Source organism: Stenotrophomonas sp. TWI1183, assembly GCF_039673115.1.
GTDB classification, from domain to species: domain Bacteria; phylum Pseudomonadota; class Gammaproteobacteria; order Xanthomonadales; family Xanthomonadaceae; genus Stenotrophomonas; species Stenotrophomonas maltophilia_AA.
The window spans coordinates 1-57,671 of record NZ_JBDJKZ010000015.1 but is presented as its reverse complement, the minus strand read 5'-3'; the positions used below and the strand labels follow the sequence as shown (position 1 = coordinate 57,671).

45 protein-coding genes (1 of these 45 running past the window's edge) are annotated in these 57,671 nt (G+C 68.1%); 35 read left to right on the top strand and 10 right to left on the bottom strand.

Going from position 1 to position 57,671, the window contains the following annotated elements; translation table 11 throughout:
- The 3 genes from ABE434_RS13870 to ABE434_RS13860 form a co-directional block, all read left to right on the top strand.
- Positions 1–902, top strand: the 3' portion of a protein-coding gene (locus ABE434_RS13870; protein ID WP_176988329.1) for a nucleoside hydrolase. It extends 34 nt beyond the left edge of the window; the window shows 902 of its 936 coding nt (coding positions 35–936); its start codon lies beyond the left edge, outside the window; the stop codon is at positions 900–902.
- A gap of 112 nt (positions 903–1,014) precedes the next feature.
- Positions 1,015–1,275 (top strand): type B 50S ribosomal protein L31, encoded by a 261-nt coding sequence (locus ABE434_RS13865; RefSeq protein WP_019183873.1) that lies wholly within the window; start codon positions 1,015–1,017, stop codon positions 1,273–1,275.
- Between the two features lie 316 nt (positions 1,276–1,591).
- Positions 1,592–2,869 carry a citrate synthase gene (locus tag ABE434_RS13860; protein WP_121039442.1) on the top strand — a complete coding sequence of 426 codons (1,278 nt, stop codon included), beginning with the start codon at positions 1,592–1,594 and terminating at the stop codon, positions 2,867–2,869.
- A gap of 103 nt (positions 2,870–2,972) precedes the next feature.
- On the opposite strand, the gene ABE434_RS13855 is transcribed toward ABE434_RS13860, so the two are convergent.
- The gene (locus ABE434_RS13855; protein WP_346479243.1) at positions 2,973–3,758 is read right to left on the bottom strand and encodes a helix-turn-helix transcriptional regulator; all 786 of its coding nucleotides are present in this window, start codon (positions 3,756–3,758) and stop codon (positions 2,973–2,975) included.
- Between the two features lie 96 nt (positions 3,759–3,854).
- Between ABE434_RS13855 and ABE434_RS13850 the strand changes: the two genes are divergently transcribed.
- Positions 3,855–4,619, top strand: a complete 765-nt coding sequence (locus ABE434_RS13850) for an alpha/beta hydrolase (protein WP_346479242.1) — start codon at positions 3,855–3,857, stop codon at positions 4,617–4,619.
- Between the two features lie 23 nt (positions 4,620–4,642).
- On the opposite strand, the gene ABE434_RS13845 is transcribed toward ABE434_RS13850, so the two are convergent.
- Entirely contained in the window at positions 4,643–5,290 is a 648-nt protein-coding gene (locus ABE434_RS13845; RefSeq protein WP_346479241.1) for a hypothetical protein, read from the bottom strand.
- Positions 5,291–5,567: 277 nt separating this feature from the next.
- Positions 5,568–8,000 (bottom strand): penicillin-binding protein 1A, encoded by a 2,433-nt coding sequence (locus ABE434_RS13840; RefSeq protein WP_176988334.1) that lies wholly within the window; start codon positions 7,998–8,000, stop codon positions 5,568–5,570.
- Positions 8,001–8,223: 223 nt separating this feature from the next.
- Between ABE434_RS13840 and ABE434_RS13835 the strand changes: the two genes are divergently transcribed.
- The 13 genes from ABE434_RS13835 (at position 8,224) to tkt (ending at position 23,904) form a co-directional block, all read left to right on the top strand.
- Complete coding sequence (locus tag ABE434_RS13835) at positions 8,224–9,282, top strand: pilus assembly protein PilM (protein ID WP_019183880.1); 1,059 nt, start codon at positions 8,224–8,226, stop codon at positions 9,280–9,282.
- Entirely contained in the window at positions 9,282–10,118 is an 837-nt protein-coding gene (locus ABE434_RS13830; RefSeq protein ID WP_346479240.1) for a PilN domain-containing protein, read from the top strand. The genes ABE434_RS13835 and ABE434_RS13830 overlap by 1 nt, the downstream gene beginning before the upstream one ends.
- Positions 10,115–10,792 carry a type 4a pilus biogenesis protein PilO gene (locus tag ABE434_RS13825; RefSeq protein ID WP_179460186.1) on the top strand — a complete coding sequence of 226 codons (678 nt, stop codon included), beginning with the start codon at positions 10,115–10,117 and terminating at the stop codon, positions 10,790–10,792. The genes ABE434_RS13830 and ABE434_RS13825 overlap by 4 nt, the downstream gene beginning before the upstream one ends.
- Positions 10,793–10,830: 38 nt before the next feature.
- Positions 10,831–11,325 carry a pilus assembly protein PilP gene (locus tag ABE434_RS13820; RefSeq protein ID WP_257018742.1) on the top strand — a complete coding sequence of 165 codons (495 nt, stop codon included), beginning with the start codon at positions 10,831–10,833 and terminating at the stop codon, positions 11,323–11,325.
- A gap of 20 nt (positions 11,326–11,345) precedes the next feature.
- Positions 11,346–13,325 carry a type IV pilus secretin PilQ family protein gene (locus ABE434_RS13815; RefSeq protein WP_346479239.1) on the top strand — a complete coding sequence of 660 codons (1,980 nt, stop codon included), beginning with the start codon at positions 11,346–11,348 and terminating at the stop codon, positions 13,323–13,325.
- A 139-nt stretch (positions 13,326–13,464) separates the two neighbouring features.
- Complete coding sequence (locus tag ABE434_RS13810) at positions 13,465–14,487, top strand: MoxR family ATPase (RefSeq protein WP_176988339.1); 1,023 nt, start codon at positions 13,465–13,467, stop codon at positions 14,485–14,487.
- A 5-nt stretch (positions 14,488–14,492) separates the two neighbouring features.
- On the top strand, positions 14,493–15,416 hold the full coding sequence (locus ABE434_RS13805; protein ID WP_176988340.1) for a DUF58 domain-containing protein: 924 nt from the start codon (positions 14,493–14,495) through the stop codon (positions 15,414–15,416).
- Entirely contained in the window at positions 15,413–15,874 is a 462-nt protein-coding gene (locus tag ABE434_RS13800; RefSeq protein WP_346479238.1) for a DUF4381 family protein, read from the top strand. The genes ABE434_RS13805 and ABE434_RS13800 overlap by 4 nt, the downstream gene beginning before the upstream one ends.
- Before the next feature lie 56 nt (positions 15,875–15,930).
- Complete coding sequence (locus ABE434_RS13795) at positions 15,931–16,878, top strand: VWA domain-containing protein (protein WP_346479268.1); 948 nt, start codon at positions 15,931–15,933, stop codon at positions 16,876–16,878.
- Positions 16,875–18,626, top strand: coding sequence for a VWA domain-containing protein (locus tag ABE434_RS13790; RefSeq protein ID WP_346479267.1), 1,752 nt, complete (start codon positions 16,875–16,877; stop codon positions 18,624–18,626). Before ABE434_RS13795 ends, ABE434_RS13790 begins: the two co-directional genes overlap by 4 nt.
- Positions 18,623–20,326, top strand: coding sequence for a BatD family protein (locus ABE434_RS13785; RefSeq protein ID WP_346479237.1), 1,704 nt, complete (start codon positions 18,623–18,625; stop codon positions 20,324–20,326). Before ABE434_RS13790 ends, ABE434_RS13785 begins: the two co-directional genes overlap by 4 nt.
- 67 nt (positions 20,327–20,393) lie before the next feature.
- The gene (locus tag ABE434_RS13780; protein ID WP_346479236.1) at positions 20,394–21,743 is read left to right on the top strand and encodes a dicarboxylate/amino acid:cation symporter; all 1,350 of its coding nucleotides are present in this window, start codon (positions 20,394–20,396) and stop codon (positions 21,741–21,743) included.
- Positions 21,744–21,894: 151 nt separating this feature from the next.
- Complete coding sequence (tkt, locus tag ABE434_RS13775; RefSeq protein ID WP_346479235.1) at positions 21,895–23,904, top strand: transketolase; 2,010 nt, start codon at positions 21,895–21,897, stop codon at positions 23,902–23,904.
- A gap of 127 nt (positions 23,905–24,031) precedes the next feature.
- Here the strand turns inward: tkt and ABE434_RS13770 are convergent, their stop codons facing one another.
- Positions 24,032–25,984: an acetyl-CoA hydrolase/transferase C-terminal domain-containing protein gene (locus tag ABE434_RS13770; RefSeq protein WP_346479234.1), complete on the bottom strand. Its 1,953-nt coding sequence runs from the start codon at positions 25,982–25,984 to the stop codon at positions 24,032–24,034.
- A 214-nt stretch (positions 25,985–26,198) separates the two neighbouring features.
- Between ABE434_RS13770 and ABE434_RS13765 the strand changes: the two genes are divergently transcribed.
- The 3 genes from ABE434_RS13765 to ABE434_RS13755 are packed head-to-tail and all read left to right on the top strand — an operon-like array spanning position 26,199 to position 28,328.
- Entirely contained in the window at positions 26,199–26,564 is a 366-nt protein-coding gene (locus ABE434_RS13765) for a BlaI/MecI/CopY family transcriptional regulator (protein WP_346479233.1), read from the top strand.
- Positions 26,557–27,762 (top strand): TonB family protein, encoded by a 1,206-nt coding sequence (locus ABE434_RS13760; protein WP_346479232.1) that lies wholly within the window; start codon positions 26,557–26,559, stop codon positions 27,760–27,762. Before ABE434_RS13765 ends, ABE434_RS13760 begins: the two co-directional genes overlap by 8 nt.
- Entirely contained in the window at positions 27,759–28,328 is a 570-nt protein-coding gene (locus ABE434_RS13755; protein ID WP_346479231.1) for a hypothetical protein, read from the top strand. Before ABE434_RS13760 ends, ABE434_RS13755 begins: the two co-directional genes overlap by 4 nt.
- A gap of 52 nt (positions 28,329–28,380) precedes the next feature.
- Here the strand turns inward: ABE434_RS13755 and ABE434_RS13750 are convergent, their stop codons facing one another.
- From ABE434_RS13750 to ABE434_RS13740, 3 genes are all read right to left on the bottom strand, one after another.
- Positions 28,381–29,187, bottom strand: coding sequence for an MBL fold metallo-hydrolase (locus tag ABE434_RS13750; protein WP_346479230.1), 807 nt, complete (start codon positions 29,185–29,187; stop codon positions 28,381–28,383).
- 10 nt (positions 29,188–29,197) lie between these two features.
- Entirely contained in the window at positions 29,198–30,013 is an 816-nt protein-coding gene (locus ABE434_RS13745) for a S1/P1 nuclease (RefSeq protein WP_346479229.1), read from the bottom strand.
- Between the two features lie 635 nt (positions 30,014–30,648).
- Positions 30,649–31,278 (bottom strand): OmpW family outer membrane protein, encoded by a 630-nt coding sequence (locus tag ABE434_RS13740; protein WP_346479228.1) that lies wholly within the window; start codon positions 31,276–31,278, stop codon positions 30,649–30,651.
- Positions 31,279–31,478: 200 nt separating this feature from the next.
- On the opposite strand from ABE434_RS13740, the gene gap reads away from it, so the two are divergent.
- The 8 genes from gap (at position 31,479) to ABE434_RS13700 (ending at position 42,979) form a co-directional block, all read left to right on the top strand.
- Entirely contained in the window at positions 31,479–32,480 is a 1,002-nt protein-coding gene (gene gap, locus ABE434_RS13735) for a type I glyceraldehyde-3-phosphate dehydrogenase (protein WP_121039371.1), read from the top strand.
- Positions 32,481–32,660: 180 nt separating this feature from the next.
- On the top strand, positions 32,661–35,345 hold the full coding sequence (locus ABE434_RS13730) for a DUF2339 domain-containing protein (protein ID WP_346479227.1): 2,685 nt from the start codon (positions 32,661–32,663) through the stop codon (positions 35,343–35,345).
- Positions 35,346–35,359: 14 nt separating this feature from the next.
- A complete protein-coding gene (locus ABE434_RS13725) occupies positions 35,360–36,724 on the top strand; it encodes a DUF3999 domain-containing protein (protein WP_346479266.1) in 1,365 nt (454 codons plus the stop codon).
- A gap of 161 nt (positions 36,725–36,885) precedes the next feature.
- Positions 36,886–38,061, top strand: a complete 1,176-nt coding sequence (locus ABE434_RS13720; RefSeq protein ID WP_176988356.1) for a phosphoglycerate kinase — start codon at positions 36,886–36,888, stop codon at positions 38,059–38,061.
- Entirely contained in the window at positions 38,058–38,699 is a 642-nt protein-coding gene (locus ABE434_RS13715; RefSeq protein WP_346479226.1) for an HAD hydrolase-like protein, read from the top strand. Before ABE434_RS13720 ends, ABE434_RS13715 begins: the two co-directional genes overlap by 4 nt.
- Before the next feature lie 213 nt (positions 38,700–38,912).
- Positions 38,913–40,379: a pyruvate kinase gene (gene pyk / locus ABE434_RS13710; protein WP_121039358.1), complete on the top strand. Its 1,467-nt coding sequence runs from the start codon at positions 38,913–38,915 to the stop codon at positions 40,377–40,379.
- A gap of 151 nt (positions 40,380–40,530) precedes the next feature.
- Positions 40,531–41,535 (top strand): class I fructose-bisphosphate aldolase, encoded by a 1,005-nt coding sequence (locus ABE434_RS13705; protein WP_121039354.1) that lies wholly within the window; start codon positions 40,531–40,533, stop codon positions 41,533–41,535.
- A 127-nt stretch (positions 41,536–41,662) separates the two neighbouring features.
- On the top strand, positions 41,663–42,979 hold the full coding sequence (locus ABE434_RS13700; RefSeq protein ID WP_346479225.1) for a M1 family metallopeptidase: 1,317 nt from the start codon (positions 41,663–41,665) through the stop codon (positions 42,977–42,979).
- A 4-nt stretch (positions 42,980–42,983) separates the two neighbouring features.
- Here ABE434_RS13700 and ABE434_RS13695 read toward each other — a convergent pair whose 3' ends face one another.
- Together ABE434_RS13695 and cysK are read right to left on the bottom strand one after the other, a co-directional pair.
- The gene (locus ABE434_RS13695; protein ID WP_346479224.1) at positions 42,984–43,583 is read right to left on the bottom strand and encodes an O-acetyl-ADP-ribose deacetylase; all 600 of its coding nucleotides are present in this window, start codon (positions 43,581–43,583) and stop codon (positions 42,984–42,986) included.
- Between the two features lie 238 nt (positions 43,584–43,821).
- The gene (gene cysK / locus ABE434_RS13690; protein WP_346479223.1) at positions 43,822–44,781 is read right to left on the bottom strand and encodes a cysteine synthase A; all 960 of its coding nucleotides are present in this window, start codon (positions 44,779–44,781) and stop codon (positions 43,822–43,824) included.
- A 237-nt stretch (positions 44,782–45,018) separates the two neighbouring features.
- Between cysK and ABE434_RS13685 the strand changes: the two genes are divergently transcribed.
- The 7 genes from ABE434_RS13685 (at position 45,019) to ABE434_RS13655 (ending at position 55,662) form a co-directional block, all read left to right on the top strand.
- Positions 45,019–46,002: a LysR family transcriptional regulator gene (locus tag ABE434_RS13685; RefSeq protein ID WP_176988360.1), complete on the top strand. Its 984-nt coding sequence runs from the start codon at positions 45,019–45,021 to the stop codon at positions 46,000–46,002.
- Between the two features lie 151 nt (positions 46,003–46,153).
- Positions 46,154–46,597 (top strand): DUF2946 family protein, encoded by a 444-nt coding sequence (locus ABE434_RS13680; RefSeq protein ID WP_346479222.1) that lies wholly within the window; start codon positions 46,154–46,156, stop codon positions 46,595–46,597.
- Positions 46,598–46,667: 70 nt separating this feature from the next.
- Positions 46,668–48,725 (top strand): TonB-dependent copper receptor, encoded by a 2,058-nt coding sequence (locus ABE434_RS13675; protein ID WP_346479221.1) that lies wholly within the window; start codon positions 46,668–46,670, stop codon positions 48,723–48,725.
- A 247-nt stretch (positions 48,726–48,972) separates the two neighbouring features.
- The gene (locus ABE434_RS13670; RefSeq protein WP_176988362.1) at positions 48,973–50,061 is read left to right on the top strand and encodes an efflux RND transporter periplasmic adaptor subunit; all 1,089 of its coding nucleotides are present in this window, start codon (positions 48,973–48,975) and stop codon (positions 50,059–50,061) included.
- Entirely contained in the window at positions 50,058–53,183 is a 3,126-nt protein-coding gene (locus ABE434_RS13665) for an efflux RND transporter permease subunit (protein WP_346479220.1), read from the top strand. Before ABE434_RS13670 ends, ABE434_RS13665 begins: the two co-directional genes overlap by 4 nt.
- Before the next feature lie 129 nt (positions 53,184–53,312).
- Complete coding sequence (locus tag ABE434_RS13660; RefSeq protein WP_346479219.1) at positions 53,313–54,830, top strand: alanine/glycine:cation symporter family protein; 1,518 nt, start codon at positions 53,313–53,315, stop codon at positions 54,828–54,830.
- Between the two features lie 52 nt (positions 54,831–54,882).
- Positions 54,883–55,662 carry a TrmH family RNA methyltransferase gene (locus ABE434_RS13655; protein ID WP_346479265.1) on the top strand — a complete coding sequence of 260 codons (780 nt, stop codon included), beginning with the start codon at positions 54,883–54,885 and terminating at the stop codon, positions 55,660–55,662.
- Positions 55,663–56,029: 367 nt separating this feature from the next.
- On the opposite strand, the gene ABE434_RS13650 is transcribed toward ABE434_RS13655, so the two are convergent.
- Positions 56,030–57,451, bottom strand: coding sequence for a M20/M25/M40 family metallo-hydrolase (locus tag ABE434_RS13650; protein ID WP_346479218.1), 1,422 nt, complete (start codon positions 57,449–57,451; stop codon positions 56,030–56,032).
- Between the last annotated feature and the right edge of the window lie 220 nt (positions 57,452–57,671).

Genomic DNA, 57,671 nt, shown 5'->3' with positions numbered 1-57,671 from the left:
ACCCGGGTGTCGATGATGCCCTGGCCCTGTTGATGGCCTTCGCCGATGAGCGCCACGATATCGTTGGCCTGACCATCGCCGCCGGCAACGTTGGCCTGGACCACACGGTCCGCAATGCCCTGAAACTGTGCGAAGTGGCTGGCCGCGAAGACGTGCCGGTCTACGCCGGTACCGCCGATCCGCTGCTGCACCCCTCGGTCGATGCCGCCCATGTGCACGGCGCCGATGGTTTTGGCGACGTCAACCTGCCGGCCGCCAAGCGCCAGGCCGAGGCCGAACACGCCGCGCTGGCGATCCTGCGCCTGTCGCACGAATACGCCGGCGAGCTGTTCCTGGTCGCACTCGGTCCGCTGACCAACCTGGCCCTGGCCCTGAAGCTCGACCCGACCCTGCCGCAGCGCGTGAAGCGCTTCCTGGTGATGGGCGGGGCGGTGACCTGCCACGGCAACATCACCCCGGCCGCCGAGTTCAACATCGCGTTCGATCCGGAGGCGGCGCACATCGTGTTCACCGGCTTCCCGCACATCGAAGTGGCGGATTGGGAGGCCACCGTGGCCCATGGCCTGCTGCATGCCGATGTGGAGCAGTGGCTGGCCGCGGACAGCGACAAGGCCCGCTTCTACGAGCTGATCTCGCGCCAGACCCGCCTGTGGTCCGAAGACAGCCGGGGCGAGCGCTGGTACGCCGCCGATGCCCTGGCGATGGCCTGGGCGCTGCAGCCGGAAGGCGCGCTGCGGGTCGAATCGCGTCCCCTGAACGTGGAACTGGCCGGTGTGCACAGCCGGGGTGCTACCATTGTCGACTGGAACCGCCAGACCGGGCAGCCGGACAACACCCAGCTGCTGATGGCCTACGACCAGGGTCGCTTCGAGACCCAGGTGAGGGCGGCACTCGGCGTCTGACGACGCCGCTGCGGCGGACCTTTCGCACGGTTGATGGACCCGGCTTGCCCTTTGCGGCGGCCGGGACTATAATGCCGCTCTTGACCACCAGCCCTTATTACGGTGCGCGCCCATGAAGGCCGATATTCATCCTGCTTACCGCGACGTGGTTTTCCACGACGTTACCTCTGATTTCAAGATCCTGACCCGTTCGACCATGTCCACCAAGGACACGATCAAGTGGGAAGACGGCAACGAGTACCCGCTCGTCAAGGTTGAAATCTCCTCGGCTTCGCATCCGTTCTACACGGGCAAGCACAAGGTGATCGACACCAGCGGCCGTATCGACAAGTTCCAGAAGCGTTTCGGCAAGCCGGCGCCGACCGCAGCCTGATCTGTCGACGCAGCTGCTTGAAAACAACGGTCGCCTTGGCGGCCGTTGTTTTTTGTTGTTTCCGGATTGCTGAACGCCAGGTGAGGCCCACACGCCCCGCCGACGGAACGCTGTGTCCGTGACGCCGCGCCAGCCCTTGTGCGCGCTGGGATGACGCCTTCCGCGCGATCCGGAACCCGCGTCTACGACTTCCGTCCTAGGGCGTCGAAAATGTTGCTGTGCGATAATGGCGGGATCCACGATAACGATCGTGGACTTCCTTCACGTGCCTGACCCATGCGCTTGGGCGGGCGCCTTCCCTCGAGGAGCGCACACAGTGTCCGATCTTGATCAGGTCACGCTCAACGCCGGCGACACGTCGGTTGTTCTGCCAGTCATCAAACCCACGCTCGGCAACGATTGCGTCGATATCTCGAAGCTGACCAAGGAAACCGGTCTCTTCACTTACGACTCCGGCTTCACCGCCACCGCCAGCTGCAAGTCCGCCATCACCTACATCGACGGTGACAAGGGCGTGCTGCTGTATCGCGGCTATCCCATCGAGCAGCTCTCGGAAAAGTCGAGCTACGTCGAAGTGGCCTACCTGCTGATCAACGGCGAGCGTCCGAGCGCCGAGCAGCTGAAGGCCTTCACCGACGAGCTGGCGGCCGAAGCCGATGTGGATCCGTCGATCAACACGCTGATCGGCAGCTTCGCCAAGGATGCCCATCCGATGGCCATCCTGACCGCCGCCATCGCGCAGCTGTCGGGCATCTACCACGCCTCGCTGGACCTGTCCGACGCCGAACAGCGTCGCCACGCCGCGGTGCGCCTGATCGCCAAGGTGCCGACCCTGTCGGCCCTGATCTACCGCCACGGCAAGGGCCTGCCGGCCAACAAGCCGGACACCTCGCTGGATTACGTCAGCCGCTTCCTGAAGCAGACCTTCGAGTCCGCCGATGGCCAGTACGAGCTGAACCAGGACGTGGTCAAGGCGCTGGACCTGCTGTTCATCCTGCACGCCGATCACGAGCAGAACGCCTCGACCTCGACCGTGCGCCTGGTCGGTTCGACCGGTGCCAACCCGTATGCATCGGTCGCCGCTGGCGTCACCGCGCTGTGGGGTCCGGCCCACGGCGGTGCCAACGAAGCCGTGCTGAAGATGCTGGAAGAGATCGGTTCGGCCGACAACGTCGAGTCCGCCGTGCTCAAGGCCAAGGACAAGACCTCCGGCTTCCGCCTGATGGGCTTCGGCCACCGCGTGTACAAGAACTTCGACCCGCGCGCCAAGGTCATCGGTGAGATGACCGGCAAGGTGCTCAAGCAGCTGGGCGTGCAGGATCCGCTGCTGGACGTCGCCGTCAAGCTGGAGCAGGCCGCGCTGCAGGACGACTACTTCGTCGCCCGCAAGCTGTACCCGAACGTCGATTTCTACAGCGGCATCATCTACAAGGCGCTGCAGATCCCGACCGAAATGTTCACCGTCATGTTCGCCCTGGGCCGTACTTCCGGCTGGGTCGCACATTGGCTGGAACAGCAGGTCGATCCGGAAATGAAGATCGGCCGTCCGCGCCAGGTCTACACCGGCAGCGACGTGCGCGACTACCAGGGCTGATCGCTCCGGCAGGTCGTGATGAAAACGCCCCGCATCGCGGGGCGTTTTTTTGCCTGTCCCTTCCTGCGCGGGCCACCGGCCTTAGCGGTTGGCCGTGCGGTTTCTACGTCGTCCGCCGGGTCTCCAGATAGCGGCTGGGCGATTCCCCCACTGCACGCCGGAACGCCGACGAAAACGCGCTGGGGCTGGTGTATCCGAGGTCCAGCGCCACCCGGGTGACCGGCTGCCCGGCACCCAGGCGTTCGATCGCGGCGAGCAGGCAGACCTGCTGGCGCCATTCGGCAAACCCCACCCCGGTGTCCGCGCGGAACTGGCGGGTGAACGTGCGTCGGCTCATGCCTGCCTCGGCGGCCACCGCATCGAGCGTGGAGGCGATCGAGGGCGCGTCGAACACCTGCTGGCAGGCACGCGCAAGGCGTGGGTCGCGGGGCAACGGCGCATGCAGTGACAGGCGTGGCATCACCGCGATCTCTGCGACCAGCAACTGCATCAGCCGGCCAGCACGACCGTCCTGGTCGTACATCGCCGGCAGGTCGACCGCATCGTCCATCAGGTGCCGCAGCAACGCCGATACGGCATGTACGCCGCAGCGCGCTGGCAACCGGGCCGCCGCCACTTCCTCCGCCGCCACGAACACATTGAGCATCGTGACCGGGCCACGCATCGCCATGGCGTGGGGGACGCCTGCGGGCACCCAGCACGCACGCTGCGGTGGCACCAGCCAGTGTCCCTCGGGCGTGGTGAGGCTGATGGTGCCGCGCGACGCGAACGCGAACTGACCGCGCCGATGCGCGTGGTCGGGGAAGACGGATCCGGCGGCGTAGTCGTTGGCGGTGACCACCACGGCGCGGGGCAGATCTTCAAAGGGATCGAGCAGGGTATTGCGCATGGCCCGGATTCTATCGCCATCGGCCTGATATCGACGGCGGGCCACGCGCCGCCACCCTAACATCGCGGCCCAACCCCACACCCGCACGGTGCAGCCATGCCCACTACCTTTCATCGCGTCGGCACCGGCGCACATCCCGTGCTGGTGCTGCACGGCTGGTTCGGCGACGCGCATGCCTTCGAACCGATCGAGCCGTGGCTGTCCGGTGGAATCTTCAGCTACATCTTCATGGACTGCCGCGGCTACGGTGGCATGCGCGCCGCACGCGGTGACTACACGATCGACGAGATCGCCAACGACGCGCTGACCCTGGCCGACACGCTGGGCATCGAGACCTTCAGCCTGGTCGGTCATTCGATGGGCGGCATGGCCATCGAGCGGATCGCGGTCCTCGCCCCGGATCGCGTGCGCGCGCTGGTGGCCGTCGCCCCCGTGCCCTGTGGTGGCATTGCCTATGATCCGCCGACGCGGCAGCTGCTTGAAGCGGCCGCCGGAAGCGCGGACATCCGCCGCGGGATCATTGATCGCAGCACCGGCGGACGACTTCCCGCCGCGTGGCTGGACTGGAAGGCGCGGTACTCGATGGAGCACGCCTGCCCGGAGGCCTTCGCAGCCTATTTCACGGCATGGGCCGACACCGACTTCAGCACGGAGATCGTCGGCCGGCACCCGGTGAAGGTGCTGGTCGGCGAGCACGATCCGATCTTCCATCGCGCGCTGATGGAACGGACCTACCTGCGCCGCTACGCGCACGCGTCCGTGGAGGTGATCGGCAACGCAGGGCACTACCCCATGAACGAAACGCCGCTGGCACTGGTGGCCGCCATCGAGGCGTTCCTCGCGCCGTTCGGTGAGCGCTGAGCGGCGTCGAACGCGCGGCGGCCTCAGCGGCTGCCCAGGTAGCCTTCGATCTCGCTCTCGGCCAGCAGCTCACGCACCTGCGCGGCCGACGCGCGCCGCAACGGCTTCTCATCGATGGCCGACAGCGGTGGCTGGCGCAGGCCGTCGTAGGGGAGTACGGCGATGTCGAAGGTCAGGTCCTCGGCGCTGAATACCCACACCGGTGCGTCCAGGGTGCGCTCGCGGTCCAGCCGCAGCCGCCGCGTGCGCGATTCGGCCGGAATGCCGTGTTCGTCGAGATGGCGCTGCACCGCATCGGCGTCGTCGCTGTGCACCTGCAGCTGCACGGGGCTGTTGGCGTCGGCGGTGCCATCGAGCACCGGGCCGCACAGCCGCGGCGAGAAGGCCTGCAGGAAGTCCATCGCACGCAGGGCCGCTTCACGGCGCAGGCGCAGCTGCGCGCCATGGTCGGCACCGGCAAACAGCCGCTGGTACTCGCGCAGCGCGTCTTCGATCTCGGTGTTGCGGGGCAGGGAGGCATCGTCGTGGATGCCGAGCCGGGTGGCGGCCTTGAGCTTGGCCTGGTGGTAGTCGCGGATGCCGCCCTCGGCCATCAGGCGGGCGGCCTCGTGCGCCAGCTGGTGGCGGCGCTCCCGGGTCTGCGTGGCTGCATGCTGGCGGGCTCGATGCATGACCGGAACTCCTTGGCGACCTGCACGGCAATGTACACCGGCGATGTGACAGGCGGGTAGAGCCACGCCATGCGTGGCTGTGCCTGCGATCAGGGATGCGTGCAGCCACCCATGGGGTGGCTCTACCCTGCGATCAGGGATTGCGTGCAGCCACCCATGGGGTGGCTCTACCGGGGCGATGGGGCGGACGATACGCAGGGGGGGGGCGAACAAAAAAAGGCCGGGCAGTGCCCGGCCTGTGTTCCATCGCGGCGCCGGGCGTACCCGGCGCATGCGGTCAGAAGATATCGAACGCGGCGTCGTCGGCCTGCGGGGTGTGGCTGTTGAAGTCGTACTCCTCCAGCTTCTCCATGTCCTCCACCTTGACCCACTCGGTCGCGCCGTTGAGCGTGGCCTGGACCATGCCCGACGGCGGCTCGTTCTGCGCGATCGGGGTGTCCTTCAACGCGACGCGCATGTACTCGATCCAGATCGGCAGGGCGGCGCGGCCACCGTACTCGCGGTAGCCGAGCGAGCGGAAGTCGTCGCGGCCCACCCACACGGTGGTCGCGTACGGGCCACCGAAACCGGAGAACCAGGCGTCGCGGTGATCGTTGGTCGAGCCGGTCTTGCCGCCCACGTCTTCGCGGCCAAGCACCTTGGCCGCGGTACCGGTACCGCGCTGGACCACGTCGCGCATCATCGAGTTGAGCTGGTACGCGGTGCGGGCATCGATCGCGCGCGGGGCGACCTTGGCGTCCGGGTTGACCGGAGCCGGGGCTTCTTCCACGGCGGCCGTGGCGGCGGCCTGCTGCGGCTTCGCCGGTGCGGCGTTGGCCGCGGGCGCGGAGCCGAAGTTGAAGCCGTCCACGACCTGGCTGACCGGCATGCCGCTGGTGCCGGCGCAATCGCGGCAGGCGATGGCCGGGTTTTCCTTGAACACTTCCACGCCATCGCGGTCGGTGACCCGGTCGATCAGCCAGGTGTCCACGCGCGAGCCGCCGTTGGCGAACACGGCATAGCCGCGCGCCACCGAGAGCGGGGTCAGCGAGGCGGTGCCGAGCGACATCGACAGGTTCGGCGGCAGCTCGGCCTCGGCGAAGCCGAACTCGCTGATGTACTTGCGCGCGTAATCCACGCCCATGCCATCGAGCAGGCGCACCGAGACCAGGTTGCGCGACTGCACCAGCGCTTCACGCAGGCGCATCGGGCCACGGAAGCCGCCCCCGTCGTTCTGCGGCGACCAGGTCTTGCCGCGGCGGTCGCGGAACACGACCGGGGCGTCGAGCACGATCGAGGCCGGGTTGAAGCCCTTGTCGAAGGCGGCCGCATAGATGAACGGCTTGAAGCTCGAGCCCGGCTGGCGGCGGGCCTGGGTGGCGCGGTTGAACTTGTTGCCGGAGAAGCTGAAGCCGCCGACCAGCGCCCTCAACGCGCCGTTTTCCGCGTCCAGCGAAACCAGGGCGGCCTGGCCGCGCGGGATCTGGTCGAGTAGCCACTCGCCCTCCTTCTCGCCGGCCCGCACGCGCACGATATCGCCGCGGGTCACCAGCTTGGCCGGGGTCTTGTTGGTCCAGCGGGCGGCGCTGGCGGGCAGCACCACTTCGCTGCGGTTGCCCAGCACCACGGTCGCGCTGCCATCGGCGGCGGTCGCCGCCACGATCGCCGGCAGCAGGCCGGTCTGTGCGGGAATGCCGGACAGCTTGGTGGCCAGCGCGGCGGCATCGGCGTCGGCCGGGACCTCCACGTGCTGCTCCACGCCGTGCCAGCCGTGGCGGTGGTCGTAGGCCAGCAGGCCATCGCGCACCGACAGGTTGGCCGCGGTCTGAAGCTCGGCGTTGATCGTGGTGGTCACGTGGTAGCCCTTGTTGACCACGTCGCCGCCGAAGCGGGCGATCATTTCCTGGCGGACCAGCTCGGCCACGTAGGGGGCTTCCACCTGCAGCGGCGGCTCATGCGCGGTGGCGTGCATCGGCACGGCCTTGGCCGCGTCGGCCTCGGCCTGGGAGATGAAGCCCAGGCTGGCCATGCGCTGCAGCACATAGTAGTCGCGGCGCTCGCGGGCGCGCTCGGGGTTGCTGATCGGGTTGCCGGAGGAGGGGAACTTGGGGATGCCGGCCAGCGAGGCCATCTCGTCCAGGTCCAGCTCGCCCAGCTTCTTGCCGTAATAGAACTCGGCCGCGGCGGCCACGCCATAGGCGCGGTTGCCGAAGAAGCTCTTGTTGAGGTACAGCTCGAAGATCTCGTCCTTGCTCAGCTCGCTCTCGATTTTGCGCGCCAGCAGGATCTCGGCCAGCTTGCGGGTGTAGCTGTATTCCGAGCTCAGGAAGAACTGGCGGGCGACCTGCTGGGTGATGGTCGAACCACCGGGCACGCGCTTGTCGTTGGTGGTGGCCAGCAGCCAGACCGCGCGGCCGATGCCCTTGTAGTCCACGCCGCCGTGCTCGTAGAAGCGCGCGTCCTCGGTGGCCAGGAAGGCCTGCTTGAGGCGCTCGGGGACGTCCTTCATGGTGATGGGGGTGCGCCGGGTCTCGCCGAACACCGCCATCAGCTTGCCATCGCTGGCATAGACGTACATGGGCTCCTGCATCTCCACGTCGCGCAGGGTCTGCACGTCCGGGAGCTTGGAGGAGACGGCGTAGTACAGGCCACCGGCAACCGCGGCGCCGATCAATGCCAGGACCAGGAACGCGACCAGCATCCAGCGCAGCCAACGGCGAAGACGTGTCATCAGTGACAGATTCCGATTGCGAATTTCGTGGTCGCAGAGTATAGATTACGCAAGGGAACGGCTGGGGTTGTTCCTGGGGAGAGCAGTCGATCACCGTCTGGGGACGCGTGAAACGAGCACTGGTGCTCGTTTTACAGCTTGACGGTTGCGATTTGCAAAAAAAACGTTATTAATGCGCGGTCGCAGGTTCTGCGTCCAAGTGCCCATCGGCAGGGGAGAAACCGTGGGGCTTATCCCAAAAAGCCAGTCGCCTCTTATCGGCGTCGATATCAGCTCGACTGCAGTAAAGCTGTTGCAGCTATCCCGCAGCGGCAATCGTTTCCGCGTGGAACATTACGCCGTGGAACCACTTCCGCCGAATGCGGTGGTGGAGAAGAACATCGTGGAGGTCGAAGCGGTCGGGGAGGCCATTCGACGCGCCGTGAACCGCTCCGGAACCAAGGCACGGCATGCCGCCGCCGCCGTGGCCGGCTCGGCCGTGATCACCAAGCTGATCCCGATGCCCGCCGATCTGGACGAGAACGACATGGAAGCCCAGGTCGAGCTCGAGGCGGTCAATTACATCCCGTACCCGATCGAGGAAGTGAACCTCGATTTCGAAGTGCTGGGTGCGATTCCGAACAATCCGGAAATGGTCCAGGTGCTGTTGGCCGCCTCGCGGTCGGAGAACGTCGAGCTGCGCCAGTCGGCGCTGGAGCTGGGCGGGCTGGTGGCGCGGGTGATGGACGTGGAGGCCTTCGCGGTCGAGAACGCCTTCGCCCTGGTCGCCAGCGAGCTGCCGGTGGCCAGTGATGGCGTGGTCGCGCTGGTGGACATCGGCGCCACCATGACCACTCTGAACGTCCTGCGCGGCGGGCGCAGCCTGTACAGCCGCGAACAGGTGTTCGGCGGCAAGCAGCTGACCGACGAAGTGATGCGCCGTTACGGGCTGACCTACGAAGAGGCCGGCCTGGCCAAGCGCCAGGGCGGACTGCCGGAAAGCTACGAGATGGAAGTGCTGGAGCCGTTCAAGGAGGCCACGGTCCAGCAGATCAGCCGCCTGCTGCAGTTCTTCTATGCGGGCAGCGAGTTCAACCGGGTCGACCACATCGTGCTTGCCGGCGGTTGCGCGGCCCTGACCGGCCTGCCGGACATGGTGGAAGAGCAGCTGGGCGTGGCCACCGTAGTGGCCAACCCGCTGGCACAGATGACGCTGGGCCCGAAGGTGCAGGCACACGCCCTGGCCCAGGATGCCCCGGCGCTGATGATCGCCACTGGTCTGGCCCTGAGGAGCTTTGACTGATGGCGCGCATCAACTTATTGCCCTGGCGCGCCGAGCGGCGCAAGCAACGCCAGCGCGACTTCTACGCCATGCTCGGTGCGGCCGCCATCGGCGGCCTGCTGCTGTCGCTGTTGATCTGGTTCTACTACGACCGCCAGGTCAGCGGACAGGGTGATCGCAACACCTTCCTGCAGGCCGAGATCGACAAGGTCAAGGAGCAGAACAAGGAGATCGAGCGCCTGGACCGCCAGAAGGATCGCCTGCTGGCGCGCAAGGCCGTGATCGAGGAACTGCAGGCCAAGCGCTCGCAGATGGTGCATCTGTTCGATGCGCTGGTGCGGACGATCCCCGACGGGGTGGTGCTGACCACGCTCAAGCAGGAGGGCGACGTGCTGACCCTGGAAGGTCGCACCCAGTCCAATGCGCGCGTCAGTGCGTACATGCGCAATCTGGAAAGCTCGGGCTGGATGACCAACCCGGAGCTGTCGATCATCGAAGCCAAGGCGCCGGAGCGTGACAAGGCCGGGGCCGCCAGCGGTCCGGTGGCGGACATCAAGTCGCTGCCGTACATGTTCGTGGTCAAGGTCAATCTGCCGGCCCAGAGCAGCGTCACCGAGCTGGCCGCCGATGGCAGCGTGATCGAGCCGACCGCCGATCCCGCCCCGCCGGGTGCGACCCCGGTGGCACCGGTCGCCCCGCTGTCGCCGGCACCGGCCGACGCACCGGCCGCGCCGGTCTCGCCCGATGCCGCCGATCCGGCCAAGCCGGCCGGCAGCAGCCGCATCGTGCCGTCCACGCCCTCCGCGCAACCTGCACAACCGGCGCCGGCCCCGGCCCAGAAGGGGGCCGCCGCATGAGCCAGAAGATCAATCTCAAAGAGCTGGACTTCAACAACATCGGCAACTGGCCGCAGAAGGCCAAGGTCGTGTTCTGCGTGCTGCTGGCGCTGTTCATCATGATCATGGCCTGGTTCCTGCTGATCAGCGGCAAGCGCGATGAGCTGGCCTCGCTGGAAAGCCGCGAGACCCAGCTGCGTGCCGAGTTCGAGAAGGAACAGGGCCGCGCGGTCAACCTTGAGCCGCTCAAGCAGCAGCTGACCCAGATGGAGCAGGTGCTGCAGCAGATGCTGCGCCAGCTGCCCAGCAAGACCGAGATGCCGGACCTGATCATCGACATCTCGCAGACCGCGTTGTCCAGCGGCCTGTCCAACGAGCTGTTCCAGCCCGGTGCCGAGCAGCCCAAGGAGTTCTACGCCGAGAAGCCGATCGCCCTGCGCATGGTGGGCAGTTACCACCAGTTCGGCGCGTTCGTCAGCGGTGTGGCCTCGCTGCCGCGCGTGGTCATCCTGACCATGCACGACATCAACCTGAAGCCGAAGGATCCCAAGACCGGCATCACCGCCCGCAGCGGTGCGCTGGAGTTGTCCGGAACGGTCAAGACCTACCGTTACCTGGATGACGTGGAGATGGAAGCCCAGGAGAAGGCTGCCGCCGAGAAGGAAAAAGCGGCGAAGAAGGGAGGCCGGAAATGAGCCGCCTGACCTCGACCGCACGGGTATGCGGCCTGTTGATGGTACTGCTGCTGGCCGGTTGCGCCCGCGGCGTGACCAGCACGCCCGGCGATGCGCCGAACCTGGAGAAGTGGGTGGCCGACGTGCGTGCACGCCCGGCACCGCCGCTCGAACCGTTGCCGGTGATGCAGCAGTTCGAGACGTTTGAATATTCCGCGCAGGGAATGCGCGACCCGTTCACCGACGCCTGGACCAATCCGCAAGGGGGATCGGGGCTGCGTCCGGATCCGAACCGCCGCAAGGAGCCGCTGGAAGATTTCCCGCTGGACAGCCTGGACATGGTGGGTTCGATCGGCCGTGGGGGCGGGCTCGTCGCGCTGGTGATGGCGCCGGACAAGGTCACCTATCGGGTGCGTCCGGGCGTCTATCTGGGGCAGAGCGACGGGCGGGTGACCGGGGTCTTCGAGGACCGGATTGAGCTGATTGAACTGGTGCCGGATGGCGCGGGTGGCTGGCTGGAACGGCCGGCAACGCTCGCGCTTGAAGATCAATGAATGATTATGGGGATAGCACGATGACCTTTTCCAACGCCCTGCGGCTGCGTTCCGTCCGGCGCCAGAAGTTGTTCCACCTGTGCGCGCTGGGAGTCGCGCTCATGGTGGCCAACGGCACGCTGATGGCGGCCACGCCCAGCGGCGCCGTGCCCAAACCGGCGGCCACCACCGCGCCGGCGACCGCACCGGCATCGCTGTCGGTGTCCAAGATCGACTTCAAGCGCGGCGACGATGGCGCCGGCCGGCTCATCCTGCAGTTCGACGGCCAGGGCGCCAGCCCGGACCTGCGCAGCCAGGGCAACAGCGTCGTCATCGACGTGGGCAACGCGCGCCTGCCGGAAAGCCTGCAGAAGTCGATCAACGTGACCGACTTCGCCACGCCGGTGCAGCGTATCGATCCCAAGCCCTATGGCGGCGGCACCCAGCTGGTGCTCAATACCAATACCGCCTTCGAGTCGCTGGCGTATCAGAGCGGCAACGAATACGTGGTCGAGATCAGCCCGCGCCAGGCGGCCCCGGCCGCCGGTGCGATCACCGCCACCAGCGTGAGCCAGGCCGCGGCGGCACTCGGCCAGCGCGGCTACAGCGGCAAGCCGGTGACCTTCAACTTCCAGGATGTGCCGGTCCGTACCGTGCTGCAGCTGGTCGCCGAGGAGTCCAACCTCAACGTGGTCGCCTCCGACAGCGTGCAGGGCAATGTGACCCTGCGGCTGATCAACGTGCCGTGGGACCAGGCGCTGGACATCGTGCTGCGGGCCAAGGGCCTGGACAAGCGCCGCGATGGCGGTGTGATCTGGGTGGCGCCGCAGCCGGAGCTGGCCAAGTTCGAGCAGGACAAGGAAGACGCGCGCATCGCGATCGAGAACCGCGAGGACCTGGTCACCGATTACGTGCAGATCAACTACCACAACGCTGCGGCGATCTTCAAAGCGCTGACCGAAGCCAAGGGCATTGGCGGCAGCAGCGGTGGCGGTGGCGGCGGCAGCTCGCAGGAAGACAGCGGGTTCCTGTCCTCGCGCGGCAGGATCGTGGCCGACGAGCGCACCAACACGCTGATGATCAGCGACATCCCGAAGAAGATCGCGCGGATGCGTGAGCTGATCAGCGTGATCGACCGTCCGGTCGACCAGGTGCTGATCGAAAGCCGGATCGTGATCGCCACCGATACGTTCGCGCGTGAGCTGGGGGCCAAGTTCGGCATCAGCGGCAGCCGCCAGGACGTGTTCTTCGGCGCCAACACCGATCAGAACCACGCCAACATCACCGATCGCGGGACCAAGGACCTCGAGTACCAGAAAGCGATCAACGAGTGGGTGGCCGGTGGCCGCACCGGTGCGATCCCGGTCCGCGGTGGGACCAAGTTCGCCGAAGGCCTGAACTGGAACCTGCCGGTGGCCGCGATCAACAACCCCGGTTCGCTGGCGTTGTCGATCCTCAATGCCGGTTACCTGCTGGACGTGGAACTGTCGGCCATGCAGGCCGAATCGCGCGGCGAAGTCATCTCCAACCCGCGCGTGGTGACCACCAACCAGCGCGAAGCAGTGATCAAGCAGGGTAAGGAAATCGGCTACGTCACCATCAGCGGTGGCGGTGCGGCCGGTGCCGCGGCCCAGCCCAACGTCCAGTTCAAGGAAGTGGTGCTGGAGCTGAAGGTCACCCCGACCATCACCAACGACAACCGTGTGTTCCTCAACATGGCGGTCAAGAAGGATGAAGTGGAGCAGTACATCCTGCTGGAAGGCTATGGCCAGGTCCCGACCATCAACCGCCGCGAAGTGAATACCGCGGTACTGGTGGACGATGGCCAGACCGTGGTGATCGGTGGCGTGTACGAGTTCACCGACCGCACCAGCATCAACAAGGTGCCGTTCCTGGGCGACGTGCCGTTCCTGGGCAATCTGTTCAAGAAGCGCAGCCGCAACAAGGACAAGGCCGAACTGCTGGTGTTCGTGACGCCGAAGGTGCTGCGCGTGGCCAAGGCCAATCCGGCCGTCAACTGAGCCGCACCGCTGCTGCAATGAGGAAAGGGCCGCCCTGTGCGGCCCTTTCTGCGTTCAGCCAATCTTGATGTCGTAACCGCCACTGTCCTGCCATCATGGTGATGGAACCTCTGCCCACCGTGGAGGTCACATGGATGCCATGAATCTGCCGCCCCCCATGCCCGATACCCCGACGCCCGCTCCGGTGGAGCACGACCGCCTGCACGATGCCTTCCGCGCGCTGCGCGACGGCCTGTCATCCGAGATCGTCGGCCAGAGTGCGCTCGTCGAGCGCCTGCTGACCGCGCTGCTGGCCGATGGCCACCTGCTGGTCGAGGGCGCCCCCGGCCTGGCCAAGACCACTGCGATCCGCGCGCTGGCCGCCCGGCTGGATGCGGATTTCTCGCGCGTGCAGTTCACCCCGGACCTGCTGCCGGCCGACCTGACCGGCACCGAGATCTGGCGCCCGCAGGAAGGGCGGTTCGAATTCGTGCCCGGCCCGATCTTCCATCCGATCCTGCTCGCCGACGAAATCAATCGTGCGCCGGCCAAGGTGCAGTCGGCCCTGCTCGAAGCGATGGGCGAGCGCCAGGTGACGGTTGGCCGCCATACCTATCCGCTGCCCTCGCTGTTCCTGGTGATGGCCACGCAGAATCCGATCGAGCAGGAAGGCACCTTCCCGCTGCCCGAAGCGCAGCTGGACCGTTTCCTGATGCATGTGCGGATCGGCTACCCCGATTCGGAAGCCGAAACCGAAATCCTGCGACTGGCCCGCGAGCGCGCCCGTGAAGCGCTGTCGACCCCGGCCGCCGCGCCGGCGCGCATGCCGCTGAGCGATGTGTTCGCCGCCCGCAAGGCGGTGCTTTCGCTGCATGTCGCACCGGCGCTGGAACGCTACCTCATCGAAATCGTGCTGGCCTCGCGCGATGCCGCGCGCTACGACCCGGCGCTGGCGCGGCGCATTGCCTGGGGCGCCAGCCCGCGTGGCTCGATCGCGCTGGAGCGCTGTGCGCGGGCGCGCGCCTGGCTGGCCGGGCGCGACTTCGTCACCCCGGAGGATGTGCGCAACGTCGCGCCGGATGTGCTGCGCCATCGCGTGCTGCCCAGCTATGAAGCCACCGCCGAAGGCTGGGATGGCGAACGTCTGGTCGCCGAGCTGCTGGCCCGCGTGCCGGCGCCCTGAGCGCGATGGACACCCCCGCGCAGAGCGCCACGCCGCTGGAGGGCGATGGCCTGCGGCCGAGTCTGGCCGAGCTGGTGGCGTTGCGCCGCAGTGCGCACCGCGCGCCGCCGGCGCGGCGTGGCCGGCTGGGTCATGCCGGCAGTGCGCCGTCGCCGGCACGCGGACGCGGCATGGAGTACGCCGAGTCCCGGGATTACGTGCCCGGCGATGACGCGCGGCATATCGACTGGCGTGTGACGGCCCGCACCGGGCGCGCGCATACCAAGCTGTTCCAGGCCGAACGCGAGCGGCTGACGCTGCTGGTCGCCGATACCGACCCGGTGCTGTATTTCGGTACCCGGGTCCGTTTCAAATCCGTACAGGCCGCGCGCGTCGGTGCGGTGGCAGCGTGGCTGGCGCAGCGCCAGGGTGACCGCCTTGCCGCCGTGCGCGGCAGCACCCAGGAACCGCCGATCGCACCGGCCGGTGGCACCCGCGGCGTGTTGCGCGTGCTCGATGCGCTGACCCGCTGGTACGCCGAACCGCCCGCCGAGGATGCCGGGCTGGACCGCGCGCTGGAGCAGGCCGCACGGCTGCTGCGCCCCGGTGCGCGCGTAGTGGTGCTGGCCGACCCGGCGCGTGCCGCCACGATCGGTAGTGCGCGCTGGGCCGCGCTGGCCATGCATCACGAAGTGGTGGTGATGCTGCTGGTCGATCCCCTAGAACTGGCGCCCCCGGCCGACGCGCTGCCGTTTCTCTCGCAGGGCCGTCGCGTGCTGCTCGATCTTGGCAGCACTGCGGTGCGCGAGCATTGGCGCGAGCGGTTCGTGGCGCCGCTGGAGACGCTGCAGAACAGCCTGGCCGCGCGCCGCATCCAGGTGCATGTGGTGGCCACCGACGACGCCAGCGACAGCTGGTTGAGTCCGCTGCCGACCGCGGTGGTGGCATGAGCGCCGCCGCCTCGCTGCCGCTGCGCGATGTGCAGTTGCCGCCCTCACCGCCGTGGTGGCCGCCGGCGCCCGGCTGGTGGCTGGTGTTTGCGGCCCTTGCGCTGGTGGTGGCCGCGATCTGGGCCTGGCAGTGGCGTCGGCGGCGTACGCGCCAGCGCTGGCTGGCGTTGTTCGATGCTGAGGTGGCCCAGGCCGGCTCGCCGGTCGCCGAGATCGCGGCGATCGCCGACCTGCTGCGCCGCGCGGCGCGCCAGCATCAGCCCGGCGCCGAACGGCTGCAGGGCAGTGAATGGCTGGCCTTTCTGGATGAGAAGAACAGCCGGGCTTTCTCCGACGGCGATGGCGCGCTGCTGCTCGACGGCAGCTACCGCCCAAGTGCCGACGCCGAAGCGGTGCAGCGTCTGCGCGTCCTTGCACGCCGCCGTTATCTGTCGCTGCTCACGGAGCGGCGGCGATGATCGCGATCACCCTGCCGACGTGGTTGAGCTGGCTCGACAGCCTGGCCTGGGCGTGGATGCTGCTGGCGCTGCCCTTGCCGATCCTGATGCGCTGGTGGCCGTCACGGCCCGGCGCGGGCGCCGCACTGCGCGTGCCCTACGCGGCCGATCAACTGCAGTCGCTGGGCGCTGCCGCGGGCGGTGCGGGCCCACGCCTGGGCCGCGCGCTGCTGTGGCTGGCGTGGGCCTGCCTGTGCGTGGCGGCTGCGCGACCGCAGCAGCTCGGTGACGCGGTGACACCGCCGCAGCAGGGCCGCCAGATGATGCTCGCGGTGGACGTCTCGGGCAGCATGAGCGAGGCGGACATGATGCTCGGCAACCAGGTGGTCGAGCGGCTGACCGCGGCCAAGGCCGTGCTTGCCGACTTCCTGGATCGCCGCGTCGGTGATCGCGTCGGCCTGCTGATCTTCGGCGAGCGCGCCTACACGTTGACCCCGTTGACCGCCGACCTCACCAGCGTGCGCGATCAGCTGCGCGACAGCGTGGTCGGCCTGGCCGGGCGCGAGACCGCGATCGGCGACGCGATCGCGCTGGCGGTCAAGCGCCTGCGCGAACAACCCGAAGGCCAGCGCGTGCTGATCCTGCTGACCGACGGCGTCAGCAACGCCGGCGTGCTCGAACCGCTGCGTGCGGCCGAACTGGCCGAGGCCGAAGGGGTCCGCGTCTACACCGTGGCCTTCGGCGGCGACGGCGGCATCAGCCTGTTCGGCGTGCAGATCGCGCCCGGCGAAGATCCGGTCGACGAAGCCACGTTGAACAGGATCGCCGAGCTCACCGGCGGCCGCTCTTTCCGGGCGCGCAATACCGATGAGCTGGCCGGCATCTACGCCGAGCTGGAACGTCTGGAGCCGGTAAAATCGGCCGGCCCGGCGGTGCGGCCGCGGATCGAGCGTTACGCCCTGCCGCTGGCGTTGGCACTGGTGCTGGCCGGCCTGGCGTGGCTGTTGCCGAGGCGCTGGACATGACCGCGAGCTGGAACGTCCTGCATTTCATCCGCCCCGATGCGTTGTGGGCGCTGCTCGTGCTGCCGCTGCTGGCGGCGATCTGGTGGTTGCGCCGGCGTCGCGCCAATGTCTGGCGCCAGACCGTGGATGCGCATCTGCTGCGCCATCTGCTGGTGGGCCGCGACCGCCGCGCCTGGGGGGGGCTGCTCCTGCTGTTGCTGGGCACGGCCATCGCGATCGTGGCGCTGGCCGGTCCCTCATGGCGGCAGGTCGCACAGCCGTTGTGGCAGACGCCGTCGCCGCTGGTGGTCGCACTGGACCTGTCCTCGCGGGTGACCGCGACCGATCTGCCGCCGTCGCGCCTGCTGCAGGCACGCGCGAAGCTCGCCACGCTGCTGCGCGAACGCCAGGGCGGGGAAGTCGCCCTGCTGGTGTACGCCGACGATGCCTATACCGTGGCGCCGTTGACCGACGACATGGCCAATGTCGCGCTGTACCTGGATGCGCTGGCACCCGGTGTGATGCCCCGTGATGGCCAGCGCGCCGACCGCGCGCTGGAAACTGCGGTCAAGTTGCTGCAGCAGTCCGGCGCACGCGGCGGCGACATCCTGTTGCTCACCGACCGCGCCGATGCCGATGCCGAACAGGCGGCAGCCGCGGCACGCGCGCAGGGCTTCGTGGTCTCCGTGCTCGGGCTGGGTACGCCGCAGGGCGCGGCCTATCGCAACGGCGAGGGTCAGATCGTGCCGGCGCGCCTGGAGGAGGGCTCGCTGCGCAGCGTCGCCAGCCGCGGTGGCGGTCGCTATGCGCGCGTGGCCAGCGATGACAAGGACCTGGCCGCGCTCGACGTGTTGACCCCGCGCGTCAGTGCCGATGACAGCCGGGAAGGGCAGGGCCGCACCTGGCGCGATGAAGGCTTCTGGCTGCTGCCGCCGCTGATGCTGTTGGCGCTGTTCGCGTTCCGCCGCCGCGGCGCGCTGGCGGTGCTGGTGATGGTCGCGGCGCTGCCGATGGCGATGCCGATGCCGGCGCACGCCGCCGAAGGCACGTGGTGGCAACGCGCCGACCAGCTCGACCAGCAACGCCTGTCCACCGGGGTGGATGCGTACCGCAAAGGCGATTTCAAGGCCGCGCAGCAGCAGTTCGAGGGCATCGATACCGATGCCGGCTGGTACAACCTCGGCAACGCGCTGGCGCGCCAGGGACAGTACGATGCCGCCATCGAGGCCTACGACCGCGCGCTGAAGAAGCATCCGGGCATGGCCGATGCGGTCGCCAATCGCGCGGCAGTCGACGCCGCCCGCAAGCGCAGGCCGCCGCAGAACAACGACCAGAACAACGATCAGAAGGACGGAAAGAAGCCGCCCTCCGACAAGCCCGATCCCGGCAAGAACCCGGGGCAGGGCCAGAACGGTGACGCTGCGCCGCCGCAGGACAAGGGTGAACAGGGCCAGTCGCCGCCGCCCACCTCCGGTGAGCCGAAGGACGGCCAATCCAAGAGCGGGACGTCGCCGCCGCAGGCCGCCGACAGCCAGGCGCAGGCCGAGGCCGACGCGGCCCAGCGCGAACGCATGCAGCAGGCGATGCAGCGCCAGGGGCAGGACGACGGCAACGACAAGGCGCAGGGCCAGGTCAGCGGCACGCCGCAGCAGCGCGAGCAGCAGCAGGCGGTCGAAGCCTGGATGCGCCGCGTGCCGGATGACCCGGGCAGTCTGCTGCGGGCCAAGTTCCAGCTGGAAAACGAACGCAGGAAACGGGAAGGGCGATGACACATTCCACGATACAGCGCTGGTTGCGCGCCGGGCTTGCCCTGCTGCTGTGCGCGAGCATGGCCGCGCACGCGCAGACCCGCGCCTGGCTCGATCGCGAGCAGATCACCGACGGCGACACGGTCACCCTCAACATCGAATCCGATGCCGGCGGCGGTGCACCGGACTACGCGCCGCTGCGGGCCGATTTCGACCTCAGCAGCCAGACCAGCAGCCGCCAGATGCAGTGGAGCAATGGCGCGACGACCTCGCGCGCCCTGTATGCCGTCGCACTCACCCCGAAGCGCGTCGGCACCCTGCAGATTCCCGCGCTGCAGGTCGGCAGCAGCCGTACCCAGCCGCTGACCCTGCAGGTCGGCGCCAGCACCGCGTCCGCGCCGGCGGCGGCCACGGGCAATGCCGCCGTGTTCCTGGAAACCGAGGTCGACGATTCCTCGCCGTATGTGCAGCAGAGCGTCGGCGTGGTGGTGCGCCTGTTCTACGCCGCACAGCTGCTCAGTGGTGAACTGGTGCTCGATACGCCTGCCGGTGCATCGCTGCAGCGCGTCGGCGAAGACCGCACCGAGGTGCGCGAGGTCAACGGCCGCCGCTACAACGTGGTGGAGCGGCGCTTCCTGCTGATCCCCGAGCGCAGCGGTCCGCTGGCGCTGCCGGCGGCGCAGTTCAACGGGCGCAGCGCGGGCGGTTTCTTCAACGACATGTTCGGCGGCGATGGCCGCCTGCGCGCGGCCTCCGCCCCGCGCACCCTGCAGGTCCAGGCGCAACCGGCCTCGGCACCGCAACCGTGGCTGCCGCTGCATGGGCTGCGCCTGCGCTATACCGCTGCGCCCACCACCGGCCGGGCCGGCGAGGCAGCCACCGTGGTGGTGGAGGCCGTGGCCGAGGGCGCGACCAAGGCGCAGTTCCCGGAACTGCCGGTGCCCGACGTGGGCCCGGGCGCCCAGGTCTTCGCCGAGCCGCCGCAGTTCGATGAAACCTTCAACGGCAGCACGCCGCAGCTCACGCTGACCCGTCGCTTCGCGATCGTGCCGCGCCAGGCCGGGGCGCTGACCGTCCCGGGCCTGCGCATGGCGTGGTGGGACGTGGCGGCCGGCCAGGCGCGCATGGCCAGCCTGCCGGACCTGCAGCTGGCGATCACCGCCGGGGTGGCCGGCAGCGCCGCGCCGACCCTGCCGGTGGACACCACCTCGGCGCTGCCGGGCGAACCGGCGGCCGCCTCCCCGGACCTGCAGCTGGCACCGACGCAGGCCGCAGCGCGCCCGTGGGGCTGGATCGCGCTGTCGGCCGGCCTTGCGGTGCTGTGGCTGCTGACCCTCGTCTGGGGCTGGCGCCGACGCGCTCGACCGGTGGTCGTGCGGGGCGGCGAGGGCACTGTGTCCTCTGCCCCATCAGCGGGCACGTACACCCGCGCCGACCTGCGCCGGGCCATGGAAGCCGGTGGGTTCGACGAGATCATTGTCGTGCTGGCCGGGATGGGCGGCGTGCAGACCCTGGAGCAGGTGCTGGAGCGCCTCGACGACGCTCAGCAGCGCGACACGCTGATCCGGATGCAGCAGGTCCGCTGGGGCGGGCAGGGCGGCGATGTCGGCGAGGCGCGGCAGTCGCTGCGGCGGGCCTTCCATGACGGACCGCACTGGCGGGTGTCTGCGGCCGCCAAGGACAATGGGCTGGCGCCGTTGTACCCGCCTGCGCATTCATAAAAAGGCGTGTCGGTCAGGGCGGCCGGCTTTGCTAAGCTGATTTCATTTTTTCGAGGAACGCCGCTCCATGACTGAGGCCGCAACGACCCGGCAGAAACTGCCTTTGCACTGGAAAATGGGCATCGGCTTCATCATCGGCCTGGTCCTCGGGCTGACCGTCCATGCCCTCGGTGGCAGCGTCGACGGCCTGCATACCGGTGCCAAGTGGGTGATGGATTACATCACCACCCCGGCCTCGGGCCTGTTCCTCAATCTGATCTTCATGCTGATCGTGCCGCTGATCTTCTCGGCGCTGATCATGGGCGTGTCGGAGATGGGCGACATCCGCGCCCTCGGCCGCATCGGCTGGAAGACGCTGGCCTACACGATCCTGCTCTCCGGCATCGCCGTGGGCATCGGCCTGGTGCTGGTCAACGTGCTCAAGCCGGGCGTGGGCGTGGACCCGGTCGTGGCCGCGCAGATGCTCACCGAGAATGCCGAGCGCAGCAAGGAAATCGTCGCCGGCATCCATGGCGTGCCAAAGGGCATGGACATGCTGCTGTCGATCGTGCCGAGCAACGTGGTCGAGGCGGCCTCCAGCAACGGCGCGATCCTCTCGCTGATGTTCTTCGCGTTGATGTTCGGCATCGGCATGGTGCTGACCGATGAGGCGAAGGTCGCCCCGCTGCGTCGCGCCATCGAAGGCATCTTCGAAATCTCGATGACCCTGATCAACCTGGTCATCCGGCTGGCCCCGTACGCGGTGGCCTGCTTCATGTTCAACCTGGCCGCCCTGTTCGGCTTCGAGCTGATCATCCGCCTGGGCGCCTACGTGGGCGTGGTGGTGCTGGCGCTCGGGCTGCACATGGTTGTGACCTACGGCGTCGCCGTGTGGCTGTCCGGCCGTTCGCCGCTGGCGTTCTTCCGCGATACCCAGGAGGCCACCGTGATGGCCTTCTCGACCGCCTCCAGCAACGCCACCCTGCCGACCGCGCTGCGCGTGGCCGACCAGATGGGCCTGCCGCAGAAGGTCTCGCGCTTCGTGCTGACCGTGGGTGCCACCGCCAACCAGAACGGCACCGCGCTGTTCGAGGGCGTGACGGTGATCTTCCTGGCCCAGTTCTTCGGGGTGGACCTGAGCATCGGCCAGCAGATCATGGTGATGGCGGTCTGCATCCTGGGCGGCATCGGCACCGCCGGCGTGCCCTCGGGCTCGCTGCCGGTGGTGGCGATGATCTGCGCCATGGTCGGCGTGAACCCGCTGGGCATCGGCCTGATCCTGGGCGTCAACCACTTCCTGGACATGTGCCGTACCGCGCTGAACGTGACCGGCGATCTGGCCCTGACCACCCTGGTGGCCAAGGGCGAGGTGGACGAGGGCCCGGTCGTGGCCGCAGTGGCCCCGGCCCCGGCACCCGCTCCGGCCCCGCGCGACTGAGCCTGCGCAGGCCTGCGGGTTCCCGACGCCCCGCCTTGTGCGGGGCGTTGTCGTTAAGGGCCTGGCCTGTCTCCGGCCTGACCCCGCCGATCACCTGTGGGACAATGGGCTGCCCGCAGCTCCGCGGGAGCCTCCCGACTCCGACAGAACCATGACGCAGCCTACCCGCCGCCAGTTGGCCAATGCCATCCGCTTCCTCGCCGCTGATGCGGTCGAAACCGCCAAGTCCGGTCATCCCGGCATGCCGATGGGCATGGCCGACATCGCCGAAGTGCTCTGGAACGACTACCTCCGCCACAACCCGAAGAATCCCAAGTGGTTCAACCGCGACCGCTTCGTGCTGTCCAACGGCCACGGCTCGATGCTGCAGTACGCGCTGCTGCACCTGAGCGGCTACGACCTGCCGATCGAGCAGCTCAAGCAGTTCCGCCAGCTGGGCAGCAAGACCGCCGGCCATCCGGAACACCATGAAACCCCCGGCGTGGAGACGACCACCGGTCCGCTGGGTCAGGGTCTGGCCAATGCCGTGGGCTTCGCCCTGGCCGAGAAGCTGCTGGCACAGCGCTACAACCGCCCGGAACACGAGATCGTCGACCACCGCACCTGGGTGTTCCTGGGCGATGGCTGCCTGATGGAAGGCATCTCGCATGAAGCCGCCTCGCTGGCCGGCACCTGGGGCCTGTCCAAGCTGGTCTGCTTCTGGGACGACAACCACATCTCCATCGACGGCAACACCGATGGCTGGTTCACCGACAACACCCCCGAGCGTTTCGAGGCCTATGGCTGGAACGTGGTGCGCGGCGTCGATGGCCACGATCCGGAGAGCATCAAGTCCGCCATCGACAGCGCGCTGTCGCAGTTCGACAAGCCGACCCTGATCTGCTGCCGCACCACGATTGGTTTCGGCTCGCCGAACAAGGCCGGCAAGGAATCCAGCCACGGCGCCCCGCTGGGCAAGGACGAGCTGGACGCGACCCGCAAGCAGCTGGGCTGGCCGTACGGCCCGTTCGAGATTCCGGAAGAGATCTACGCCGGCTGGCGTGCCGGCGGTACCGGCACCCTGCGCCAAGCCGAATGGGAGCAGCAGTTCGACAAGTACGCCGCGCAGTACCCGGCCGAAGCCGATGAGCTGATCCGTCGTTCGCACGGCGAGCTGCCGGCCGACTTCGTTGCCAAGGCCGATGCCTACATCGCCCAGGTCCAGGCCGACGGCCAGACCATCGCCTCGCGCAAGGCCTCGCAGCTGGCGATCGAAGCGTTCGCGCCGCTGCTGCCGGAACTGGTGGGCGGTTCGGCCGATCTGGCGCACTCCAACCTGACCCTGTGGAAGGCCAGCAAGTCGGTCGCCACCGATGACCCGAACGCCAATTACGTCTATTACGGCGTGCGCGAGTTCGGCATGACCGCGATCGCCAACGGCCTGGCCCTGCATGGCGGCTTCATTCCGTTCGATGCCACCTTCCTGGTGTTCAGCGATTACGCCCGCAACGGCGTGCGCATGAGCGCGCTGATCCCGGCCCACGCGATCCACGTGTACACCCACGATTCGATCGGCCTCGGCGAAGACGGCCCGACCCACCAGCCGGTGGAGCACCTGGCCTCGCTGCGCTACATCCCGAACAACGATGTGTGGCGTCCGTGCGATGCGGTCGAATCGGCAGTCAGCTGGAAGTCGGCGCTCACCCGCAAGGACGGTCCGAGCTGCCTGGTGTTCAGCCGCCAGAACCTGCCGCACCAGCCGCGCAGCACCGAGCAGGTCGCCCAGATCGCGCGCGGTGGCTACGTGCTGGCCGACGCCGAAGGCGGCGTGCCGGACGTGATCCTGATCGGCACCGGTTCGGAAGTGGGCCTGGCCGTGACCGCCAAGGCGGAACTGGATGCCGCCGGCATCAAGACCCGCGTGGTGTCGATGCCGTCGACCGATGTCTTCGAGCGCCAGGACGCGGCCTACCGCGAGTCCGTGCTGCCCAACGCCGTGCGCAACCGCGTGGCCGTGGAAGCCGGCGTCACCGGTTTCTGGCGCCAGTACGTGGGCCTGGACGGTGCGGTGGTGGGTATCGACACCTTCGGTGCCTCGGCGCCTGCGGAGGCGCTGTACAAGCACTTCGGCATCACCGCCGAGCACGTCGTGGCCGCGGCCAAGGCGCAGCTGGCGAACTGATCGCGGCGCCGGGCTCTGCCCGGCTGTTGCAACGCGAAAGGCCGGGGATATTCCCCGGCCTTTTCGTTTGTTGACGGGCAAAAACCACGATCCTTGATCGAGGGTAGATCCACGGCGTGGATCCACATCACCCGGCTGCGGTGCGCGCCAGTCCCAACCGCACCAGCCGCGCCTCGATGCGTTCGCCGAACGTCGTCGGCGCCTCGAGCCCCATCCGCTGCAGATAGGCCTGATCACCATCGCCGGCAGGTTGGGCCACCGCGGCCAGCACCGTGCGCAGCTTCGCCATCGGCGTCTGCGTGTTCTGCTTCAGCCAGCCCAGCGCCTTGACCAGGTGTTGCTCGACCTCGGTGAAATCGCTGCCCAGCGGATAGTCGGGCAGCAGCCCGGACTGGCGGAACGGCGCCAGCGACGCACTGACCGCCGCGGCCGTGTTGCGCTGCCCATCGGCGGACGGCGTGAAACCGGTCGCCAGTTTCTTCGAGGCCTTCGCCGTATCCAGCAACGCGGCCTGGAACTGTGCATCGGTGATCGCCGCCATGGCGATCACGCAGTCCTCGTCGGTCATGTTGCGCAGGTCGGCGATGCCGTACTCGTTGATGTAGAGATCGCGCAGGTGCCGCGGGATCGTGGTGTGTCCATAGTTCCAGCGCACGTTGGACTGCAGCGTGCCCTTGTCCTCGCGGGTGGCGCGGAAGATCAACGCACTGCGCGCGCCGGGCAGGGCATGTGCCATCGCCACGAAGTTGTACTGGCCGCCCACGCCGGAGACCACGCGGCCGTCTTCCAGTGCATCGGAGACGGCCGCGCCGAGCGCGGTGGCCATCATGCAGGAGTTGAAGAAACGCGCATCGCGGCGCTGCATCCGCTCCAGCGTTTCATCGCCGCCGTAGAGCTGGTTGATCTCGCTGATCCGGCGCATGCCGATCGCGCTGCGCTCATCATCGGGCAGGTCGCGCAGCCACTGGTAGAACTCCGGCGAGCCCAGGTAGAACGCGCCGTGCAGGTACTCGCCCTCGGCCTCGAGCGTGGCGTAATCGGTGGTCCATGCGGTGCCGTTCTCGATCCGCTGCAGCAGCGCCAGATCGTCGTGCACCTTGCGCCGGATCACGCCGGTCTGGACCAGTCGGCGGAAGCCCTCGTTGAGCATTTCGCTGCAGCCGTACAGGCCGATCTCGAACGGCTCCAGGCCACCGCATTCCAGCACGGTCGGGTGGCTGGCCAGGCCGGGATCCAGCGCCTGCAGGATCTGCCGGTAGCGGGCGTTGTCGGTATGCCGCAGTACCAGTGCATGGCTGAGCGCATCGGCCAGCGTACCGATGCCGATCTGCAGCGTGCCGCCATCGCGCACCAGCGTGCTGGCGTACAGGCCGATCGCGTAGTCGGCATCGCTGACCGGCTGGCGCGGCAGGCCGAACAGCGCCGGATACGGCCCCGGTGGCGTGATCACCAGATCGAAGAACGACACGTCGACCGTGGCCGAGCCCGCCAGGTAGGGCAGTTGCGGATCGATCTCGGCGATCATCAACGGGCGGGGCAACCCGCGCGCAACCATCGCATCCAGCGTGTCCTGGGTGATGTCGTTGTTGCATGACAGCGACAGGCGCCGATCATTCGCGCGCATCGCCACTTTCTGCACGATCGCGTGCGGCGCGCGCTGTGCCACCGCATCGGCGGCGTGCGTGTAGTTCAGGCTGGTGTAGCTGCGCTGTGCCTGCGATGAGCCGAGCAGCGCGCCCGACTGCATGTAGAACTCTTCCACCTGCACATGCGCCGGCAGCTGGTCGCGCACCATCGCATCGGCGTAGGCCAGCCGCGGGAAATCCTCCCCGAAGTGACGCTCGGCGAACGGTTTCATGAAGCGTGCTTCCAGCCCCGCACCGCCGCGCGGCGGATTCAGCGACAGCGCGGTGTACAACTGCAGCGGCCGCGAGGCATCGTTTTCAACACGCGCATACAGCGCGTTGAGCAGCCGGTGCGGCTTGCCCAAGGCGAGCGGCGCGCCAATGCGCAGAGGGCCATCGACCCGCTGCAGCAGCCAGTCGACGGCGGCGTCCAGGTCGGTCAGGTGTTCGGTCATGCGGCGCTATCCTGCGAAATCATGCGGGTCATTACAGCATTTCCGGTTTGAACAGATGGCCACGCGAGACTTCATCGAATGTTCGGTGGCGTCTCATCGAGGGCTCCGCGGGGCATGCGCCGATGCTGGCAGCGGCTGCATGAACCGGCTGTCGAAGGGTTGACACCCGGGTTGATTACGGGCGTAATCGAGTTGTCGATTACGGATGTAAATGATGAGCCAGATCAGTGAGGCCGAAGCCGTGGTGATGGAGGTGCTGTGGCGCAACCATCCGCTGGGCGCTGACGAGGTGGTGACCGCGCTGGCCAGCCGCGACTGGGCCGAGCCCACCATCAAGACCCTGCTCAACCGGCTGCTGACCAAGGGCGCGATCAGCGCCAGCCGCGACGGGCGTCGCTATCTGTACTCGCCGGTGCTGCAGCGCCAGGCCTGGGTGGCCGAGCAGAGCGAGGGCTTCCTGGACCGGGTCTTCGCCGGCCGCGTCGCGCCGCTGGTGGCGCATTTCAGCCAGCGCGGGGAGCTCAGCGCGCAGGACATCGCCGAGCTGAAGCAGCTGATCCGGGAGCTGGGCCATGACTGACCTGCTTGATGGACTGCTGCAGGCCAGCGTGTGGCTGTCGGTGGCGACGCTGGTGCTGGCCGCGGCCAGGCCCCTGCTGCTTCGCCTCGGAGGCGCAGCGCTGGCGTATCGCAGCTGGTGGTTGCTGCCGTTGATGCTGGTCGCGCCGTACCTGCCACTGCCCCGGCTGCCGATGACTGAAACGGACCCGGTCATGGCCATGGCCTCGGCCCTGCGCGCGCCGGCCGTGCCCACCGACGCCTCGCAGTGGCCGCTGCTGCTGTTGACGGTGTGGTTGCTCGGCGCGGTAGCGGTGGCCTGCTTCAGCTGGCGCGCGCAGCGCCGCTTCGAGCATGCACTGGGCGAGCTCCAGCCGCGCACGGATGGCAGCTGGCAGGCCAGTGGCGACCCGGGGCTGCCGGCGCTGGTCGGCCTGTGGCGCCCGCGGATCGTGGTCGGCCCCGACTTCGAGCAGCGTTTCAGCCCGGCCGAGCAGGACCTGATCCTGCGTCATGAACACAGCCATCGCCGTCATGGCGATCCCTGGGCAAACGCCGCGCTGGCCCTGCTGCGCTGCGTGTTCTGGTTCCACCCATTGCTGCCGTGGGCGGCGCGCCGCTTCCTGCGTGACCAGGAACTGGCCTGCGACGCGCGCACGGTCGATCCGCATCCGGCCCTGCGCCGGCTCTACGCCAACGCGCTGCTCAAGGCGCAGTTGGTCCACCCGGTTGCACCGATGGCCTGCCACTGGCGCAGCCAACCGATGTTGAAGGAGCGTATCGCCATGTTGAAGGAACACAAGCGGAAGGCATTGCCGTGGATGACCGGGCAGGTGCTGGTGGTCGGGCTGTGTGTCGGGCTCTGCACGGTGGCCTGGGCCAGCCAGGGCGGCGCGGGTGCCGAGCCGGCGCCGGCCAAAGCGGCAACGAGCGATGGGCGCGCGCAGGCCCGTGACCTGACGCCACCGACGTATCCCAAGGCCGCGTTCGATCAGGGCATTTCCGGCAGCGTGATGTTGCGCGTGGAGGTCGATGCGGCTGGCAAGCCTGGCGATGTCCGGGTACTCAGTTCGACCCCGGCCGGCGTGTTCGACGAGGCCTCGATCGCTGCGGCCAAGCAATGGACGTTCGAACCGGCGCGCCGGAATGGACAAGCCGTTGCCTCGGCGTTGAAGATTCCGATGACATTCGAACTCGATGCGTCGGACCCGACGCTGTGAAGCGGGGCCCGCTGGCCGTGGTCCTGGCGATGCTGGTGGCCGGCTGTGCCAGTCACCCCTCGTCGACCACGGTGGACACGCGTGCCGAGAACGTGGATCACCAGCGTCTGGATCCGAACGTCGGCGCTCAGGGGAGCGGAAAGGTGGAGACGTATCAGCTGGGGCCGACCGAAGGCTACCGGATGCCGCAGCTCAATGCGGGGCCGGACCCGGCTGTCGGTGATCGCGATCCGCGCCGCGCGCTGGCACCGACGACGGTGTGCCTGCAGCTGGTGATCGATGCGGAAGGCAAGGTCGAACGCAGTCTGCCAGTGATCGATCGCAGCGACTGTGCCGCCGGCAATGCGCCGGAAAACGCGCCCCTCATGCAGGCTGCCCAGGAAGCGGTGGCGATGTGGCGCTTTGTCCCCGCGGCCGTCTGTCATTTCGCTCCGCAGCGCGTGCCAACGGATCGGGGTAACTGCGAGGGCGCCGAGCGCATTGAACCGGTGCCGGTGAGTCTGCTGTATGGCTTCACGTTCGAGATCGTGAAAGGACAGCACGTGGTGCGCGGGCAGGGGCGCTGAGCAGAACGAGGGGCGGGCCGCACGTTGCAGGGGAGCCGGCCAGCGGCCGGCATTACCTCGGCGGGCCGCCCTGGATGTTGGCTTTTACCGAGGGCTGCATCAGTTTCGGCTCGGGCAGGGTGGCATCACGCGCCTGGCGGGTGGCAACGAACTCGGCCTCGCTGATGCCGTCATGCAGGTGGATGTTGTGCGCGCGCTGCGCGCCGATGGTGGTCTCGTTGGCGACCTCGCGGCCACCGGGGCTGTAGTCGTGGCAGATGAACACACGCGTCGCGTCCGGCAATGCCAGCAGCCGCTGGATCGAACGATATAGCTGTCCCGCGTCACCGCCCGGGAAGTCGCAGCGGGCGGTGCCGCCGTCGGGCATGAACAGCGAGTCGCCAGTGAACAGCGCATCGCCGATCCGATACGCGACGCTGTCACTGGTGTGTCCCGGCACCGCGATCACCTCGGCGGCGATATCCCCGAGCGTGAAGCGCTCGCCATCGGCAAACAGATGATCGAACTGCGAGCCGTCGGTGGGTACATCGAGCGCGTAACGCGGTGCGAAGGTGCGCTGCACCTGCACGATGCCCTGGCCCATCGCCAGCGTCGCGTCCGGCCACTGGGATTTCAGCCAGCGCCCGGCACTGACATGGTCGGCGTGGGCATGGGTGTCCAGCAGCCAGCGCACCTGCAGGCCGTGCCCGCGCACATGCGCAAGCAACGGCTGCAGCGGCCCGGCGCCGAGTGCATCGGTGTCCGGGTCGTAGTCCAGCACGGGGTCGATCACCGCCGCCTGCAACGTCGCCGGGTCATGCACCACGTAGCTGAAGGTATGGCTGTCCGGGTGGAAGAAACTGGCGACGTGCAATGACATGGTACTGACCTCAGCGCTTGCCCAGGGTGTCGTTGAGCAGCACCGCCAGGCGTTCACCGGCCAGGCGCAGCTCGCGCTCGGCGACCGGGCGATAGGTCGCTGCATAGCTCGGAGCCAGCGTACGCTTGTCCGGGTAAACGCCAGGTGCAATGGCGATCCTGCAACTGGCTTCGGCCCACTGCACGGCATCGACATCGATGTTCGAACGCTTGCCCAGCGTGGGTTTGGGCAGGGCGAGCAGGCGCTTGAGGTACTGGTCGTCATCCAGCGCCTGCTCGTTCAGCATGCCGCTGTCCCACAGCGAGTGCAGGTTGGTACCGCGGTTGTTGAACTGCACCTGGAAATCGTTGCCGCCCTTGTCGTGGCCGTAGCCGGCATGCATCGGCTGGTGGATGTCGCCGGCGAAATGCACCACGAACTTCAGCGCCTGCGCGCGCTCGGCATCGGACCTGCTGCGGTCGCCGAGGATCGCGGTCTGCGTCTTCAGCGCCTCGACCACGCAGTTGCCGTTCCTGCAGTGCTTCTGCACCTGATAGTGGCAATCGTCTTCGCCGATGTTGACGTAGTGCCAGCCGGCCGAGCGCTTGCCCAGCCCCGGGTCCTTGGCACGCAGCTGATCGGCCCACGGGGCGATGGCGTGCAGGGTCGGGTCCGGCTCGGCGGCGAGCAGGCGGTCGACTTCGGCCTGGGTCTGCGGGGTCAGCCGGGTTTCGGCGATCCGCGCCACCAGCCGGTGGCCTTGCGCGCCCCAAGCCAGGGCATCGGTGGAAACAAGGGTGAGGGCCAGCGCGAGGGCGGTGGCCGGAAGCAGGGAAGGCATTTTCATCCGCGGCATTCTAGCGGGCCGACCGCCGTGCCGGCTTGCCACGATCTGGCCGGCTGCAGCGCGGGTCAGCTTGGTCGGCGCGCAGGATGTGACAGTGCGGGTGTTCGATACGACGACGCCGCATGCGCAGGCCGCGGCGCGGCATCTGCTCTCTGCAGGCTAGTGTCGGCCAGCTCGCTCGGAGGCCAGGCTGCGTCTCCACTTGGGTTGCCGCGAGTGTCACGCCCCGTAGCGACCGACAGGCCCCTCGGCAAATGTCCCCCGGCCGCCGCCTGGTGGTGCCGGCCTCCTCCTTGATTTTGCCCAGGTGCCTGCCGGCCGCTACGTGGCTCGGCGTGCGGTGTTCGGAAGGAGCACGGGCGCAACGGCGCGCGTATGGGGCACCCGTGGTCTGGATACGTGGGGTGCGATGCCCTTGTGGGCGAAATCAAGGAGGAGGCGGCGGCCGCAGGCCGACGCCGGGGGACATTCGCCGACAAGGGCATCGCGCCCCAGCGCCCGACGCACCTGCCGCCGTGCTCACAACACTGGCCACGCCCGCCACGTGGACGGAAGAAGAGAAAAAAAACCCCGGCCGAAGCCGGGGAAACTGTCTTGCTGCGAGGGTGTTGCCTTGTTGGGTTCTGATCCGCCGATCAGAACTTGAACACGTACGACACGCCGTAGGCGAGCGGGTCGATGTTGACGGTGCCGATCTTTTCGCCGTTGAGCTTGACCTTGCTGTCGATGTCCATCCAGCGCACGTCCACGCGCAGCGAGCCCTTGTCGTTGATCGCGAAGTCCACGCCGGCATGGGCGGCCAGGCCCCAGGAGTCTTCCATCTTGAGCTTGCTGCCGGCCAGCGCGCCGCCGGTCTTCTCGCTGAAGAAGGTCGTGTAGTTGATGCCGGCGCCCAGGAACGGGGACACCTTGCCCGTGCTGTTGAAGTGGTACTGCAGCGACACCACCGGTGGCAGGTGCTTGGTGCTGCCCACGTTGCCAAGGCCGGCGATGTTGATGTCGTGCTTGAACGGCAACGCGGCCAGGAGCTCGATGCCCAGGTTGTCGGCGATGAAGTACTCACCGGTGATGGTCGGCTTGATGTCGTTGTCGACGTCGACCTTCAGCGTGCCGCCGGCCAGCGAGCCGTTGTTGGACTTCGGGGCGACCTGGTGCACGCCGGCACCGATCGTCCAGTCGCCCTTGGACTGGGCCATGGCGGGGGCGGCGGCCAGCGCCAGGGCGGCGGCCAGGCTGGAGAGCAGGAGGGGGGAGGTCTTGCGCATGAGACGGTCTCGTGGCGGGTTGGAATGGCGCCAGTTTTCCCGCCCGCGCCGCAGTGCGCCTTGATCCGGATCAATCCGGGTATTTACCGTTGTAACCGGTTCCCATTCGTCTTCCCCGGGCCGGGCCGGTTCCGGCCCTGCTAGAATGAACACCCCTTTCCATCGGCGCCGCACCGTCGCGGCTGCAGGAGCTTGTGAACATGGCAATCAAGGTTGGCATCAACGGTTTCGGTCGCATCGGGCGCAACGTGCTGCGTTCGGCCGTGCTGAACTTCGGCAATGACATCGAAATCGTCGCCATCAACGATCTGCTGGAGCCGGACTACCTGGCGTACATGCTGAAGTACGACTCCGTGCATGGCCGCTTCAAGGCCGACGTGGAAGTCTCCGGCAACGACCTGCTGGTCAACGGCAAGAAGATCCGCCTGACCCAGGAACGCGATCCGGCCAACCTGAAGTGGGACGAAGTCGGCGTGGACGTCGTCATCGAATCCACCGGCCTGTTCCTGACCAAGGAAACCGCGCAGAAGCACATCGATGCGGGCGCCAAGAAGGTGATCCTGTCGGCGCCGTCGAAGGACGACACCCCGATGTTCGTGTTCGGCGTGAACGACAAGACCTACGCCGGCCAGGCGATCGTCTCGAACGCCTCGTGCACCACCAACTGCCTGGCCCCGCTGGCCAAGGTCATCAACGACAAGTGGGGCATCAAGCGAGGCCTGATGACCACCGTGCACGCGGCGACCGCGACCCAGAAGACCGTCGATGGCCCGTCCAACAAGGACTGGCGCGGTGGCCGTGGCATCCTGGAAAACATCATTCCGTCCTCGACCGGTGCGGCCAAGGCCGTCGGCGTGGTGATCCCGGAATTGAACAAGAAGCTGACCGGCATGAGCTTCCGCGTGCCCACCTCGGACGTGTCGGTGGTCGATCTGACCGTCGAGCTGGAGAAGGAAGCCACCTACGCCGAAATCTGCGCTGAAGTGAAGGCACAGAGCGAAGGCGCGCTGAAGGGCATCCTGGGCTACACCGAAGACAAGGTCGTGGCGACCGACTTCCGCGGCGAGACCCACACCTCGGTGTTCGACGCCGACGCCGGCATCGCGCTGGACAGCACCTTCGTCAAGCTGGTGTCGTGGTACGACAACGAATGGGGCTACTCCAACAAGTGCCTGGAAATGGTCAAGGTCGTCGCGGCGTAAGCCAGCGCTGCCCCTGCGTCATTCCACAGACCCCGGCCCCGTGCCGGGGTCTGTCGTTTCAGGCGGACCATTCACGCCCGTGATCCCGCGCGTACCGCCGATCCATTAGCATGGCCCGCGTGCCGCCGGCACTGCGCCTGTCCGGCGCAGCCGTGGCGACCCTCTTGAGGATGGCCTGGAATGGAAGCTCTGATTGTCCTGCTGGTGCTGGTGCTGCTGGCGATCCCGCTGCTGCTGATCGTGGCCCTGGTGATGATCGCGGGCCTGCGCCGCCGCGTGGCCGCGCTGGAACACCGGGCGGCCGGGTCCGCCTGGGACGCCGCGCCGGCGCCAGCCGAACCCGAACGGCCGCTGCGCTGGACGGATATTGAATCCGTCGACACCGTGGCCGCGCCGCTGGACTTCGCCATGCAGCCCGGGGCCGAGAGGCCCGTCGAGACCGCGGACACCGTGGCTGCCCCCGCCTCGGCGGGGGCCATGCCGCCGCCGCTGCCGTCCTCGGCGCCGATTCCGCCCAGGCCCGCACCGCCGGCGGTGCCGGTTGAACCGCAGGGCCCGGGCATCGGCGAACGCATCGTCGGCACCATCAAGCAGTGGTTCACCGAGGGCAACGTGCCGGTCAAGATCGGCATGCTGGTACTGCTGGCCGGTGTGGCCGCGCTGCTCAAGTACGCCAGCGACCAGGGCTGGTTGAACGCCCCGATCGAGCTGCGCCTGGCCGCCATCGCGGTGGCGGCGCTGGCCGGGCTGGTGTTCGGCTGGGTGCAGCGCGATACCCGGCGCCTGTTCGCGCTGGCGCTGCAGGGCGGGGCGATCGGCGTCCTGCTGCTGACCATCTTCGCCGCGTTCAAGCGCTACGACCTGATTCCCGCCGTGCCGGCTTTCGCGCTCAGCGTGCTGCTGATTGCCGGCATGGGCGTGTTGGCGGTGGTGCAGAACTCGCGCACGCTGGCCGTGCTCGGCATCCTGGCCGGCTTCATGGCGCCGATCTGGCTGTCCACTGGCAGCGGCAACCATGTCGCGCTGTTCTCGTATTACGCCGTGCTCAATGCGGCGATCCTGGCGATTGCCTGGTGGCGTCCGTGGCGCGCGCTGAACCTGCTCGGTTTCGCCTTCACCTTCGGCATCGGCACGGCCTGGGGCGTGCTCCAGTACAGCGCGGACAAGTTCGCCAGCACCGAGCCGTTCCTGTTGCTGTTCTTCGCCTTCTACCTGCTGATTCCGATCCTTTATGCGCGTCGGCAGAGCGCGGAGAAGCGCGACCTGATCGATGGCAGCCTGGTGTTCGGCACGCCGCTGATCGCGTTCTCGCTGCAGGCTGGCCTGCTGCATGACGACCGCCTGCTGCTGGCGTTGTGCTCGCTGGCACTGGCTGCGTTGTATGCGGGTCTGGCGTGGGTGCTGATCAAGCGCGAGCGCTATGCCGCGCTGGGCCAGTCGCATGCGGTACTCGCGGTGGGCTTCGCCACGTTGGCGGTGCCGCTGGCGCTGTCCGCACGCGCCACCGCCAGCGTGTTCGCGCTGGAAGGGGCGGCGCTGGCCTGGCTGGGCCTGCGCCAGCAGCGCTGGCTGCCGCAGATCACCGGTGCGCTGTTGACCCTGGGCGCCGCGTTCGGCTTCGTGGTCGGCGCGGACTACTGGCATCTCGATGCCACGGCGATCGCCAACCCCACCTTCATGAGCGGCCTGCTGCTGGCACTGGCCGGGTTCGCCGCGGCCTTCAGCTATCGCCGTGCGCAGCAGGATGCGCCGGCCATCGTCTACTACCTCTGGGGGCTGCTGTGGTGGCTGGGCAGCGTCAGCCACGAGATCCTGCGCTTCGTCGCCCACCGCAACGAACCCGATGCGCTGCTGATCGGCGCAGCGGTGACCGGTTGGCTGGCCGCCGAGATGCATCGCCGCTGGCCGGCGCGCGCGCTGGTGCTGACCACGCTGGGGATGGTGCTGGCCGCGTTCCCGTTGGCGCTGTGGCAGGCCGATGTGCACGATCAACCGTTCGCCGGCTATGGCGCACTGGCCTGGGCGGTGTTCGCGCTGCTGGGTGTGCGCAGCCTGTGGTGCCTGCGTGCGGGTGATGACCGCACGTCGCTGGCGGCGCAGTTCCTGTGGTGGCTGCTGTGGCCGTCCGTGGTGTCGCTGGCCTGCCTGTGGCTGGCCGACCGCTTCGCGCTGGCACAGGGCTGGGGCCTGGCGTTGATGTTGCTGCCGTGGCTGCTGGTCACCGCCGTGGCGCTGCTGCGCTGGCCGTGGCTGACGGTGCCGCTGGGCGAACGCTTCGATCGCATGCGCGGCGCGTTGCAATGCACCTTGTTCGCCGTGCTCGGCGTGAGCTGGGCGGGCCTGCTGCTGGTGCCGGCCGGCGCTGCTCCGCTGCCGTGGTTGCCGCTGCTCAACCCGGTGGAACTGGTGCAGCTGGCAGTGCTGGTGCTCGCCGCGCGCTGGCTGTGGTCCGGACAGGCGCCGGAGGGCCTTCGCGCGATCCGCATCCCGGTGCTTGCGATTGCCGGTTTCGTCGCGCTGACCAGCATCACCCTGCATGCCGTGCATCACTGGGGCGGGGTGCCGTGGAACGAGCGCCTGTGGTCCTCGACGCTGGCCCAGACCAGCCTGACCGTGGTGTGGAGCGTGCTCGGCGTGATCAGCTGGGTGTGGGGCTCGCGCCGCGGGCAACGCGTCCTGTGGCTGGTAGGTGCGGTGCTGATGGGCGTGGTGCTGGCCAAGCTGGTGCTGATCGATCGCCAGCATCTGGGCAACCTGCTCGGGATTTCTTCTTTCATCGCCTACGGCCTGCTGTGCACGGTCGTGGGCTATCTGGCACCGGCGCCGCCGCGCGCGCCGGACCCCGCCGTGGAGCCGCAGTCTTGAAGACCTTTCGCCCGCTGATCCTCCTCGCTGCGCTGGCGCTTCCGGCGCTTCCGGCGCTGGCCCAGGGCCAGGCCCAGGCCGCCGACGGCCGCCAGGCCTATCGCCAGCAATGGCCGCTGCAGCTCGCGCAGCCGCAGGCGGGTGCGTACCGGTTGACCCTCGACGAGGGCGTGTACCGCACCGCGGTCTCGCCACGTCTGGCCGATGTGCAGGTGTTCAACGCGCAGGGTCAGGCACTGCCGTCGGCGTTGTTGGCCGCCGACCAGCCGTTGGCGCAGGCACCGCAGTGGCAGACGCTGTCCTGGTTCCCGCTGCCGCCGATGGCCGGCACCTCCGGCGATGACCTGCAACTGCTCACCGAGCGCAACACCGACGGCAGCGTGCGCCGGGTCGAGGCGCGGCTGGGGCGGGGCGGGGCGGCCGGACAACCCGCAGGCTGGCTGATCGACGCCAGCGCGCTGGAGACCGGCGTGCAGGCGCTGCGCTTGGACTGGCAGACACAGACGCCCCTGCAGGCCCGTGTGCGCGTGGAGATGAGCAACGACCTGCGCGACTGGTTGCGGATTGCCGATGACGTGCCGCTGGTTGATCTGCAGCACGAAGGCCGCCGCCTGCAGCAGCGCCGCATCGAGATCGCGCGCCAGGCCCGGTATTTCCGCATCCTGCCGATCGGTGCCGATGCCTTGCCGGCGCTGTCCACGGTGCAGGCCGAGCTGGCGCCGACCGCGCAGGCGATCGCCTGGCGCTGGCAGTCGTTGACCGGTGCCGCCGGCAAGCCCGGCGAGTTCGAGTATCAGCTTGATGGGCGCTTCCCGATCGCGCAGGCCGATATCGCGACGGCGGACAACAGCGTGGTGCAGTGGACGCTGCTGAGCCGCGACGATGCCGACCAGCCGTGGCAGGTGCGGGCCGGTCCGTGGGTGGCCTATCAGCTGCAGGACGCCGCCGACCGCCGCCAATCGCAGACCCAGCCGCTGGCGCGCAGCACGCGCGACCGCTACTGGAAGCTCGTGGCCGGCCAGCCGCAGTCGATGCCGGCGCCGACGCTCAAGCTCGGTTACCAGCCTGAAGCGCTGGTGTTCCTCAGCCAGGGCGAGCCGCCCTACACGGTAGCCGCCGGCAGCGTACGCGCGGAGCGCCAGGATGCGCCGGTCGCTACGGTGATCGCGCAGCTGCGCGAACAGCATGGCGCGCAGTGGCAGCCGGCGCAGGCGAGCATGCAGGGCGAACCGCAGATGCTCGCCGGCGATGCCGCGGTGGCGCCGCAGCGCGACTGGAAGCAATGGCTGCTGTGGGCGCTGCTGGTGATCGGCGTGCTGATCGTCGGCGGCTTCGCAGTCAGCCTGCTGCGCCAACCTAATAGGGACGGAGGTAGTTAAGCGCGCTTAACTACCTCCGTCCCCGTTAAAAAGCGTGCGACGACCGACGGTCGCCGCCTACCTCCGTCCCCGTCATGAATTTGCGATGCACCGCGCCAGCCGGGACAATGACGGTCTGCGCCGTGCGGCGCCCTTCCTTCTTCAGAGCCAAAGAGTTGCTTATGTCCATCGTTCGCATGACCGACCTCGATCTCTCCGGCAAGCGCGTGCTGATCCGCCAGGATCTGAACGTGCCGATCGACAACGGCCAGATCACCTCCGAGCAGCGCATCACCGCGTCGCTGCCGACGCTGAAGCTGGCGCTGGAGAAGGGCGCCGCCGTGATGGTGACCTCGCATCTCGGACGTCCGAAGGAAGGCGTGTGGAGCGAGGCCGAATCGCTGGCGCCGGTGGCGCTGCGTCTGTCGCAGCTGCTGGGTGTCGAGGTGCCGCTGGTGCGCGATTGGGTCGACGGCGTGGACGTCGCGCCGGGTTCGATCGTCTTGCTGGAAAACTGCCGCATGAATGTCGGCGAAGGCAAGGACGATGAAGCGCTGGCGAAGAAGTACGCCGCGCTCTGCGATGTGTTCGTGATGGATGCCTTCGGCACCGCGCACCGTGCACAGGCCTCCACCCACGGCGTGATCCGCTTCGCCCCGGTGGCCGCCGGTGGCCCGCTGCTGATGGCCGAGCTGGACGCGCTGGCCAAGGCGCTGCTCGCCCCGGCCCAGCCGCTGCTGGCGATCGTGGCCGGCAGCAAGGTCAGCACCAAGCTCGAACTGCTCTCCAGCCTGGTCGGCAAGGTCGACCAGCTGATCGTCGGCGGTGGCATCGCCAACACCTTCATCGCGGCCGCCGGTTACTCGGTCGGCAAGTCGCTGTACGAGCCGGACCTGCTGGACACCGCGAAGAAGATCGTCGCCGATGCCAAGGCGCGCGGCGCCGACATCCCGCTGCCGACCGACGTGGTCGTGGCCAAGCAGTTCCTGCCGGACGCCGAAGCCACGGTGAAGGCCGTCGCCGACGTGGCCGAGGATGACCTGATCCTGGACATCGGCCCGGACACCGCGCAGCACTACGCCGGCCTGATCGCCAAGGCCGGCACCGTGGTCTGGAACGGCCCGGTCGGCGTGTTCGAATTCGAGGCCTTCAGCCATGGCACCGAAGCCCTGGCCCGTGCCATCGCCGCCTCGCCGGCGTTCTCGATCGCCGGCGGCGGCGATACCCTGGCCGCGGTCGACAAGTACGACATCGCGGGGGAAGTGAGCTACATCTCCACCGGTGGCGGCGCGTTCCTGGAGTTCCTGGAAGGCAAGACCCTGCCGGCCGTCGCCGCGCTGGAGGCCCGCGGCGCGTGAGCCGCGATGTCCTGTTCTTCGATCTCGACGGCACGCTGATCGATTCGGCCGTCGGGATCACCCAGTGCGTGGCGCATGCGCTTACGCAGATGGGCCAGCCGGTCCCGCCGCAGGCCGAACTGCGGCGCTGGATCGGCCCGTCGCTGCGCACCAGCTTCGCGCCGTTGTTCAACGATCCGGCCCAGATCGAGCAGGCGGTGACGTATTACCGCGAACGCTTCGACGTGGTCGGCTGGCGCGAGCATGAGGTCTATCCGCGGATCGGCCAGGTTGTGCAGGCCTTCAAGGATCGCGGCCATCGGCTCGCGATCGTCACCGCCAAGAACGAACCGCATGCGCGGCGCATCGTCGAGCACCTGCCGTTCGGCGACTGCTTCGAGGACGTGATCGGGGCCACCCCGGATGGCAGCCGCAGCGAGAAGCCGCAGCTGGTCGCCGAGGCGCTGCACCGGCTGTCGTTGACCCCGGCGCAGTGCTGGATGATCGGCGACCGGCGCATGGATATCGAAGGCGCGCGCCATCACGGTCTGCGCAATATCGGGGTGTTGTGGGGCTTCGGCGGTGCCGAGGAGCTCACGGCAGCCGGGGCCGGGCACCTCGCGCAGGCACCGGACGACCTGCTCACCCTGATCGATTGAGGGCCGCGGCGGCGATCCGTACGCCGCCGCATGTCCCGTGCAAAGGCCCGCCGCGATTGGCGCTGGCCGCCGGGCAGTCAAACGACTGTCCGCCCGCCCGTCTCGGGCTGTCTGCAGGACAACAGCGAAACCCAAGCGTGCCAGCGGTGTAATCGTATTCATGGGACGTGATGGGTGTGCTAATTTCACTCCTTTAACGGGAGCCCATTAACCATGATTGAGCGTCAGCGTCGCACCAAGATCCTTGCCACCCTCGGACCGGCGACCGACCCGCCGGGCGTGCTGGAGGATCTCTTCCGCGCCGGCGTGAACGTGGTTCGCCTCAACTTCAGCCACGGTGACCCGTCGGGCCAGGCCAAGCGCGCCGCCGATGTGCGTGCCGCCGCTGCCCGCGTGGGCGTGGAAGTGGGCATCCTGGCCGATCTGCCGGGCCCGAAGATCCGCATCGAGCGTTTTGCCGAAGGCAAGATCAAGCTCAAGGCGGGTGACCGCTTCGACCTGGTCGCCTCGCCGAACGCACCGGCCGGCGACACCACCCAGGTGGGCGTGAGCTACCTCGGCCTGCCGCAGGACGTGGTGGCCGGTGACATCCTGCTGCTCGACGATGGCCTGATGCAGTTGCAGGTCACCGAAGTGCAGGGCGAGCGCATCATCAACACCGTGCTCAACGACGGCGTGCTGTCCGACCGCAAGGGCCTGAACAAGCAGGGCGGTGGCCTGTCGCTGGGCGCGCTGACCGAGCGCGACAAAGAACTGATCGGCATCGTGGCCAAGATCGGCGTGGACTTCATCGCCGTCTCGTTCTGCCGCAATGCGCAGGACATGAACGACGCGCGCGAGATCGCCGAGTCGCACGGCTGCTACGCCGCGCTGGTCTCCAAGATCGAGCGCACCGAAGCGATCGACAACCTCGAAGAGATCGTCGACGCCAGTGACGTGGTCATGGTCGCGCGTGGCGACCTGGGCGTGGAAATCGGCGATGCCGAACTGCCGGGCCTGCAGAAGAAGATCATCAAGGCCTCGCTGGCGCAGAACAAAGTGGTGATCACCGCCACCCAGATGCTGCAGTCGATGGTCGAAAGCCCGATCCCGACCCGCGCCGAAGTGCTGGACGTGGCCAACTCGGTCATCGACGGTACCGACGCAGTGATGCTGTCGGCCGAAACCGCCGCGGGCATGTACCCGGTCAAGGCGGTCGAAGCGATGGCACGCATCTGCCTCGGTGCCGAACGCCAGTTCCAGACCGAGACCGATTTCGGTGCCTCGCCGCGCAACCTGGAGCGTGCCGACCAGGCGATCGCCATGGCCACCATGTTCCTGTCCCAGCATGTGGGCGTGCGCGCGATCGTGGCGATGACCGAATCCGGTGGCACCGCGCGTTACCTCTCGCGCTTCCGTGCCTCGGCCCCGGTGTTCGCGGTGACCCGCCATGACGGCGCCCGCCGCCAGATGGCGCTGATGCGCGATGTGTTCCCGATCAACTTCGACAGCCGCGGCCTGACCCCGCGCGAAGCCGCGCGCGGCAGCATCCGCCTGCTGTTCGAAGCAAACCAGCTGCAGAGCGGCGACCGCGTCGTCTTCACCAGCGGTGAGCACATGGAAACCCATGGCGCCACCAACACGCTGCGCCTGCTGGAAGTGGGCGAAGACGGCCGTGCGAGCGGCCTGGGCGAGCTTTAACCGACCGCCCCGCAACACCCGGACCCGCGTGGCTTCACGGCCGCGCGGGTTCGTCGTTTCAGATGGAATCGTTTCCAGATTCCGTGGACGGCCAGTTCACGGGAGGCGGGGTCTATAATTGGGGTTTTCCCGCACCCGCCACAGGAAGTACATGAGCATCGAACAGCTGGCTGAAACCGCACAGGCCATGGTCGCCCCGGGCAAGGGCATCATCGCGATCGACGAATCCACCGGCACCATCGGCAAGCGCTTCGCCAGCGTCGGCCTGGAGAACACCGAGGAGAACCGTCGCGCCTACCGCGAACTGCTGCTCACCACGCCCAAGCTGAACGAGCACATCTCCGGCGCGATCCTGTACGACGAGACCATCCGCCAGTCCACCAAGGACGGCGTCCCGTTCGCCAAGTACATGGCGGCCCAGGGCATCATTCCGGGCATCAAGGTCGACAAGGGCGCGCACGCCCTGGCCGGCTGCCCGGGCGAGCTGGTCACCGAAGGCCTGGACGGCCTGCGCGAGCGCCTGCAGGAGTACTACAAGCTGGGTGCGCGCTTCGCCAAGTGGCGTGCGGTCATCAACATCGGTGAAAGCATCCCGTCGGGCACCTGCATCGAGTCCAACGCCCACGCGCTGGCCCGTTACGCGGCGCTGTGCCAGGAATGCGGCCTGGTGCCGATGGTCGAGCCGGAAGTGATCATGGACGGCGACCACGACATCGAGACCTGCTACGAAGTCACCGAAGCCACCCTGCGTTCGCTGTTCGATGCGCTGTACCAGCAGAACGTGCTGCTGGAAGGCACCATCCTGAAGGCCTCGATGGTCATCTCCGGCAAGGGCTGCGAAGAGCAGGCCGACGTCGAGGAAGTGGCCGAGTCGACCGTGATGTGCCTCAAGAGCACCGTGCCGGCGATCCTGCCGGGCGTGGTGTTCCTGTCCGGTGGCCAGAGCGATGAGCAGTCCACCGCGCATCTGAACGCCATGAACCAGATGGGCAACCTGCCGTGGCCGCTGAGCTTCTCCTACGGCCGCGCCATGCAGCAGGCCGCGCTGAAGCTGTGGGCCAAGGACACCAAGGCCAACGTCGCCAAGGCGCAGCAGACGATCTTTGATCGCGCCAAGGAAAACGGCCAGGCCGCCCTGGGCAAGTGGAACGGCTGATTCACGCCTGACCGCAGTCAACGAAAACGCCGGCCTCGTGCCGGCGTTTTTGTTTGCGGGAGACAGCGGTGCGCAGACGCACGCGTGCTCTGGCACGATGCGAACCACCTTCGCGTGGATGGATCCCATGTTCGTTCGTCTCTGTATCTCGCTGTGTGGGGTGTCATTGCTGCTGGGAAGCGCAGCGGCGCACGCATCGACGCCGCGTGGCTTCGATGTGCTGCACTACGATGTCGCGCTGGTGCCGGACATCGCCCACAAGCGCGTCACCGGCCAGCAGACGCTGCGGTTCCGGGCCGAGCGGGAGCTGCGCGCAGTGACGCTGGACAGCGGCGCGCTCACCGTGACGGCCGTGATGCAGGGGGATCGCGCGCTGGCCTTCGCGCAGCACGATGCGAAGGTGCAGATCACGCTGGCCGAACCGCTTCCGACGGGAGACACCGCCAGCGTGACGATCCGCTATCACGGCGAACCGCCGTACGGCCTGGAGTTCGCCCCCGAGCGCGACGAGGTCTACACGATCTTCTCGACCAGTCAGTGGATGCCCTCGGTGGATGCCCCCGACGAGCGCGCCACGCTGGACCTGTCCGTGACCTTGCCGGCGGGCCTGCTGGCTGCGGGCACCGGTCGCGCGCTGCCGCTGCGCACGCTTCCCGATGGACGCATCGAACATCGCTGGCAGCTGGAGACGCCGATGCCGGGGTATGTCTATGGCTTCACGGCGGGGCGCTATCAGGAAGCGACGCAGCAGCATGGCGCCATCGGCCTGCGGTTCCTGTCCAGGGAGCGGTCGCCCGCGCAGCTGCAGCGCGTGTTCACCGCCACCGGCGGGATGCTCGATTTCTTCGCCGACCGCGCGGGCCTGCCATATCGCGGCGACTATCAGCAGGCGCTGGTGGCCCGCACGATCGGGCAGGAAATGGCCGGGCTGTCGCTGATGTCCGAGCGCTACGGCCAGCAACTGCTGGAGGATCCCGGCCAGACCGCGTTGATGGCGCACGAGGCCGCACATCAGTGGTGGGGAAACCGGGTGACCTGCGCCGGCTGGGAGCACTTCTGGCTCAACGAAGGCATGGCCAACTTCATGACCGCCGCCTACCTCCAGCAGGCGCAGGGAGAGGCGGCCTACCAGGCGCAGGTGACGATCTGGCGCACGCGGCTGGACGCGCTGCGTGCCAAGGGGGCGGATCACGCGCTGGTGTATGCGGACTGGAACGCGCCGACCGGCGATGACCGCGCGGTGGTGTACCAGAAGGGCGCCTACGTGCTGCACCTGCTGCGCGTCGAAATGGGCGAAGCCGCGTTCTGGCGCGGCATCCGTGATTACACGCGGGCCAACGATGGGCGCTCGGTGGTGACCGTCGATTTCCAGCGTGCGATGGAAGCAGCGGCCGGCCGCTCATTGCAGCCGTTCTTCGCGCAGTGGGTCTATGGCGTGGGCTGACGCGTCAGTGCGCGGCGGCCGGCGGCAATCCCAACGCCAGGGGCGCGAAGATTGCCGAGGTCGACGGTTCGACCGGCTGACCCAGCGCTGCCAGCGCCGACTGGTAGGCCTTGTACGTCGCCGCGTTGTAGGCCACCAGGATGATCCGGCGCGGTTGGCGGTGCGAGCGCTGCCAGGTCAGTGTTTCGGTGGCGGCGATGTGGGCGGCCTGGTGCAGCGGATACCCGAACACCCCGCAGCTGATCGCCGGGAACGCGATCGATTCCAGGTCCAGTTTCTCCGCCAGCTGCAGCGACTTCCAGTAGCAGTTGGCCAGCAGCGCCGGCTCGTCGCGCAGGCCGTCCTGCCAGACCGGGCCCACCGTATGGAACACATGCCTGGCCGGCAGATCGAAGGCGGGCGTCTCGCGCACCTCACCGGTCGGGCAGCGCATGCCGGGGCGGATCTCCGGCAGGGCGCGGCAGGCTTCGAGCAGCTGCGGGCCGGCCGCGCGATGGATCGCGCCGTCCACGCCGCCGCCGCCCAGCAGGGATTCGTTGGCCGCATTGACGATCGCATCCACCGCCAGGGTCGTGATGTCGCCCTGCCACACTTCGATCTTCATGCGTACCGCTCCTTACGTACTGATACCGGGTCCATACAACGAAATGACGTGCCTGATCTGCACCGTAACCTGCAGGACATCTAGGCTGCGTCATCGTCGTCTCAGGCAGTGCGACCCGGCGAGCGCTGGCTGACCTTCACACGATGCCGCCGGATCGCTTCACCGCAGATGAAGCGCCAGCAAGCAGAACGCCCGCCGGTCAGGGCGGGCGTTCCGTTCATACGGACCAACGCGGGGATCAGGGCAGACCGGCCAGCCAGTCGTCGTCGGAGCCTTCGTTGATGTCGGCGAACAGCGGGGTCGAGAAGTAGCGCTCGCCGGTGTCGGGCAGCATCGCCAGGATCACCGATCCCGGCGCGGCGCTGGCGGCGATGTCCAGCGCGCTGGCGACGGTGGCGCCGGCCGAGATGCCCACGAAGATGCCTTCCTCGGCAGCGAGCCGGCGCGAGGTCTCGATCGCCCGCGCGTCGTCGATGGTCAGCAGCTCATCGTAGACGCCGCGGTTGAGTACTTCCGGCACGAAGTCCGGGGTCCAGCCCTGGATCTTGTGCGGCTTCCACTCATCGCCCTTGAGCAGGGCGGCGCCTTCCGGCTCGGTGGCGACGATGCGGGTCTCGGGCCGGGCAACCTTGAGCACTTCGCCGACGCCGGTCAGGGTGCCGCCGGTGCCCCAGCCGGTCACGAAGTAGTCCAGCCGCTTGCCGGCGAAGTCGCGCAGGATTTCCGGCGCCGTGGTGTTGCGGTGATAGGCGGGGTTGGCCGGGTTGGCGAACTGGCTGGCCAGGAACCAGCCGTGTTCGTCGGCCAGTTCCTTCGCACGGCGGACCATGCCCGAGCCGCGCTCGGCGGCCGGGGTCAGGATCACCTTGGCACCATAGGCGCGCATCAGCTTGCGGCGCTCAATCGAGAAGGTCTCCACCATCGTGGCCACGAACTTGTAGCCGCGCGCGGCCGCCACCATCGCCAGGGCCACGCCGGTGTTGCCGGAGGTCGCCTCCACGATGGTGTCGCCCGGCTTGAGCAGGCCCTTGGCTTCGGCGTCGAGGATGATCGCCAGCGCCAGGCGGTCCTTGACCGAGCCACCCGGGTTGAACGACTCGACCTTGGCATAGAGGGTGACGTGCTCGGGGGCGAGGCGGTGCAGGCGCACCACCGGGGTGTTGCCGATGGTGTCCAGGATGGAGTCGTACAGGGCCATGGGGATGCTCCGGAGAAGTCGTTGCCGCCCGGGGGCCGTGCGGCGGGGAAGGGTCGGGCGGGTGGCGGCGGCAGGCGCCTGGTCGCGGCCGGCCCGGGGTCGGTCAGACCGTACCGCTGGCATATGACCGCGCGAAATGACCTGATTACCTTCTTAAACAACGTTTGGTTATAAGCTGGTGACGGCATTTGCCCTACAGTCGGATGGCCCCCTCTCCATGCGCCGTATCGCCCGCCCATGACGCTGACCCAACTTCGCTATCTGGTCGCCATCGCCGACGCCGAGCTCAACATCACGCTGGCGGCGTCCCGCGTGCACGCCACCCAGCCCGGCCTGTCCAAGCAGCTCAAGCAGCTGGAGGATGAACTCGGCTTCCTGCTGTTCGTGCGCAAGGGCCGCAGCCTGGAAGCGGTGACCCCGGCCGGCGTGGAAGTGATCGGCCGCGCCCGCGCCGTCCTCGGCGAAGCCAACAACATCCGCACCTATGCCGCCAACCAGCGGCGCGAAAGCCAGGGCCAGCTGGTGCTGACCACCACGCACACCCAGGCGCGCTTCGTGCTGCCGCCCGCGGTGGCGCGGATCAAGCAGGCCTACCCGCAGGTCAGCGTGCATCTGCAGCAGGCCGCTGAAAGCGATGCGCTGGACCTGCTCAGCCAGGGCGATGCGGACATCGCCATCATCAGCACCGCCGGCGGCGAGCCCACGGCTGGCCTGGCCATTCCGCTGTACCGCTGGCGCCGGCTGGTGCTGGTGCCGCGCGGTCACGCGCTGGATCGCCCGGGCGCCGCGCCGGACCTGCAGGCGCTGGCCAGCCATCCGCTGATCAGCTACGAATCCTCCACCCGCGGCAGTTCTTCGCTGCAGCGTGCCTTCGCCAGTGCCGGACTGAGCCCTGACATCGCCTTGACCGCCCTCGATGCGGACCTGATCAAGACCTATGTGCGCACCGGCCTGGGCGTCGGCCTGCTCGCGGAAATGGCGGTCAACGCCAGTGATGAAGACCTGCGCGCGTGGCCGGCCCCGGCGCCGATCGACGAGTGCATCGCCTGGGCGGTGCTGCCGCGTGACCGCGTACTGCGCGATTACGCGCTGGAGCTGGTGCACGTGCTGGCCCCGCAGATCGACACCCGCGACCTGCGCCGCGTGATCGACGGCAATCAGGAGGCCAACTGGCCGCTGCCGCCGACCTGGGAATCACTGACGCAGACCATCACCGTCTGAGGTGGACGCCCGACCAACGGTCGGGCGCTACCGGTAGGTGCCGACCGTTGGTCGGCACGGTGGCTGCGACCGCTGCTCGGCCCGACCGCTGCGACGGTTGGTCGCAGGGCTTCGGGCTGCCCTGCCAACGGTCGGGCGCTACCATGACGGGGTGAACGTCCGCCGTCGCCCGTATGCCGTCTTTCTGCAGCTTGCCTTCGTGGCGACGCTGCTGATGGCGCTGGCACCGCTGGTCAGCCGCTGGCAGCAGGCCCATGCCAGGGCGCCGGTGATGCTGATGCCGGCCGGCATGACCCACGCGCTGCCGGCGCCGCCGGATGCCCACGCCGGGCACGGCATGCCGCAGCACGACGGGCAACATCACGTCATGCAGCACGGCGACATGCAGCACACGCCGATGAGCGAGCACGCCGGGCATGGTGACGCCTGCGAATACTGCATGATGGCCTCGCGCCTGATGCCGTGGCTGGCGGTCCTGATCCTGTTGTTGCCGGCGATGCCGGTCATCGCACCGCGCGTTCTGCGCGCCGTGCCCACGCCCCGCAGCCTGCGCTGGCCGGCCCACGCCGCCCGCGGCCCGCCCGCGATCTCCTGAGACCACCGCCCTTCCTGCCCGTGTCGCCATGATGGCGACGCGTGCCTGCGTGCTTTTCTGGAGTTCCACCATGAATGTTTCTTCCCGCAGCGCGGGCGCACTGACGCGCCTGTCTGTTTCCCTGTCGCTGGCCCTGGTCGCGTTGCCGCTGCAGGCCGCCGCCGACGATGCCCGCACCCTCGATACGCTGGTCGTCACCGCCACCGCGCCGTCCTCGCCACTGCACTGGGTCACCGATCCGCGCCTGCCGCGGCAGCCGGTCCCGGCCAGCGATGGCGCGGACTATCTGAAGACGGTTCCCGGCTTTTCCGCGATCCGCAATGGCGGCACCAACGGCGATCCGGTACTGCGCGGCATGTTCGGCTCGCGCCTGAACATCGTCAGCAACGAAGGCAATCTGATCGGTGCGTGCCCCTCGCGGATGGACAACCCGCTGTCCTACATCGCGCCGGAAACCTTCGATCGGCTGACCATCATCAAGGGGCCGCAGAGCGTGCGCTGGGGTGCCGGTGCTTCCGCGGGCACGGTGCGCTTCGAGCGCGATACGCCGCGCTTCGACCAGCCGGGCATGGACATCAACGCCAGCGCGCTGGTCGGCTCGCGCAACCGCAACGACCAGGTGCTCGACCTCACCGCCGGCGCCTCGCCGGGCTATGTACGCGTCAACGGCAACCGCTCCGAATCGGATGACTACAAGGACGGCAACGGCGACGTGGTCCCCTCCAAGTGGCGCAAGTGGAACAGCGACGTGGCCGTCGGCTGGACGCCCGATGCCGATACCGTGCTGGAACTCTCGGCCGGCACCGGCGATGCGATCGCGCGCTATGCCGGTCGCGGCATGGACGGCGCGTCGTTCAAACGCACCAGCTACGCCGCTCGCTTCGAAAAGGACAACCTGCCGGGTGCATGGGACAAGCTGCAGGCAAACCTGTACTACAACGACGCCGACCACGTGATGGACAATTACACGCTGCGCACGCCGAACCCGGCCAGCAGCATGCCGATGCCGATGGCGTCCAACGTCGATCGCCGCACCACCGGTGGCCGTATCGCCTCGGAATGGCGCTGGCAGGACATCGCCATCGTGGCCGGCGTGGACGCGCAGGACAGCCGTCACCGCAGCCGCAATGGAATGGGGCGCAATGTGTACCGGCAGCAGCCGTGGCGCACGGATGCGCGCTTCGAGAACCTCGGCGCGTTCACCGAGATCACCCTGGGCGAGGGCACCGCACAGCGCTGGGTAGGTGGCCTGCGCATGGACCGTGCCGAGGTGAAGGACGAGCGCGCCACCAGCGGCATGATGGCGATGCCGAATCCCACCGCCGGGCAGACCCGCCGCGAGAACCTGGGCAGCGGCTTCGTCCGCTTCGAGCGTGACATCGCGCCCGCCCTGACCTGGTACGCGGGTGTCGGCCACAGCGAGCGCATGCCCGACTACTGGGAGCTGTTCTCGCCGGACCTCGGCCCGGCCGGCACGGTGAATGCGTTCACCGGCGTGCAGCCGGAACAGACCACCCAGCTCGATCTGGGCCTGCAGTACCGCACCGATCGCCTCAATGCCTGGGTCTCGGCCTATGCCGGGCGCATCCAGGACTACATCCTGTTCACCTACCGCGACGGCGGCATGATGGGCAGCACCAGCCAGGCCAGCAATGTCGATGCGCGCATTGCCGGCGCCGAGGCGGGCGCGGAGTGGCAGTTGGCGCAGCAGTGGAAACTCGGCGGCACGCTGGCCTATGCCTGGGGTGAGAACCGCAGCGACGGCCGCGCGCTGCCGCAGATGCCGCCGCTGGAAGCCCGGCTCAGCACGGCGTGGGAAGGCGAGCGCTGGTCCGTCGGTGCGCTGGCGCGCGCGGTCTCCCGCCAGGGGCGGGTCGCGGCGGGGCAGGGCAACGTGGTCGCCCGCGATCTGGGGCCCAGCGCCGGCTTCGCCACCGTAGCCTTGAACGCCAGTTACCGGTTCAACGCGGCGCTGCTGCTCAGTGCAGGTGTCGACAACCTGTTCGACCGCGCCTACAGCGAGCACCTGAACCTCGCCGGCAGCGCCGATTTCGGCTTCCCGGCCGATCCGGTGCGGATCAACGAGCCCGGCCGCACCGCCTGGCTGAAAGTGAATTACCGCTACTGAGTCCGGCTGCCGGGCGGGGCGCTGACGCCTCGCCCGGCGTCTCCGGCGCCAGCCACGACAGGGCAGCAGGGTGCGCGCGCTTCGACATGCGCCGATACATGGCGATACACGTTCGCTGCCTCCCAGCACGAAAGGGCTTTCGCCCGTCACCGGCAGATGTGAAGACCCCGGTAAACGCTTGGCACATATGCCCCGGCTCGACCCCTCTATACACTCGGCGGTCGAGAAACAACCGGGATTGCATTACATGTTGGGACGCATCGCAGCGCGCTTCGCCGCTGGCATCGCCTTGGTCGCATTGGCAGGGTGTGGCAGCAAAGACGAGGCCGCTCGCCGGCAGGCAGACGCCGTACCGGTCACCACCCAGGTGGTGCAGACCTCGGCATGGAGCGACACCCTGCAGGCACTGGGCACCGCCAAGGCGCGCGAGTCGGTGACGATCACCGCCAAGGTCAGCGAAATCATCGAAACGGTCCACTTCGAGAGTGGCCAGCAGGTCAGCGCCGGCACGCCGCTGGTGACCCTGCGCGGCCAGGCCCAGGAAGCGGCCCTGCTGCAGGCCCAGGCGACGTTCCTGGAAGCGGACCAGCTGTACAAGCGCCAGCGCGAACTCGCCGCCCAGCAGCTGGTGGCCAGCTCCACCCTGGATACGCAGCGCGCCATCCGCGATGCCGCCGATGCACGCGTGCGTGAAATGCAGTCGGATATCGGTGATCGCCGCGTGCGCGCGCCGTTCGCCGGCGTGCTCGGCATCCGCCAGGTCAGTGCCGGTTCGCTGGTCACCCCGAGCACGGCCATCACCACGCTGGACGACATCGAGCGCATGCACGTGGACTTCCAGGTACCCGAAGCCGAGCTGGCCTCGCTGAGCACCGGCGACAAGGTCAACGCGACCAGCGTGGCCTATCCGGGCCGCAACTTCGAAGGCCAGGTCGCCACCATCGATACCCGGGTCGATCCGGGCACGCGCGCGGTCACCGTGCGCGCCGATTTCATCAACGCCGATCACGCCCTGCGCCCGGGCATGCTGCTGGATGTGCGGATGTTCCGCCCCGAGCGCCAGGCACTGGTGATCCCCGAAATCGCGGTGGTCCAGGTCGGGCGCGATTCCTATGTGTTCCGGGTCGCCAAGGACGACATCGTGGAGCGCGTGGACATCACTGCCGGCGCGCGTCGCAGTGGCGTGGTCGAAATCCGCGACGGCCTCACCGCCGGTGACCGCATCGTAGTGGACGGCACCGGCAAGCTGCGCCCGGGCCTGAAGATCCAGGCCGAGGAGGCTGCACCGCTCAGGCCGGCCGCGCCGACGACGGCCGAACCGGACGCCGCCGGATGAAACTCTCCGACGTCTCCATCCAGCGGCCGGTCTTCGCCGTGGTGATGAGCCTGCTGCTGGTCGTGCTGGGCTTCATGTCGTTCACCCGCCTGACCCTGCGTGAGCTGCCTGCCATCGATCCGCCGATCGTGTCGGTCTCGGTGGATTACACCGGTGCCTCCGCGGCGGTCATCGAGAGCCGCATCACCCAGGTGCTGGAAGATGCCCTGGCCGGCATCGAAGGCATCGACACCATCAACGCGCGCAGTTCCAACGGGCGCTCGCAGGTCAGCATCGAGTTCACCTCCAACCGCGATATCGAAGCGGCCGCCAACGACGTGCGCGATGCGGTCAGCCGCGTCGCCGACCGCATGCCCGAAGAGGCGCGGCCGCCGGAAATCGCCAAGGTCGAGAGCGACGCCGATCCCATCATCTGGCTCAACATGAGCTCGACCTCGATGGACACGCTGGAGCTGAGCGACTACGCCGACCGCTACATCGTCGACCGTTTCTCCAGCCTGGATGGCGTGGCGCAGGTACGCATCGGCGGCCGCCAGCGCTATGCGATGCGGATCTGGCTGGACCGCGACCAGCTCGCCGCACGTGGCCTGACCGTGGGCGACGTGGAAAGCGCGCTGCGCAACGAGAACGTCGAACTGCCGGCCGGCCGGATCGAATCCGCCGACCGCGATTTCACCCTGCGCGTGGAGCGCAACTACGTCAAACCCGAAGACTTCGCCGGGATCCCGCTGGGCAAGGGCGCCGACGGCTACGTGGTGCGCATGGGCGATGTGGCCAAGATCGAACTGGCCTCGTCCGAGCGCCGCGCCTACTACCGCAGCAACGGCGAGCCGAACATCGGCCTGGGCATCGTCAAGACCTCCACCGCCAACGCACTGGATGTCGCCCGCGAAGCGCGCGCCGAAGCCGAGCGGATCAGCAGCACGCTGCCGGAAGGCACGCGCATCTTCGTCGCCTTCGACAACACCACCTTCATCGAAGCCGCCGTCGATCGCGTCTACGCCACGCTGGTGGAGGCGATGCTGCTGGTGCTGGCGGTGATCTGGCTGTTCCTGGGCAGCTTCCGCGCGGCCCTGATTCCCGCGGTGACGGTGCCGGTGTGTCTGATCGCCGCCTTCATCGCGCTGTATGCGTTCGGCTTCTCGATCAACCTGCTGACCCTGCTCGCGCTGGTGCTGTGTATCGGCCTGGTGGTGGATGACGCCATCGTCGTGGTCGAGAACGTGCAGCGCCGCATCGATCTGGGCGAGCCGCCGCTGGTCGCCTCCAAGCGCGGCACCACGCAGGTGGCGTTCGCGGTGATCGCCACCACGGCGGTGCTGGTCGCGGTGTTCCTGCCGGTCGGCTTCCTGGAAGGCAATACCGGTCGGCTGTTCCGCGAGCTGGCCGTGGCATTGGCCGCGGCGGTGGCGCTGTCGGCGTTCGTGTCGCTGACGCTGACCCCGATGATGGCCTCCAAGCTGCTCAAGCCGCACACCGGCCAGGCACCGAAGGGCCTGCACGGGGTGATCAACCGCAATCTGGATCGCCTGTCGGCGGCCTACGGGCGCTTCCTGGAAGCACACGTGACCCGCACCTGGATCTACGTCGTGGTGATGATCCTGTCGCTGCTGGCCAGCGCGCTGCTGCTCAAGGTGCTGCCCTCCGAACTGGCCCCGGCCGAAGATCGCGGCTCGTTCCAGATCATGATCGATGGCCCGGAAGGCGCTGGTTTCGACTACACCGTCGGCCAGGTCCAGCAGGTCGAGAAGATCGTGTCGGGCTTCGTCGGTGAAGACCAGCCGATCGTGCGCGCCAACCCGCGCGTGCCCGGCGGCTTCGGTGCCAGCGAGGAAATGCACACCGGTCGCATCAGCGTGTTCCTGCAGCCGTGGCGCCAGCGCGACGTCTCCACCCCGGATGTGGCATCCGAGCTGCAGACCCACCTCAATGATCTGCGCGGCGTGCGCGTGCGCACCCAGGTCGGTGGCGGCCTGGTCCGCAGCCAGGGCCAGCCGTTCCAGATCGTGCTCGGTGGCCCGGAGTACGAAGAGATCGCACAGTGGCGTGACCGCATGCTGCTGCGCATGGCCGACAACCCCGGCCTGGTCGGCGCGGACTCGGACTACAAGGAAACCCGTCCGCAGATGCGCGTGAACATCGACCGCCAGCGTGCGGCCGATCTGGGCGTGTCGGTCACCGCGATCGGCAGCGCGCTGGAAACCATGATGGGCTCGCGCCGCGTCACCACCTTCGTCGACAACGGCGAGGAGTACGACGTGCTGGTCCAGGCCGGCCGCGAAGGGCGCGCCTCGCCGGCCGATCTGGCCGCGATCCGGGTGCGCGCCAGTGGTGGCGAGCTGGTCCCGCTGTCCAACCTGGTCACGCTCAGCGAAGTGGCCGAAGCCGGCAGCCTCAACCGCTTCAACCGCCTGCGCTCGATCACCATCAACGCCGGCCTGGCCCCGGGCTATCCGCTGGGCGAAGCGATCGCCTGGGCCCAGCAGGTGGCCAGCGAAGAGCTGCCGCAGCACGCGCAGGTCAGCTGGAAGGGCGAATCGCGCGAGTACCAGAACGCCGGCAGCGCCGTGCTGCTGACCTTCGCGATGGCCCTGCTGGTGGTGTTCCTGGTGCTGGCCGCGCAGTTCGAGAGCTTCATCCATCCGCTGGTGATCATGCTCACCGTGCCGCTGGGCGTGCTCGGGGCGCTGCTGGGGCTGTATGTCAGCGGCGGCACGATCAACCTGTTCAGCCAGATCGGCATCGTGATGCTGGTCGGCCTGGCGGCCAAGAACGGCATCCTGATAGTAGAGTTCGCCAACCAGCTGCGCGACGAGGGCCGCAACGTGCACCAGGCCATCGTCGAATCGGCGATGGTGCGCCTGCGCCCGATCCTGATGACCTCCATCGCCACCGTGGTCGGTGCGATCCCGCTGGTGGTGGCCGGTGGCCCGGGCTCGGCCAGCCGCGGCACGATCGGCGTGGTGGTGATCTTCGGCGTGACCGTGTCCACCTTCCTGTCGCTGTTCGTGGTGCCGGCGTTCTACTCGCTGCTGGCGCCGTATACGCGTTCGCCGGAAGCGGTGGCGCGCGAACTGGCCCGCCAGGAAGCCGAAACTCCCTCCGTGGGCGGCCATGCCTGACCGGAATGGGCGGCATTGCCGCCCATTCATCGAAATTGCCACTACGCAGCCCGGCGCGGATCGTGGAGAATCGACCGGGTCCCAGCCGACGGGGACGTTCCTTTTGTTTCCGCCGACTGGAGAGAGCGCGTGGAAGAAGTAGTCAGTTTCATCAACGGGATCATCTGGAGCAAAGCTCTGATCTTCCTGTGTCTTGCCGCAGGCCTGTACTTCAGCGCCCGTACCCGTTTCATGCAGATCCGCGGTTTCGTGGAGATGTGCCGGCTGACCGTGCGCGGTGAGAAATCCGACGCGGGCGTGTCCTCGTTCCAGGCGCTGGCCATGTCCATGGCCGGGCGCATGGGCATCGGCAACATCGCCGGCGTGGCCACCGCCATTGCCTTTGGCGGCCCCGGTGCGATCTTCTGGATGTGGGTGATGGGCTTCCTCGGTGCCTCCACGTCGTACGTGGAATGCACCCTGGCGCAGATCTACAAGACCAAGGATGCCGAAGGCCGCTACCGCGGTGGCCCGGCGTATTACATCGAAAAGGCCATGGGCCTGAAGTGGTATGCCTTGGCCTTCGCCGTGGCGACCATCATCGCTACCGGCTTCCTGATGCCGGGCGTGCAGGCCAATGCGATCGCCGACAGCATCATCAACGCCTGCCGCGGCGGCAGCCTGTGTGGGCCGCTGGATGGCCAGTTCATGGGCCTCGAATCCGTGCAGGCGCTCAAGCTGGGCATCGGCATCGTGGTCGCGCTGCTGCTGTCGGTGGTGATCTTCGGCGGCGTCAAGCGCATCGCCAACTTCGCCGAGGTGGTGGTGCCGTTCATGGCCGCTGCCTTCATCCTGATGGCCATCACCATCATGATCATCAACTACGACCGCGTGCCGGACATGTTCCGCACGGTGTTCAGCAGCGCCTTCGGTGCGCACGCTGCGTTCGGCGCGATGATGGGCCTGGCGGTGGAGTGGGGCGTCAAGCGCGGCATCTACGCCAACGAGGCCGGCCAGGGTACCGGCCCGCACGCGGCGGCCGCCTCGGAGGTCTCGCATCCGGCCAAGCAGGGCTACGTGCAGGCCTTCGCGATCTACTTCGACACCATGATGGTGTGCACCTCCACCGCCTTCCTGATCCTGGCTGCGGGCACCTACAACGTGTATTCGCCGGTGCCGGGCGGCGCGCCCGTATTCGCCGGCCTGGCCGGTGTGGCCGAAGGCGCGGGCTATGCGCAGGCCGCGGTGGAAACCGTCATTCCGGGCTTCGGCGCGGCCTTCGTGGCGATCGCGATCTTCTTCTTCGCCTTCACCACGATCATGGCCTATTACTACATGGCCGAGACCAACCTGACCTACGTCAACAACAACGCCAAGCGTCCGCTGACCGTGCTGCTGCTGCGCCTGGGCATCATCGGCATGGTGATCTTCGGTGCGTTCCACAATGCCGGCATGGCGTGGGCGCTGGGCGACATCGGCGTGGGCCTGATGGCCTGGTTGAACATCATCGCGATCCTGATCGTGCAGAAGCCGGCGTTGCTGGCGCTGCGCGACTATGAGCGTCAAAAGAAGCTCGGCCTGGATCCGATCTTCGACCCCGATGCCCTGGGCATCAAGAACGCCGATTTCTGGCGTACCCGCAAGCTGGAGCTGTCCCGTAGTGAATGATCCCTGGAAGAATGCGCGCCGTCCGTCCTCGCGGCCGCCGCGCGCCACGCCGCTGCCGCCCCGCGAAGGCGGCACGCCGCCGCCGCCCGGCCGTGGCAACGACGAGCTGCGCCTGTACGGCTGGAATGCCGTGCAGGCCCTGTTCGAGCACCGCCCGCAGGCGCTGCGCAAGCTGTACCTGACCGAGGCGCTGATCCCGCGCATGCAGCCGGTGCTGAAGTGGTGCGTCGCCAACCGCGTCGGTTACCGCGTGGTGGAAGACGGCGATCTGAACAAGCTTGCCGCGACCACGCATCACGAAGGCCTGGTGGCCGACGTGCTGCGCGCGCCGATGCTGGAGCTGGAGGAGTGGCTGGCCACGCTGCCCGCCGACGCGCCGGTGCTGGCGCTGTGGCTGGATGGCGTGGGCAATCCGCACAACTTCGGCGCGATCCTGCGCTCGGCCGCGCATTTCGGTGTGGCCGGGCTGCTGCTGCCGCCGGGCGCGACGTTGGCGTTGTCCGGTGCAGCGGCGCGCGTGGCCGAAGGGGGCGCCGAATCGGTACCGCTGGTGCGGCTGCCGGCACTGCCCGAAGCGATGGAACAGCTGCGTGCCGCCGGCTTGAGCCTGGCCGCCACGCTGGTGGAGGGCGGTGATGATCTGTTCGCCAGCACGCTGCCGGCGCGCCTGGTCTACGTGATGGGTGCCGAAGGCGAAGGCATGGATCGCGAGCTGGCGCAGGCGTGCGACCACCAGGTGTCCATCCCGGGCACGGGTGCGGTGGAAAGCCTCAACGTCGCCTCGGCGACGGCAGTGTTGCTGGCGCAGTGGTTCGGACGCAGTCGCGTCTGACCCGTGCGTGCGTTTTCGGGGAGAGCGCGGCGTCATTCGCGCCACCCACGGTGTGATCGGTTTCACCGAAATCGTCGTGACTACATCGCTTTCGGATTAATCGCATAGTGCACGCAGTGAAAACTGCGCACAGTGCCGGGTGGACGCTGTGCTGCGTGGGTGAGGAGAGACACCCCCGCAGCGCGGCGATCCGCTTGTCCGGACCGCGAAGGTCTAGCGGCGCTCACCGCGTGGGGTGTGACGTTATCCCGGTAGCCCGGTCGCAATGCGACCGGGCTTTTTTTTGTACCGACCAACGGTCGGTACCTACCATCTGCCAACGTCAGGTACCTACCATCTGCCAACGTCAGGTACCTGCGTGTTGGGATTACTCGCTCGGCGGCGTGGTCGGCTTGGCTTCGCTGCCGAAGCTGCCCTCGGCTTCGGCGGCGAGATAGGCGAACACGGTATACGCCGCTACGTTCTGCGCCAGGGCGGCGGGGTCGATCTTGTCGAGCGTGTCGTCCGCGGTGTGGTGCAGGTGGAAGTAGTCGCTGCCATCCTGTGCCAGCCACGCCCACGCACCGCCCTTGGCTGCCAGCGGACCCACGTCCGGGCCCGGGCCACCCTTGTCGGCGGCGTACTCGATGCCGAGCGGCTTGAGCACCTCGGCGATCTGGCGGGTGGCTTCGCGCGAGTTGGCCGGGTTCGGTGAGCCGGTGTTGAAGGCGTAGATGCGGCCCGCGCCGAAATCGCTCTCGGCCGCGAGCTGGTGCAGCACCACATCCTTGGCGTGCGCTTCGGCGTACGCCTTGCCGCCGTACAGGCCCTGCTCCTCGTTGGCGAAGGCGATCACGCGGATGGTGCGCTTCGGCGCCTGCTTGAGCTGGCCGATCAGATGGCCGGCGGCCATGGTGATGCCCACGCCGGCGCCGTCATCGACCGCGCCGGTGCCCAGGTCCCAGGAATCGAGATGGCCGCCGATCACCACCACTTCCTTGGGCAGGCTGCGCCCGGTGATCTCGCCGATCACGTTGTACGAGGTCGCCTTGCCGTCCCAGCCGCAATCCAGGCTGAGCTTGAGCGTGGTGCTGCCCAGCGCGACCAGGCGCGCCAGCTGGTTGGCGTCCGGCACCGACAGCGCGGCGGCCGGCACGGGGGTCAGGCCGTCATCGAAGCGGGTGATGCCGGTGTGCGGCACGCGATGCGAGTCGGTACCGGCAGAGCGCATCACGAAGCCGATCGCACCCTTGCGGATCGCCTCGGACGGGCCCTTGCTGCGCACCGCGCCGCCGTTGCCGTAGTCGCGGCCATCGCGGTAGGCGGTCATCTGGTAATCGACGAAGGCGATCTTGCCCTTCAGCGAACCTTCCGGCGCGGCCTGCAGCGCAGCCAGATCGGCGAAACGCACCACCTCGGCCTCGACCGTGCCGCCCGGGCTGCCGCCGAGGGCGGTGATGGCCAGCGGCTGGGCATGCTTGCCGATCACCGCGGCATGCTCACTGCGGCGCTCCCACTTGGGGAAGGTGACCGGCTCGGTCCAGACCTTGTCGAAGCCGAGCGATGTGAACTTGGCGACCGCCCAGGCCACCGCGCGCGCGTCGGCCTCGCTGCCGGCGATGCGCGGGCCGATTTCGGTGGTCAGCGACTCGACCACCTTCCAGCCGGTGTCGTCCTTGAGGGCCTGTTCACGCAGCTCGGCGGCGGTGGCCAGCGACTTCGGCGGCAGCGTGGTGATACCGGTCGCCGCGAACGCGGGCGCGGCCAGCAGGGCGAGGGAAGATGCGATGGCAAGGACGCGGCGACGCATGGACGAACTCCGGAAACGGGGCGGAAGCGTCCGAGCTTACCAGCCTGTCCGACGCGCACATGGGCGGTAGGTCATGCTCCGGCGAATGCTGTTTTCCAAAAGCGAAAACCCCGCCGGAGCGGGGCTTTCGATGGGTAGTGCCCGGCCGGCGGGCGGGGGGGGGCGTGGGGCGGGAACCTGGGGGGGGGCCCCCGGCGGGGCCGCGCCGGGACGGGGGGGG

What these genes read in the sequence shown, in the direction of transcription:
- ABE434_RS13855 (WP_346479243.1), bottom strand. Translation starts at nt 3,758, where the DNA reads ATGCGCAATACCCTGCTCGATCCCTTTGAAGATCTGCCCCGCGCCGTG.
- ABE434_RS13750 (WP_346479230.1), bottom strand. Translation starts at nt 29,187, where the DNA reads ATGTCATTGCACGTCGCCAGTTTCTTCCACCCGGACAGCCATACCTTC.
- ABE434_RS13745 (WP_346479229.1), bottom strand. Translation starts at nt 30,013, where the DNA reads ATGAAAATGCCTTCCCTGCTTCCGGCCACCGCCCTCGCGCTGGCCCTC.
- ABE434_RS13760 (WP_346479232.1), top strand. Translation starts at nt 26,557, where the DNA reads ATGACTGACCTGCTTGATGGACTGCTGCAGGCCAGCGTGTGGCTGTCG.
- ABE434_RS13730 (WP_346479227.1), top strand. Translation starts at nt 32,661, where the DNA reads ATGGAAGCTCTGATTGTCCTGCTGGTGCTGGTGCTGCTGGCGATCCCG.
- ABE434_RS13665 (WP_346479220.1), top strand. Translation starts at nt 50,058, where the DNA reads ATGAAACTCTCCGACGTCTCCATCCAGCGGCCGGTCTTCGCCGTGGTG.
- ABE434_RS13785 (WP_346479237.1), top strand. Translation starts at nt 18,623, where the DNA reads ATGACACATTCCACGATACAGCGCTGGTTGCGCGCCGGGCTTGCCCTG.
- pyk (WP_121039358.1), top strand. Translation starts at nt 38,913, where the DNA reads ATGATTGAGCGTCAGCGTCGCACCAAGATCCTTGCCACCCTCGGACCG.
- ABE434_RS13780 (WP_346479236.1), top strand. Translation starts at nt 20,394, where the DNA reads ATGACTGAGGCCGCAACGACCCGGCAGAAACTGCCTTTGCACTGGAAA.
- ABE434_RS13850 (WP_346479242.1), top strand. Translation starts at nt 3,855, where the DNA reads ATGCCCACTACCTTTCATCGCGTCGGCACCGGCGCACATCCCGTGCTG.
- tkt (WP_346479235.1), top strand. Translation starts at nt 21,895, where the DNA reads ATGACGCAGCCTACCCGCCGCCAGTTGGCCAATGCCATCCGCTTCCTC.
- ABE434_RS13865 (WP_019183873.1), top strand. Translation starts at nt 1,015, where the DNA reads ATGAAGGCCGATATTCATCCTGCTTACCGCGACGTGGTTTTCCACGAC.
- ABE434_RS13765 (WP_346479233.1), top strand. Translation starts at nt 26,199, where the DNA reads ATGAGCCAGATCAGTGAGGCCGAAGCCGTGGTGATGGAGGTGCTGTGG.
- ABE434_RS13790 (WP_346479267.1), top strand. Translation starts at nt 16,875, where the DNA reads ATGACCGCGAGCTGGAACGTCCTGCATTTCATCCGCCCCGATGCGTTG.
- ABE434_RS13815 (WP_346479239.1), top strand. Translation starts at nt 11,346, where the DNA reads ATGACCTTTTCCAACGCCCTGCGGCTGCGTTCCGTCCGGCGCCAGAAG.
- ABE434_RS13830 (WP_346479240.1), top strand. Translation starts at nt 9,282, where the DNA reads ATGGCGCGCATCAACTTATTGCCCTGGCGCGCCGAGCGGCGCAAGCAA.
- ABE434_RS13705 (WP_121039354.1), top strand. Translation starts at nt 40,531, where the DNA reads ATGAGCATCGAACAGCTGGCTGAAACCGCACAGGCCATGGTCGCCCCG.
- ABE434_RS13820 (WP_257018742.1), top strand. Translation starts at nt 10,831, where the DNA reads ATGGTACTGCTGCTGGCCGGTTGCGCCCGCGGCGTGACCAGCACGCCC.
- ABE434_RS13840 (WP_176988334.1), bottom strand. Translation starts at nt 8,000, where the DNA reads ATGACACGTCTTCGCCGTTGGCTGCGCTGGATGCTGGTCGCGTTCCTG.
- ABE434_RS13810 (WP_176988339.1), top strand. Translation starts at nt 13,465, where the DNA reads ATGAATCTGCCGCCCCCCATGCCCGATACCCCGACGCCCGCTCCGGTG.
- ABE434_RS13675 (WP_346479221.1), top strand. Translation starts at nt 46,668, where the DNA reads ATGAATGTTTCTTCCCGCAGCGCGGGCGCACTGACGCGCCTGTCTGTT.
- ABE434_RS13825 (WP_179460186.1), top strand. Translation starts at nt 10,115, where the DNA reads ATGAGCCAGAAGATCAATCTCAAAGAGCTGGACTTCAACAACATCGGC.
- ABE434_RS13685 (WP_176988360.1), top strand. Translation starts at nt 45,019, where the DNA reads ATGACGCTGACCCAACTTCGCTATCTGGTCGCCATCGCCGACGCCGAG.
- ABE434_RS13805 (WP_176988340.1), top strand. Translation starts at nt 14,493, where the DNA reads ATGGACACCCCCGCGCAGAGCGCCACGCCGCTGGAGGGCGATGGCCTG.
- ABE434_RS13650 (WP_346479218.1), bottom strand. Translation starts at nt 57,451, where the DNA reads ATGCGTCGCCGCGTCCTTGCCATCGCATCTTCCCTCGCCCTGCTGGCC.
- ABE434_RS13700 (WP_346479225.1), top strand. Translation starts at nt 41,663, where the DNA reads ATGTTCGTTCGTCTCTGTATCTCGCTGTGTGGGGTGTCATTGCTGCTG.
- ABE434_RS13800 (WP_346479238.1), top strand. Translation starts at nt 15,413, where the DNA reads ATGAGCGCCGCCGCCTCGCTGCCGCTGCGCGATGTGCAGTTGCCGCCC.
- ABE434_RS13695 (WP_346479224.1), bottom strand. Translation starts at nt 43,583, where the DNA reads ATGAAGATCGAAGTGTGGCAGGGCGACATCACGACCCTGGCGGTGGAT.
- ABE434_RS13670 (WP_176988362.1), top strand. Translation starts at nt 48,973, where the DNA reads ATGTTGGGACGCATCGCAGCGCGCTTCGCCGCTGGCATCGCCTTGGTC.
- ABE434_RS13740 (WP_346479228.1), bottom strand. Translation starts at nt 31,278, where the DNA reads ATGCGCAAGACCTCCCCCCTCCTGCTCTCCAGCCTGGCCGCCGCCCTG.
- gap (WP_121039371.1), top strand. Translation starts at nt 31,479, where the DNA reads ATGGCAATCAAGGTTGGCATCAACGGTTTCGGTCGCATCGGGCGCAAC.
- cysK (WP_346479223.1), bottom strand. Translation starts at nt 44,781, where the DNA reads ATGGCCCTGTACGACTCCATCCTGGACACCATCGGCAACACCCCGGTG.
- ABE434_RS13795 (WP_346479268.1), top strand. Translation starts at nt 15,931, where the DNA reads ATGCTGCTGGCGCTGCCCTTGCCGATCCTGATGCGCTGGTGGCCGTCA.
- ABE434_RS13845 (WP_346479241.1), bottom strand. Translation starts at nt 5,290, where the DNA reads ATGCATCGAGCCCGCCAGCATGCAGCCACGCAGACCCGGGAGCGCCGC.
- ABE434_RS13720 (WP_176988356.1), top strand. Translation starts at nt 36,886, where the DNA reads ATGTCCATCGTTCGCATGACCGACCTCGATCTCTCCGGCAAGCGCGTG.
- ABE434_RS13770 (WP_346479234.1), bottom strand. Translation starts at nt 25,984, where the DNA reads ATGACCGAACACCTGACCGACCTGGACGCCGCCGTCGACTGGCTGCTG.